Here is a 46,932-nt window from a genome sequence, read left to right as displayed (position 1 = left end):
AGTTATTGCCAATCTCCGTCCCATTTGTCGGCAATAACTTCATGATCAACGCGGTCCCAGGGGGCCGGGGGTTACTGGGTGGGGATGTCGCGGGTTTGGAAGGTGCGTAGGGCCAGGGCCAGGAGGGCTGCCGTGATCACCGTCAGGGCCGCCAGGGGGGTGGCCGTCCAGTTGTCGCCCAGGACCTGGGGGGTGTGCGTGAACGGGGAGACGTCCAGCGCCCACTGGCTCAGCTTCAGCACCGCGCCGATCTGACCGAGCAGCAGGCAGCCGGCGAGAACGGCCCAGGCCGCCGCGGAGAACCGGGGCAGCCAGCCCACCAGCAGCGCGGCGAGCCCGGCGAGCACCCACACCGCCGGCACCTGGGCCAGCCCCGCGCCGAGCAGCCGGGGCAGCTCACCACCGACGTCGCCCACGCTGAGGCCGTACGACAGCCCGGTCGCGAGCCCCGCCACGGCCAGCACCACCACCGGGCCGAGCAGCGCGAAGAGCAGGTGCGCCGCCAGCCAGCGGGACCGGCTCACCGCCGTGGCGAGCAGCGGTTCGGCCCGCCCGGCGGTCTCCTCGGCCCGCGCCCGCAGCGCCGCCTGGATGCCGTACCCGGCGGCGGCCAGCGCGGTCAGGCTCAACGAGCTTCCGAGGTACGCCTCGGCCAGGGCCGACGTGCCGCCCAGACGGGCCAGGATCTCGGCGAACTGCTGGTTGCCCTGCACCGCGTCGCCGGCCGCGTCCGCCGCGCCACCCAGCACCAGACCGAGCAGCCCGAAGCCGACCGTCCAGCCGAGCAACGGGCCCCGGTGCAGTCGCCAGGCCAGCCCGAACGGGCCGGCCAGCCGCGGACCCGCGGTGGCCGGGCCGAGCCGCGGCGGCAGCACCCCCGCGCCGAGGTCCCGGCGCACCGAGACGGGGTACGCGACGAGCGCGACCACCGCGGCGAACAGCACCAGCAGCAGCAGCACCCACCAGTGGTCACCGGCGAAGGCCCGCCCCCGGGGCGCCCAGCCCAGCGGCGAGACCCAGCTCAGCCATTCGGTCTTTCCACCGGTGCCGCCGGACCCTCCGGCGTCGCCCGCCAGCCGCAGCACGAAGGCCAACCCGAGCACCCCCAGGGCGATGCCGCGCGCGCCGCCGGCGCTCTCGGTGAGCTGCGCGGCCAGACCGCCGACCGTGGCGAAGGCGACGCCGGTGAGCGCCAAGCCGGCACCGAAGAGCAGCGAACCCGCGCCGGGCAGACCCGCGGCGACCAGGCCGCCGGCGGTGAGCAGGCCGAGCAGCACATTCGCGGCGTACGTCACCAGCAGCGCCGCGGTCAGACCGGCGTACCGGCCGAGGACCGTCGCGCCGAGCAACTCCCGCCGGCCGGCCTCCTCCTCGGTGCGGGTGTGCCGCACCACCGTCAGCAGGCTGGCCAACGCGGCGAACACCATCAGCAGGCCGGCCCGCTGGACGGTGAGCGCGCCGACGCTGTCGCCGAACACCGGGCCGAGCAGCGCGACGATCGACGGGTTGCTCGCCGTGCTCGCCACGTACGCGGCCCGCTCGGCGGCGGTCGGGTACAGCTCGGCGTACGTGCCGGCGTAGCTGGCCGGCAGCACGGCCAGCAGGAGGATCCAGATCGGCAGCACGACCCGGTCCCGCCGCAGGATCAGCCGCACCAGGTGCCGGGTGCCGGTGAGGGCGGTCATGACCGCACCTGCTCGGGCTGGTAGTGCCGCAGGAACAGCTCCTCCAGCGTCGGCGGTTGGCTGGTCAGGCTGCGTACGCCGATCTCGGTGAGCCGACGCAGCGCGGCGTCCAGCGCGGCGTTCTCCACGTCGAAGCGCACCCGCTGCCCGTCCACCCGCAGGTCGTGTACCCCGCCGAGCTGACCCAGCCCGTCCACCGGGCCGGTCACTTCGGCCTCGATCGAGGTGCGTCGCAGGTGCCGAAGCTCGCTCAGGGTGCCGGTCTCCACGTCCCGCCCGTTGCGGATGATCGTCACCCGGTCACAGAGCGCCTCCACCTCGGCCAGGATGTGGCTGGAGAGCAGCACGGTGCGACCGTCGGCCTTGGCCCGGCGCACCCAGTGCTGGAAGACCTCCTCCATGAGCGGGTCCAGGCCGGAGGTCGGCTCGTCCAGGATGAGCAGTTCGACGTCCGACGCGAGGGCGGCCACCAGGCCGACCTTCTGCCGGTTGCCCTTGGAGTACGCCCGGCCCTTCTTGCGGGGGTCCAACTCGAAGGAGTCGAGCAGTTCGGCTCGGCGGGCCGGGTCGAGGCCGCCGCGCATCCGGCCGAGCAGGTCGATGACCTCGCCGCCGGAGAGGTTGGGCCAGAGCGTCACATCGCCTGGCACGTACGCCAGCCGGCGGTGCAGGGCCACCGCGTCGCGCCACGGGTCACCGCCGAGCAGTCGGACGTCCCCCGCGTCCGTCCGCAGCAGGCCGAGCAGGGCCCGGATGGCGGTCGACTTGCCGGCGCCGTTCGGGCCGAGGAAGCCGTGCACCTCGCCGGCGCGGACGGTCAAATCGAGACCGTCCAGCGCCCGGGTCCGGCCGAAGGTCTTGACCAGGCCGGACACCTCAATCGGAGTTTCCATATCTCGGAAGCTACACTCGTTTCACAAAGTTGTGAAGACAGTGAGAGTCGGTGCACCATCGGTGCCCACGAACCGCGCAGGGAGGGACCGCCATGGCAGCCGACGACGGCCACGACCCCGTGCACCTCTTCGTCGAACGGATGGCCCTCACGTTCGCCGAGGTCGGCTTCCCACGGATGGCCGCCCGGGTGTTGTTCACCGTGATGAGCGCCGACGACCCCCTGACGGCCGCCGAGATCGGCGAGCGGCTCGGGGTCAGCGCGGCGGCGGTCAGCGGCGCGGTCCGCTATCTCACCCAGTTCGGCATGCTGATCCGCGAGCCCGTCCCCCGGTCCCGCCGCGATCGCTACCGGATGCCGGACAACCCCTGGTACGAGGGGACCATCACCAAGACCGCGATCTACAAGACGTTCATCGACGTGGCCAGCTCCGGGGTGGACGCCCTCAACGGCCCGCAGACGCCGGCCGGCGAACGGGTGGCCGAGATGCGCGACTTCTTCATCTTCGTGCAGGAGGAAATCGACTCGCTGGGCGAGCGCTGGCGGATCCGCCGGGCCCAGACCGGCCATCTGCGCCCCGGCGACGGCTGACCGGCCGGGTCAGGCCGAGCTGCCCCAGCGGGCCTGCTCCAGCAGCTCCACCGCACGGCCCCGCGACTCCTGGTCGTCGGAGCGGAGCAGCGTGGTCGCCTCGTCGACCGCGTCGGTGAGCCGCCGCCACTGCGTGTCGCGCTCCCGAACCAGGTCCGACTGGGCGGCCAACTGCCGGGTCTTCACCCACAGCTCGACGAAGACCGACACCTTGGCCCGCAGCACCCACGGGTCGAACGGCTTGGTCAGGTAGTCCACCGCACCCACCTGGTAGCCGCGGAGCGCGAGCTGGGCGTCCCGGTCGGCGGCGGTGAGGAAGATGATCGGCACGTGCCGGGTCCGCTCCCGGCGCTTGATGTGGCTGGCCGTCTCGAAGCCGTCCATGTCCGGCATCTGCGCGTCCAACAGGATCACCGCGAAGTCGTCCACCAGCAGCTGCTTGAGCGCCGCCTCGCCGCTCTCCACAGCCACCGACTGAACCGGCAGGCCCTGGAGGATCGCCTCCAGCGCCATCAGATTCTCGCGGCGGTCGTCCACGAGCAGCGCCTTGGCCATCTGGGTCACGAAGTCTCCTCGGTCCGGCCGCCGCTGATCCAGGACGACATCAACTCGATCAGGTCATCCAGGTCGACCGGCTTGGTGATGTAGTCGCTTCCTCCGGCCGCGAGCGCGGACTCGCGGTCACCCGGCATCGCCTTCGCGGTCAGGAAGACGACCGGAAGGTCGGCGAACCGGTGGTTACGGCGGATCTGGCGGGTCGTCTCGTATCCGTCCTGGTCCGGCATCATGGCGTCCATCAGCACGATGTCCACCTCCGGGTGCTCGGCCAACAGGCGGACGCCGTCCGCCCCGTTGTCCGAGTACAGCACGGTCATGCCGTGCAGCTCCAACGCGCTGGTCAGAGCGAAGACGTTGCGGACGTCGTCGTCCACGATCAGCACGGTGGCGCCGTCCAACTGACGGGTGGCCGGCGCCTCCGGCCGCGCCGGCAGCAGCTCCAGCGGCGGCATCAACAGCGACGACGGCAGGCCGGCACGCTGCGGTGACGGCGACTGGGGCGCGACCACCGCGTCCGGAGCGAGGACCTGCGGCACGAACAACGTGAACGTCGAACCCTGCCCGGGCGCCGACGACACCGTGATGGTGCCACCGATCAGCCGGGCCAGGTCACGGCTGATCGACAGCCCCAGGCCGGTGCCGCCGTAGCGGCGGCTGGTCGTGCCGTCCGCCTGCTGGAACGCCTCGAAGATGATCGACAGCTTGTCGTCGGAGATGCCGATGCCGGTGTCGATCACCGTGAAGGCGATCACCTGCTGGGCGTTGGTCAGCGCCGGCACGTCGAAGACCGCGTTCTCGGCCGCCGGGGCGATCCGCAACGTCACCGCGCCGTTGTCGGTGAACTTCACCGCGTTCGAGAGCAGGTTGCGCAGGATCTGCTGCAACCGCTGCGCGTCGGTGACCAACGCCGGCGGCAGATCCTTGCTGACCCGTACCTGGAAGTCGAGGTTCTTCTCCTCGGCCTGCGGCGCGAACGCCTGCTCGACGTAGCCGCGGATCTCCGCGAAGCGGATCTCGGTGGGCTCGACGTCCATCCGGCCGGCCTCGATCTTGGACAGGTCCAGGATGTCGTCGATCAGCGAGAGCAGGTCCGAGCCGGCACTGTGGATGGTCCGGGCGAACTCGATCTGCTTCGGGTTGAGGTTCTGCTCCGAGTTCTCGGCCAGCAGCCGGGCCAGCAACAGCAGCGAGTTCAGCGGCGTACGCAGCTCGTGGCTCATGTTGGCCAGGAACTCCGACTTGTACGCCGAGGCCCGCGTGAGCTGCTGCGCCTTCTCCTCCAGGCCGAGCCGGGCCAGCTCGATCTCCCGGTTCTTGGTCTCGATGTTGCCCTTCTGTTCGGAGAGCAGGGTGGCCTTCTCCTCCAGCTCGGCGTTGGTGCGCTGCAACTCCGCCGACTGCTCCTGCAACTCGTGCGCGAGCCGCTGCGACTGGGCCAGCAGCTCCTCCGTACGCCGGTTGGCCTGGATGGTGTTGACCGCGATGCCGATGGTGAGCACCAGCCGCTCCAGGAACGACAGGTGCAGCTCGGAGAAGGCGGCCACGCTGGCGAACTCGATCACCCCGAGCAGCTCCCCCTCGAACAGCACGGGGAGCACCACCAGGTCGGACGGGGGCGTCTCCGCCAGGCCGGAGCGCAGCGTGAGGCGGCTGTTCGGGGAGGCGCTGACCCGGATCGTCCGGCGCGAAAGGGCGGTCTGGCCGACCAACCCCTCACCCGGCCCGAAGGTGACGTCGTGCCCGCGTGCCACATACCCGTACGACGAGGTCAAGCGCAGCCGCATGCTGCCGTCGGTGTCGTCGGCCAGGAAGAAGGCGCCGAGCTGGGCGTCGACCAGCGGGGTCACCTCGGTCATGATCATGCGGCAGACCTCGACCAGGTCCCGCTGGCCCTGCAACAGGCCGCCGATGCGGGCCAGGTTCGAGTCCAACCAGCCCTGCTCGGCGTTCTTCTTGGTCGTCTCCCGGAGGGTGACGATCATCTGGTTGATGTTGTCCTTCAGCTCGGCGACCTCGCCCTGCGCCTTGACCGCGATCCGCTGGGTCAGGTCGCCGCGGGTCACCGACGTGGACACCTGGGCGATGGCCCGCAGCTGGGTGGTCAGCGTCGAGGCGAGCTGGTTGACGTTCTCGGTGAGGTCGCGCCAGGTGCCGGAGACACCCTTGACCTGCGCCTGACCGCCCAGCTTGCCCTCGATGCCGACCTCGCGGGCCACCCGGGTCACCTCGTCGGCGAACGACGAGAGCTGATCGACCATCGTGTTGACCGTCGACTTCAGCTCCAGGATCTCGCCCTGCGCGTCCACGGTGATCTTCTGGCTCAGGTCGCCCTTCGCCACTGCGGTGGTCACCGAGGCGATGTTGCGGACCTGGCTGGTCAGGTTCGACGCCATCGAGTTCACGTTGTCGGTCAGATCCCGCCACGTGCCGCTGACGCCCTTCACCTGGGCCTGACCGCCGAGCTTGCCCTCGGTGCCCACCTCACGGGCCACCCGGGTCACCTCGTCGGCGAACGACGAGAGCTGATCCACCATCGTGTTGACAGTCGACTTCAGCTCCAGGATCTCGCCCCGCGCGTCCACCGTGATCTTCTGCGACAGGTCACCCTTGGCCACCGCCGTGGAGACCTGCGCGATGTTGCGCACCTGGGCGGTCAGGTTCGAGGCCATCGAGTTGACGTTGTCGGTCAGGTCCCGCCAGGTGCCGGCGACCCCGCGCACCTGGGCCTGGCCGCCCAGCTTGCCCTCGGTGCCCACCTCACGGGCCACCCGGGTCACCTCGTCGGCGAACGACGACAACTGGTCCACCATCGTGTTGACAGTCGACTTCAGCTCCAGGATCTCGCCCCGCGCGTCCACCGTGATCTTCTGCGACAGGTCACCCTTGGCCACCGCCGTGGTCACCGAGGCGATGTTCCGCACCTGGCTGGTCAGGTTCGACGCCATCGAGTTCACGTTGTCGGTCAGGTCCCGCCACGTACCGCTGACGCCCTTGACCTGGGCCTGACCGCCCAGGTTGCCCTCGGTGCCCACCTCACGGGCCACCCGGGTCACCTCGTCGGCGAACGACGACAACTGGTCGACCATCGTGTTGACGGTGTTCTTCAGCTCCAGGATCTCGCCCTGGGCGTCGACGGTGATCTTCTGCGACAGGTCACCCTTCGCCACGGCGGTGGAGACCTGGGAGATGTTGCGGACCTGGCTGGTCAGGTTGCCGGCGAGCTGGTTGACGTTCTCGGTGAGGTCCCGCCAGGTGCCGGAGACGCCACGCACCTGCGCCTGACCGCCGAGCTTGCCCTCAATGCCCACCTCACGGGCCACCCGCGTCACCTCGTCGGCGAACGACGACAACTGGTCCACCATCGTGTTGACGGTGTCCTTCAGCTCCAGAATCTCGCCCTGCGCCGCCACGGTGATCTTCTGCGAGAGGTCACCGCGCGCGACAGCCGTGGAGACCTGCGCGATGTTGCGGACCTGGGCGGTCAGGTTCGACGCCATCGAGTTGACGCTGTCGGTCAGGTCCTTCCAGGTGCCGGCCACGTTCGGCACCTCGGCCTGGCCGCCCAGCTTGCCCTCGGTGCCCACCTCGCGGGCCACCCGGGTCACCTGCTCGGCGAAGAGCCGCAGCGTGTCGGTGAGGTAGTTCATCGTCGCGGCCAACTCGGCGACCTCACCGCGCGCGCCGACCGTGATCTTCTGCGACAGGTCGCCCTTGGCCACCGCCGTCGCCACCTGCGAGATCGACCGCACCTGGCCGGTCAGGTTCGACGCCATGGTGTTCACCGAGTCGGTGAGGTCCTTCCAGGTGCCGGCGACGCCCCGGACGTCGGCCTGGCCGCCCAGCTTGCCCTCGGTGCCCACCTCACGGGCCACCCGGGTCACCTCGTTGGAGAACGACGAGAGCTGGTCGACCATCGTGTTCACGGTGCGCCCGATGCGCAGGTACTCACCGCGCAGCGGCCGACCGTCGATCTCCAACGCCATGTGCTGGGACAGGTCGCCGTCCGCAACCGCCACGATGACGCGGGCGATCTCGGTGGTGGGCCGGCCCAGGTCGTCGATCAGCGAGTTGATCGCCCGCTGCCCCTCCGCCCAGGAGCCGTCCAGCCCCTCGTCGTCGAGTCGCTCGGTGAGCCGGCCGTCCCGACCGACGATCCGGCTGATCCGCCGCAGGTCCAGGTACTGCCGCTCCTGGAGCGAGACCACCTCGTTGAAGGCGTCCGCCACCTCGCCGGCCTTGCCGGCACGGCGGGGCAGCCGGACCTTCAGGTCACCGCGACCGATCCGTCGCAGCGCCTCGGTCAATTCACCGAGGAGCGCCTCGTGGTCGGGCGCGGACGGATCCGCGACCGACTGCTTCGCCGTGGTCATCATTCCTCGCTCAACTCGGGGGCCCGTGCCCGTACGGACACACCGGCACCCCATATTGTGCCCGCGCGCGCCGCAGTGCCAGGGTGCGCGACCCGCCGGGCGACCCTGGTGGCCTCCGCGATCCCCCCGGCGACGCCCAACCCGGCACAGACCTCGCCGAGTGGCGCTGCTCACCGTGACATCTCGTGGCCGGGCTCCCGCCGTGCCCGCCGCCACGCGACCCACCGCACTCCGCCGACCGGCGTCCGTTCCGCCGATCGCGCATCGGCTTGGCACCCGGCGGGGGAACGGTGGAGGATACGGGGGTGTCAGCCGAGGCGGGGGCCGCGACGGCCGGGGCCGGGAGCGGGGCCGTCCGGCGTGTCCGCCTGCCCGCCGACCGCCGTACGCCCGCCGCCGCCCGCGCGGTCGTCCGCTCCGTCCTCGCCGAGGCGCACCTGGACGACCTGGTCAACGAGGCGCTGCTGCTCACCACCGAGCTGACCACCAACGCCGTCGAGCACGCCGGCACCGAACTGGACATCGAGGTCGTCGCGGACGACGTCGGGCTCTCCGTGACCGTTTCCGACTTCGCGCCCAGCTCGGGCAACGACGAGCTGACCGTCGGCGCCCGCAACGACGCGACCGAGATCAACGAGGTCTCCGTACGTGGTCGCGGGCTGCTGCTCGTCGATCACTTCGCGAGCCGCTGGGGCACCACGTACCTTCCGACCGGCAAGGGCGTCTGGTTCCGGTTGGACCGGCCCGGGGCCGAGCCGGCGGCCGGGGCCAGCGCCGGCGGCACGTCGACGGCGGGCAACCCCGGGGCCGTCGACAGCTCGGCTCCGAGCGCCGGCGCGATGAGCGAACTCATGCAGACCGCCCCCGACGTGTACGCGGACGACCCACTGCCCGACTTCGCCGCCAGCCTGCTCAGCCGGGTCGCCGAGATGGTCGGCGCGGCCGGCGGCGCGATCCGACTGGACCGGGGCGACGGTCAGGGCCGACAGTTGTTGGCCCGTTTCGGCCGGCAGCCCCGCCCCGACAGCGAGCTGCTCCGGGTACCGCTGACGGTGCACCGCCCGTACGCCGGGGAGCTGGAGCTGGACGCCGCGCCGTCGGCGTACGCCCGGCCGCTGGCGGTGCTCACCGCCGAGCGCCTGTCGCTGCACCTGGAGAACGACCGGCTGCGCCGGGCGGACGTACGCCGGCAGGCGTGGCTGACGTTCCTGGCCGAGGCGAGCGAGCTGCTGGCCCAGTCGCTGGACGTCGAGCTGACCATGGCGCTGATCCCGCAGTTGGTGGTGCCCCGCCTCGGCCAGTGGTGCGCGGTGCACACCACCGACGAGTGGGGCCGGCTGCGGCTGGCGGCGGCCAGCCACGCCGACGAGTCGATGCTGCCGCAACTGCACAAGGTGCTGGCCGAGGCCGGCCCGGACTCGATCCAGGCCCGGCTGCGCGAGGCGTCCCGCAGCGCGGCGCAGATCCCGCTCGGCGGGCCGATGGAGGGTTTCGCGGTCCCGCTGATCGCCCGCGGCCAGCGGCTCGGCACCCTGGCGGTGGGCCGGCACCAACGGCACCGGCACGACCCGGACGAGGTGGCCGTTCTGGAGGACGTGGCCCGACGGGCCGCGCTGGCGATCGAGAACGCCCGCATCCACGCCGAGCGCCGACGGGTCGCGCAGACGCTCCAGCACTCCCTGCTGCCGCCCGTCCTGCCCGTGGTGGACGGCATCGGCTTCGCCGCCGAGTACGTGCCGACCGGCGACGACGCCGAGGTGGGTGGCGACTTCTACGACGTGGTGCCGCTGCCCGACGGGCGCTGGCTCGTGGTGATCGGGGACGTCTCGGGCAAGGGCGTCCAGGCAGCGGCGGTCACCGGGCTGGTCCGCGACGTGATCCGGGTGCTGGTCGGCGACGGCAAGCCGCTACCGGAGGCGCTGGCCCGGCTCAACGAGACGCTTGTCGAACGGGGTGGCGGCCGGTACTGCACGCTGGCCCTGGCGGCGGTCGGGCCGGGTGACGGTGACCGCCTGGACGTCTCCCTACACCTGGCGGGGCACGACCGGCCGGTGCTGCTGGCCGGTGGAGGCGGCGCCCGGTTCGTCGGCACCGGTGGCACGGCGCTGGGCCTGCTCGACACGATCACCTCCCCGACGGCGGAGATCACGCTCGCCCCGGGTGACTCGCTGATCTTCTACACCGATGGGGTCACCGAGCGGCGGCGCGGCCGGGAGCTGTTCGGCACCGACCGGCTGCGGGACGCGGCAGCGCCGTTGGCCGGCTACTCGGCGGACGTGGTCGCCGCCCGCCTACGCGCCGCCGCGATCAACTTCTCGGTCGAGCCGCCCCGGGACGACATCGCCGTGCTGGTGCTCCGCAACGACGCAGGCTGACGCCGACACCACCCGATCCCGGGTCACAGGCCGCCGGGGAGGCGGCCGGGGGCGAGGCGGTGCTCCGGGTCGAGGTGCTCCTTGGCGGCCTGCAGCCGGGCCAGGCCGGCCAGCTCACCCCAGAGGTCAACGGCCTGGCGCACCGCCGCGGGGGCGGAGACGACCACGCAGCGACCCTGTCGGGCCAGCAGCACGCCACGGACCGCGGCCAGGATGGATGCCACCCGGTCGGGTGCCACCGCGCCGGGCAGGGCTGCGTGCACCACGCCCAGCCCGGCCGAGCCCCGCACCGGCACGGGAGCGCCGGCCGCGTCCCGCAACGCGTAGACGGCGGCGTGGAGATCGCTGATCGGCACCTCCAGGCGTAGCGCGGTGTCGCCGGGCGCGAACGGGTAACGCCGCCACCACGGCGGGGCGGAGTGGGCGACCGTCGCCTCACCGTGCAGCAGCCCGACCAGCCGCTCAGCGCGCTCGGTGACCTCGGCCGGGCCACCCTCCAGCAGCACGACCAGGCTGCCCGCCCGGGACGGGGCGCTGGACCGGCCGGACATCGACGGGTGGCGCTCGCGGGCGGTGGCGGCGGGGTGGCCGGGCGGGTAGGCGGTGCGCGGCCTGGGCGGCCCGCCCGGCAGGTCCAGCTCGATGGCCGCCGGCTCCAGTCGGGCGGCGAGAATCGCGCGGACCAGGTCGTGGACCTCCAGCGGCGTCCACACCGGACGGGACACCCAGAGCCGACTGGCCGGCACCGGCTGCACCCGCAGGCTCGCCGAGACCAGCACGCCGAGGGCGCCCTGCGAGCCGCAGAGCAGCCGGGCCAGGTCGAGCCCGGGTACGCCACCGCCGGCGCTGACCAGCTCACCGTCTGCGCCCAGGTAGCGGACGCCGAGGAGCTGGTCGCACGGGCTGCCGTGGCGGTGCCGGAGCGGCCCGGCCTCCCCGGCGGCGAGCACCCCGCCCAGCGTCGCGCCGGGCGACGGGGCATCCATCGCGAGCCGCTGCCCGGTGCGCTCCAGAGTGGCCTGCACCGCCCGCAGCGGGGTGCCCGCACCCACCTCGGCCACCGGCGCGCCGACCGGCTCGTGGCCGATCCCCGCCAGCCGGCCGGTGTCGAGCATGATGTCGACCTGCGTGGGGGTGGCACCCCAGTCGATCTTCGTGCCGGCGCCCCGGGGCACCACCGCCAGGTCGTGCACGGCGGCCAGCCGCAGCACCTCGGCCGCGGCGTGCGGGCCACCGGGCACCGCCACCCAGCGGGCCGGACGCCCGGCGACCTCGTCGGCCGGGCCGGCGAGTCGGGCGAACGGCGGACCGCAGATCGCCGTCAGTCGCCGGGTGATCTCGAGGGCTCCGGACCGGCCGAGGGAACTCGCTGCTGCCGCCATGCCGGCTATCGTACATGTGTTCGAAAGCCGTGGTGATGGCCTTCGGGATGCCGCTGGTCCGGCGCGCGGGGTGAGCCGGCCGGTAACGTGGCCGCCGTGACCACCGAGACTGCCCCGCCCGCGGCGAAGCGGGTGCCCACCGAGCGCACCCACCACGGCGACACCGTCGTCGACGAGTACGCCTGGCTCGCCGCCAAGGACGACCCGGAGACGATCGCCTACCTGACCGCCGAGAACGCGTTCACCGAGGAGCGCACCGCGCACCTGGCCGCCCTGCGCGCGGAGCTGTTCGAGGAGACCCGCCAGCGGACCCGGGAGACGGACCTGTCCGTGCCCACCCGCAAGGGCGGCCACTGGTACTACACCCGGACGATCGAGGGCCAGCAGTACGGGGTGCACTGCCGGCGCGCGGTCCGCGACGGCGAGACCGACCCGCCGGTCAGCGCGGACGGCGCCCCGCTCGACGGCGAGGAGGTGCTGCTCGACGGCAACCTGCTGGCCGAGGGGCACGACTTCTTCTCGCTGGGCGCGTTCGACGTCAGCCCGGACGGGCGCTGGCTGGCGTACTCGACCGACTTCTCGGGTGACGAACGGTTCACCCTGCGCGTCAAGGACCTGAGCACCGGCGAGCTGCTGCCGGACGAGGTGCCCGACACGTTCTACGGCACCGCCTGGTCGGCCGACGCGTCGGTGCTGTTCTACGTGACGGTCGACGACGCCTGGCGGCCGAACCGGGTCTGGCGGCACACCATCGGCGCCGCGGCCGCCGACGACGTGGTGGTCCACCAGGAGGACGACGAGCGGTTCTGGGTGGGCGTCGAGCTGACCCGGTCGGAGAAGTTCATCCTCGTCGACATCCACAGCAAGATCACCAGCGAGGTGCTGGTGATCCCGGCCGGCAACCCCACCGGGGCGCCGGCCGTGATCGCGCCCCGCCGGCAGGGCGTCGAGTACGCCGTGGAGCACCACGGCCACCGCTTCCTGATCCTGCACAACGACGGCGCGGAGGACTTCGCGCTGGCGTTCACCTCGGCGGACGCCCCGGGCGACTGGGTGCCGCTGATCGAGCACACCCCCGGCACCCGCCTGGAGGCGGTCGACGCGTTCGCGAACCACCTGGTGGTGTCGCTGCGCACCGACGGGCTCACCGGCCTGCGGGTGCTGCCGGTCGGCAGCGACGACTCGTACGACATCGACTTCCCCGAGCCGCTCTACAGCGTGGGGTTGGACGCCAACCCGGAGTACCGCACCGGGCAGATCCGGCTGCGCTACTCCTCGCTGGTCACCCCCGACTCGGTGTACGACTTCGACCTGGTCACCCGGCAGATGGTGCTGCGCAAGCAGAAGCCCGTGCTGCCCGGGCCGGACGGGCGGCCGTACGACCCGGCCGAGTACGAGCAGCACCGCGACTGGGCGCTCGCCGACGACGGCACGCGGGTGCCGATCTCGCTGGTCTGTCGGGTCGGTACGCCCCGGGACGGCTCGGCACCGTGCGAGCTGTACGGCTACGGCTCGTACGAGGCCAGCATGGACCCGTGGTTCTCGGTGGCCCGCCTGTCCCTGCTGGACCGGGGCGTGGTCTTCGCGGTGGCGCACATCCGCGGCGGTGGCGAGCTGGGCCGGCGCTGGTACGACCAGGGCAAGATGCTGGCCAAGAAGAACACCTTCACCGACTTCGTCGCCTGCGCCCGGCACCTCGTCAAGGCCGGCTGGACGGCCAGCGACCGGCTGGTCGCCCGGGGCGCCTCGGCCGGTGGGCTGCTGATGGGCGCGGTCGCCAACCTCGCCCCGGACGCGTTCGCGGGGATCGTGGCGCAGGTGCCGTTCGTGGACGCGCTCACCTCGATCCTCGACCCGTCGCTGCCACTCACCGTCACCGAGTGGGAGGAGTGGGGCAACCCCCTCGACGACCCCGAGGTCTACGCGTACATGAAGTCGTACACGCCGTACGAGAACGTCGCGGCGGTGGACTACCCGGCGATCCTCGCGGTGACCAGCCTCAACGACACGCGGGTGCTCTACTCCGAGCCGGCGAAGTGGATCGCGCGGCTGCGGGCGACCGCACCGCAGGGCGACTACCTGCTCAAGACCGAGATGGGTGCCGGGCACGGTGGCCCGAGCGGTCGCTACGACGCCTGGCGCGAGGAGGCGTTCATCAACGCCTGGATCCTGGACCGCCTCGGTCGCGCCTGACGCTTTGATCTCGGACGTGGTGGCCTCACTCTGCCGTCGAGGCCACCACATCCAGGAAAACTGCGCGATCGTGCGCGCCTAGACTTCCCGGAGTGAGCGACGAGGCCGATGCGGACAACCCGGGAGCGGCCCGCCGGATGTCCGCGTGGATGATCCTGGGGGTGGTGGCCGCCGCCCTGGTCGTCTGCTGCTGCTCCGCCGCCGTCGGCCTGCTGATCTCCTGGTCCGCCGGCCTGTTCCACGCCCCGACCTGACCGACCGACGGCCGACCCCACCTCGTCGGTCAGGCCGTCCGCAGCTCGTCCACCGCCGTGCTCACCCTGAGGAAGAGCAGGCCGACGCCGACCGTCACCAGCACCGCCGCCAGGGCGCCGGCGCCGAGCCAGGCCAGCTGTTCCAGGGGTACGGCGATCGCTTTCTCCACCCCGGCGGTCTGCACGATCCGTGTGTACTGGCTGCGGGTGGCCGGATCGTCGCAGAGCGCCGCCGTGGCGTCGCAGACCTCGATCGACGACCCGCTCGTGGTGATGCTCTGGAAGAGCCCCCGGCCGAGCAGCAAGCCCACGGTGAGCGCCAGCAGGATCGCCGGCACGGCCGGGGTGAGCGCCTGCCAGGCCACCGATGCGCTGAGCGTGCTGCGGGGCACGCCGGTGGCGACCAGCGCGGCGTAGGCGCGTCGGCGGGCGACGATCCCCTCGACCAGCGCGACGATCAGGCCGCCCGCCGCGATCAGCACCGCCACGGCCACCGCGGCGTCGACCAGATCCATCGTCGACAGGTAGAAGGGGTTGGTGCCCGCGTCCACCCCGGCGAGCCGGTTCTGCTCCCGTTCCACCTCGTCCTGTGCGACGAAGTAGGCGCGCTGCGCCGCCGCGCCGGCACCGAAGATCACGGCGGCCAGCAACGCGGCGAACGTCCGGCTGCCCGCCCACGGGTCGGCCATCAGCCGGCCCGCCGCGAGCAGCGCCGACGCACCGCGGGCGTGCCGGTGCAGCAACCGTCCGCAGGTGTGCGAGATCCAGCCGGTGCCGACGACCACCCCGATCATCGCGGTGAGCCCACCCGCCAGGAACAACAGCGGCACCAGCCAGCCCAGCACCGCGTCGTTTCCGTCGAGTTGGTACACCACCGGGCGTACGGCGACGAAGGTGGCCACACCCAGGCCGATCAGCAGCCCGGCCCAGGGCCGCGGACCCCGCTCGCGGGCGGCCTTGCGACTGACCCCGAGCGGGCTGGTCGTGACCGTGCGCAGCATCAGGGCGGTGGCCAACGCCGCGATCACCGGCAGACCCAGCACCACCGCGACCAGCGCGCCGACCGACGGCAGCACGTCGGTGGGCAGGGCCAGCCGACCCTGCTCGTCCGGGCGGTGCAGCAGCTCACGGCCGGCCAGGTAGACGCCCAGCCCGGCGAGGGTGCCGAGCAGGCTGGCCAGGCCGGTCTCCAGCACCGCCAGGCGGGTGACCTGACCGGGCGTGGCGCCGGCCAGCCGGAGCGCGGCGAGGCGCCGGTCCCGGGCCGGCGCCCCGAGCCGGGCACACTGGCCGGCCAGCGCCAGCACCGGGACGGCCAACATCAGCAGCGCGAAGGCCGTCCCCCCGCGCAGTCCCGGCTCACTCAGCAGCGCGTTGCGGTACTGCTCGGACTGCGCCCGGGCGTCGCCGGGCGGTTTCTGGATGGCCAGCACGGTGAGCGCCGCCAGCCCGGCCAGCGTCGCCAACAGGGCACTGAGCGCGGTCAGCACCACCCGCGCCGTGTCCGTCCGGTTGCCGGCGAGCGCGAGCCGCACCAGCGTCGCCGGCCTCACCGGGCGCCACCCGCCAACGGCACGTCGAGCCCCAGGCCGGTGTGGTCCACCAGGCCGTCGCGCAGCACGATCTCCCGATCGGCGTACGCGGCGATCCGGGGCTCGTGCGTGACCAGCACGACGGACGTGCCTTGCTCGCGGGCGAGCCGAACCAGCTGGGTGAGCACCTGCTCGCCGGTGAGCGTGTCCAGCGCGCCGGTCGGCTCATCGGCGAAGAGCACCCGCGGCTCGGTGACCAGCGCCCGAGCCGTGGCGCACCGCTGCTGCTGACCGCCGGACATCTCACCCGGCCGGAGGTCGGCCAGGTCGGCCACCCCGAACCGTTCCAGCCAGGTGAGGGCCGCCGTCCGTGCCTCTCGCCGCCCCGTGCCAGCGAGGAGCAGGGGCAGGGCCACGTTCTCGGCCGCGGTCAGCTCGGCGACCAGCTGCCCGAACTGGAACAGCACGCCGAACTCGGTGCGCCGCAGCCGGGACCGGGCCGCCTCCGACCAGGTGTCGATCCGGTGGCCGCGCCAGGTGACCTCGCCCGCGTCGGGCCGGAGGATCCCGGCCAGGCAGTGCAGCAGGGTCGACTTGCCGCAGCCACTCGGACCGGTGACCGCGACGATCTCGCCCTCGGCCACGTCGAGCGTCACACCGCGCAGGGCGGGCGTCGGACCGTACGCCCGAACCACGCCGCGAGCCTGGAGTTGCGTCACGCGTGCACCTCCCGGTGCCAGTCGGCGACCCGGCCCAGGGTGGTCTGCAGCCACCGCAGGTCCGCGTCGAGATGGGCGATCGCGAAGTCGGCCGCGACCACGTCGTTGAGGGTGGCGGCCGGGTCGGTCTTGACCGCCGTCAGCTCCCGCAGCCGTGCGGTGTGCGCGGCGCGCTGGGCCACCAGGTACGACCGCGCCCGGTCGACGTCGGCGACCAGCAGCGCCACCACGACCTTGGCGAAGAGCGTGCTGGCCACGTACGGCATCGGTGGTTCCACCGTGGACAGCCAGCGATCCAGCGTGGACCGGCCCTCGTCGGTCAGCGCGTACGTCGTGCGGTCCGGCCCGGAGGCGCGGTCCTGACCCGCGGTGGCCACCAGACCGTCCCGTTCCAGGCGGCCGAGGGTGGCGTAGACCTGCCCGAAGGCCAACGGCCGAGCCCGCGGCAACCGCTGGTCATGCGCACGCTTGAGCTCATACCCGTGCCGGCTGCCCCCAGCGAGCAACCCGAGCAGCACATGCGGCGTGGACACCCGGCCCACTATTCACCCAGCGAATACCCAAGTCAACCACCCACCCACCCCCTCCCACCCACCCCCTCCCCAACCCTGATCGCCGGTGATCAAGAGGTTTGGGTCAGATTTCGCCCCGCTGATGACGCAAACCTCTCGATCACCGGGGCGAAGGGTGGGGGTGGGGGTGGGGTGGGGTGGGTGGGGTTAGGGGGTTTGGGGCCAGGTGGGGGTTCGGCCGGTCTGGGTCAGGAGGTGGTCCAGGTCGGGCGTGGTGACGGCCGGCGTGGATGTGGGTGGGGTTGGGGTGGGGTCGGCGAAGACGCCCATCTTGCGAGCGGTCGGGCCCAGTCGCTCGACCAGGGCGTGCAGCTCGGTCACCGCCTCCGGGGCGGGCTGGTAGGGCTGGCCGGTCGCCACGGCGAGATCCCAACCGTGCACGATCAGGTCCAGCAGGGCCATGCCGCCGACGACGGTCTGCGGCAGCCCCATGCCCGGCGAGACGCCCTCCAGCGTGGACGGGTCCGACCAGGCGGCGATCAGGCGGTCGGTCTCGACCGCGAACCGGTCCCGCCAGCCGTCGTCCAGGTGGTCGGGTTTCTCGGCCCACTCCACCGGCCTCTTCTCGGCCAGCTCCTGGAAGTTCACCACCACCTCGAACAGGTGGTTGAGCAGATCACGGACCACGTAGTCGCGGCACGGAGTGGGCAGGTCGAGCTGGTCGTCGGCGATGCCGCGTACCACGTCGACGGTTCGCGGCGCGGCAGCCGCCAGCAGATCGCTAGTCTGAGTGGCCATACGGCCAGCGTATGAGGGTGGTCTTGAAGAAATGCGACAGCGACCGCGCGGCGACAGCCGGGGCATTCTCGACCCGGCGCGGTTGCTGCGCGAGGTCCGCTTCCGGCGGCACCTGCCGGCCGAACCGCTGCGCGAGTGGGTCGAGCACTACTGGTTGATCGACTGGACGTTGAGCGCGCCGTTCGAGCAACGGGTCGTGCCGCACCCGGCGGTGAACGTGGTGTTCCGCAGCGACGGTGCGAGTGACCGCGACGGCGACGCGGCGGAGGCCGGCGAGGTGGCCGGGGTGGGCCGCGACCTGTTCCGGATCACGCTCACCGGCACCGGCCGGGTCTGCGGGATCCAGTTCCGCCCTGGCGGCTTCCACCCGTTCTGGCGTCGGTCGGTGGCCGAGTTGACCGGACGTCGACTGCCACTGCCCGCCGGCCGGCTGACCCGTCCCGCCCATCCCGTCTGCGCGGGCAGCGACAGCGACCGCTGTCGCGCGCTCGACGCGGCGCTCACCGCGTGGGCGCCCGACCCGGACCCGGCCGCGGCGGAGGCCGTCCGGCTGGCCGAGTCCATCCGGGCCGACCGGACGGTGCTGCGCGTCGACGAGTTCGCCGCGCGGCACGACGTTCCGGTCCGGCGGCTACAGCGGCTCTTCACCGAGTGCGTGGGGATCGGTCCGAAGTGGGTGATCCGCCGCTACCGCCTCCAGGAGGCCGTCGAGCGGGCCGCCGGCGCTCCGCTCGACTGGGCGGGCCTCGCCGCCACCCTCGGCTACAGCGACCAGGCCCACCTGGTCCGCGACTTCACCGCCGTCGCCGGAGTGTCACCAGCCGCGTACGCCCGCTCGGTGCACTGAGCCGCACGCGCGACCGCCCGAGCAGCGACCACCGGGCAGCGACCACCGAGCAGCCCCGCGGGTGCCGCCGTGCTCAGCGACGGCGCAGGACGACCACGGCGACGTCGTCCTGGATCTTCGATGGGGCCAGTTCCACCAGCAGGCGGGCGCAAAACTCGTCCAGGTTGTCGTCCACGGTGGCGGCCACCGCGGCGAGCGCGGCCAGCCCTTCGTCGATGGTGGCGTCCCGGCGCTCGATCAACCCGTCGGTGTAGAACACCAGCGTGGCACCGGCCGGCAGGACGAACTCCAGGTCGGCCGGTCGGGGCGCGCGGACGCCGAGCAGCGGCGCCGAGTGCTGCACGAACTCGACCTTGCCGCTCTGGTGCAGCAGCGGGGGCAGGTGACCGGCGCTGGCCAGCCGGACCCGCCCGGTCGGCGGGTGCAGCAGCAGGACGCAGAGCGTGGCCAGTTCGTTCGGCAGCAGGGTCCGCATCAGCTCGTTGACCCGGTGCAGGATCTCGCCGGGTTGGTGCCCCTCGACCGCGTACGCCCGCACCGCGTGCCGCAGCTCGGCCATCACGGTGGCCGCGTGCAGCGAGTGGCCGGCCACGTCGCCGATCGCCAGCAGGAGGTGCCCGTCGAGCATCACCAGCTCGTAGAAGTCGCCGCCCACCTCGGTCTGCGCGCTGGCGGGCTCGTAGCGCACCGCGAAGTCAAGTCCGGCCACCGTGGGCAGGCTGCGCGGGAGCAGGCTGCGCTGCAGGGTGACGGCGATGCGGTGCTCCTCGTCGAAGGAGCGCTGAGCCTCGACCGCCGCCGCCACGGCCTGCGCGAGCTGCACGAGCACCGGCGTTCGGGCGGTCTGGGTGGCGGTGGGGACCACCACGTACAGCGGTGCCCGGTCCTCGCGCAGTCGAGCCGCGGCCACGGTCACCGAGTCGTCCGCCGGCCAGGTCAGCAGCGCCCAGTTCGCCGGGGCCTCCACCTTGACCGTGGCGCCCGTGGGGACCCCGGTGTCGTCGACGACCCAGGGCACGATGGCGGCCTCGGCGCCGGGGCCGGCGCAGATGCCGGCGATGCAGTCACCGTCGAACGTCTCCGCGATCACGGCGGCAGGGCTCTTGAAGATCTGCGCGGCCCCCTCCGCCGCGACCTCCAGCAGCCGTGCGAAGGTCGACGCGGCGTGCACCGCGACTGTGGTGTCGGCGAGGACGAGCAGCCGCTCGGCGAGCAGCTCGGCACGCTTGCGGGCCTGGTAGTACCGCAGGACCGCCCGGGTGGTGGCGATCAGCTCCTCGGGCTCGATCGGTTCGGCCAGGTACGCGTCCGCTCCCCGGGTCAGCCCCTGGGCGCGGTCGGCGACGTCCACCGCGTGCGCGGAGACGTGGATCACCGGCATCACCGGGTGTGCCGCCTTGATCCGCTCGCACACCTCGTAGCCGCTCAGGTCGGGCAGCCGGACGTCGAGCACCACCAGGTCGATCCGGTCCGTCTCGACGCGGGCCAGCGCCTCGGTGCCGCTCTCCGCTTCGAGGACGGTGTACCCGGCCCGGGTCAGCCAACTGACCAGCAGGTAACGCTTGGTCCGACTGTCATCGACCACCAGGACGGTCGCCGGGCCGCCGTCCACCGTCACGCTCCGCCTGTGGGCAGGGAGACAGTGAATGTGCTGCCCCGGCCCGGCTCGCTGGCCAGCTCCAGCGTGCCCCCGAGCAGGGTCACCAGCCGCCGGGCGTACGGCAGGCCGAGGCCGGTGCCGCCGACCCGGGTCGCCCCCGGCACCTGGTAGAACTCCTCGAAGATCCGATCGTGCATCTCGGGCGCGATGCCCGGGCCGGTGTCACTGACCTCGAAGTTCCACCGGTCGTCGCGTTGCCGGACGCGCAGGCGCACCTCGCCGCGCTCGGTGAACTTCAACCCGTTGTGCAGCAGGTTGCGCAGCACCTGGCCGAGCAGCACCTCGTCGGTGCGGAGCACGGCCGGAGCGGTCGGCTCCTCCACGGTGAGCTCCACCTCCGGCCGGGTGGCCAGCGCCCGCATGGTGCCGCGCAGTTGGCCGAAGACCGGGCGCAGATCCACGTCCGCCCAGTCCGGCTCGATACGGCCCGACTCCGCCTTGGCGAGATCCAGCAGTTCGTTGACCAGCCCGAGCAGGTCCTCCGCCGACGAGCGGATGAGGCCCACCTGGCGGGCCTGTTCGGCGGTGAGCGGGTCGGAGGCGGAGTCGGCGAGCAGACGCCCCAACCCGATGATCGCGGTGACCGGGGCGCGCAGCTCGTGGCTCACGTTGGCCAGGAAGCGGCTCTTCGACTCGCTCGCGGCGCGCAGTTGGGCCGACTTCTCGTCCAGCTCGGCGTAGAGAGCGACCACCCCCCGGTTGGTCTCCTCCAACTCCTCGGTGAGCTGGTTGTAGAGCGCCAGCACGCCGCGGTTGGTCTCGGCCAGCTCCTCGTTCAGCACGGCCAGCTCGTCGCGCTGGCTGCGTACCTCGTCGAGTGCCGCGATGAGCTGGCCGTTCTGCACGGTCAGCTCATCCAGCGCGCTGGCCGGGGCGGTGCGGCCGAGTTCCGCACGGAACTCGGCCAGCCGCTCCGGAGTTGGTGTCGGCGCGTTGGCCGGGACTCTTCGGGACATCCGTACGACCGTAACCCCCTCGACGGTCGACACGCTCAGTGTGTCGACCAGTCGGGAGACCGCACCCGACTGCGGCTCGTACCGGCCGTCGGGCAGCGGGGCCACCGGGGCCAGGTCGGCGCGGAGGTGGAACCGGCCGTCGGATCCCGCGTCGATGTGGAACGTGACGTCCGCGCCGCCGGTCGTACGCAGCAGGTCCCGGGCGACCTCGCTGAGCGCGGTGGCGATCCGGACCTGGTCCTGGCGTTCGAGGCCCACCACGTTGGCCACCTCGCGGCCACGCTGGCGGATGACGAAGATGTCCTGCTCGACCCGCAGCGCCATCTGCAGCAGCGGCGGCGCGGCCGGCTCCGCGCTCATGCCCACGACCTCGCGACCAGAACGCAGGCGTCGTCGCGTCGGACGCCGGCGTCGCGCAGCAGGGTCGCCGCCATCACCAGCGGGGATCGTTCGGCGAGGCCCGGGTAGTCGGTCAACCGCCAACGGTCGGCCACGCCGTCGCTGTGCATCACCAGCCGGGCGCCCGGTCCGAACGGGTAGTCGTAGCCCCGGACCGTCGGCCGCTGGTGCCCGGCGATGCCGGGCAGCGACACCAGCCCCCGGCGCTGGCCGTCGCCCTCGACGATCACGCCGCTGATGTTGCCCAGCCCGGCGTAGTGCAGCACGCCGGCCGCCAGCTCGGCGACCGCGAGCGCGGCGCCGCGGGTGTGCGACATGCTCCGATGCAGGTGACTGACCACCGCTGCCGGTGGGCTGGCCGGGGCGTCGCGGAAGGCCGCGAGCGCCGCCTCGGTGGCGGCGGCGGCCAGCGGCCCGTGCCCCAGCCCGTCGCTGACCAGCACCTGGTGCCGGCCGTCGGCGATCCGGACGGCGTACCCGTCGCCGCTGACCGTCTCACCGGTAAGGGGCCGGGTGAGGGCACCGGCCCAGGACGGGTGGGCCGGTTCGGCCGGCCAGACCTGCACGGCGAGGACGGTGCCCCGGCCGGGCAGGGAGTACCCGTCGAACCAGCTCGCCTGCCGGACGATGGCGCCCAGGCCGATGCCGAGCGTGCCGGTGGTGGAGTGCCCGTCGCGGGACGAGACGGCGAGGTCGGCCATGCCGGGCCCGGAGTCGATGGCCACCAGCTCCACGCCGGCCTGCCCGGCGCGGCGGACCGGCCGGAGCAGCAGGACACCGTTGTCGGCGTGCTTGACGAGGTTGCTGGTCAACTCGGCGGCGACGATGGCCAGGTCGGCGATGCGCGCCGCACCCATCTCGATCTGCTCGCCGAGGCGTTCCGCGGCCCGTCGTACGGCGCTGGCGGTGCTGCCGGCCTCCACCCGGAACCAGATGCCGCTGTCGGTGACCGGGTCCCCGTTCACCGCGACCACTTGGTCACCGTGATGCGCGTGCCGGCCTCCGCCGACGTCTCGATCTCGAACTCGTCGACCAGTCGCCGGGACCCACTGAGCCCGAGGCCGAGGCCGCCGCCGGTGGTGTAGCCGTCGGTCAGGGCCAGGTTGAGGTCGGCGATGCCGGGGCCGGAGTCGGCGAAGATGATCCGGACGCCCTTGCGACGACCGTTGTCCACGATCGTCACCTCCACGGTGCCGCCGCCGCCGTACACCAGGGTGTTGCGGGCCAGCTCGCTCGCCGCGGTGACCACCTTGGTCTGGTCGACGAGCGACAGCTTGACGGCGACCGCCACCGTGCGGACCAGTTGCCGGACGCGGACCACGTCCTCATCGCTGCGGACCGACTGCGCCTGCGGCTGGCCCAGGTCGACGCCCGCGGTCACGGCGTGGCCGTCTCGGCGTCCGGATCGTCGTCGAGCTGCAGGTCGAGCTCGTCGGCGCGGGCCGCCGCGATCAGCTCCATGCCGCGCTCGACGTTCAGCGCGGTACGGATGCCGTTCAGCGACAGCCCCAGTTCGACAAGGGTGATGGCGACGGCGGGTCGCATACCGACCACCACCGTCTCGGCGTCGAGCACCTTGGAGATCGACGCGATGGTGGAGAGCATCCGCCCGACGAACGAGTCGACGATGTCCAGCGCCGTGATGTCGATGATGACGCCGTGGCAGCCGGTGGCCACGATCCGCTCGGCGAGGTCGTCCTGGAGCTGGACCGCCGTCTGGTCGGACATGTCCAGCTGGATCGAGACGAGCAGGATGTCACCGATCTTGAGGATCGGCACGCGCTCCATCAGACGCCCCGGCGTGGCTGGCGACGGGCGGTCTCCACCCCGTTGAGCCGCAGCACGTGCCGCAGCGCGTCGGCCAGGCTCGCCTTGGTGGCGATGTCGCCGAACTCGATGCCGAGCGCCACGATGGTCTGCGCGATCTGCGGACGGATGCCGGAGATGATGCAGTCGGCGCCCATCAGCCGGGCGGCCACCACGGTCTTCAGGATGTGCTGGGCGACCTGGGTGTCCACGGCCGGGACGCCGGTGATGTCGATGATCGCGTACGGGGAGCCGGTGTCGACCAGGGTCTGCAGCAGCCGCTCCATGACCACCTGGGCGCGGGCCGAGTCCAGGGTGCCGACCAGCGGGACGGCGACCACGCCCTCCCAGAGCTTGACCACCGGGGTGGAGAGTTCGAGCAGCTGCTCGGCCTGGTCGGCGATCAGGCTCTCGCGGGTGCGCACGAAGCTCTCGAAGGTGAACAGGCCCAGCTCGTCGACCAGCTTGGAGAAGGCGACGTAGTCGTGCAGCGCGTTGGCGCCGCCGGACTCCTGCACCAGGTCGGCCAGCACGTCCTTGAGCGCGAAGACGCTGATCGTCGTCTCGGTGGCGGAGAAGCCCTGCCGGGCCCTGCCCCGGGACAGCTCGGACAGCGTGGCGCGCAGTTCCGCGGCGTGCTCGGCGGACAGGTCGATCGTGCCCTGCTCACCGGTGCCGACGATGGCACGGTGCAGGTCCTCGACCTGCCGGCGCAGCTCGGCGTGACTCAGCCGACCCCGCAGCGAGCTGGCAACGATGTCGGTCCACCGCTGCGTGACCTGCTCGGCATGCCCGCCCAGCAGCGCGGCGAGCCGACCACTTTCCTCGGCGTTCAACGCCATCGTGAAAACCCCCCTCGACCTGGACCGGCCGGACTCTATCACCGGGGTCCGCGCAACTACTTGCTCCGTAGCAATGGAATGATGATGGCCACCGGATGCCGGCTCCCGTCCTGCGTCGGATCACGGTCGTGGGATACCGTTCCCCCGATAACAGGAGGTCTGGCGAATGTCCCTGACGGTGCACACGGAACAACGCGGCGACGTGGTCGTCGTGTCAGTCGCGGGCGAGCTGGACATGGCAACCGCACCGCAGTTGCAGGATCAGATCACCGACCTGCTCGACAAGGGCCGTAACCGGCTGGTGTTCGACCTGGCGGACGTCTCGTTCTGCGACTCGACCGGTCTGTCGGTGTTCGTTCGCGCCAAGAACAGCTGTGACGAGGCCGGCGGTGTGGTGCGGTTGGCCGCTCCGCAGCGCGGGGTGCTGCGCATCCTCGAGGTGAGCGGGCTCGTCGAGGTGCTGCACACCTACCCGACGGTGGATGAGGCCGTCGCCGGCGAACCCACCCCGGCGTCCTCCTGATCGCTGTCGCGACCTACTCGTCCTCGACGTACCGGGGACGAGCGATCGCCATGCCCGCAGTCGTCTGCACGGCGAGTGCGACCAGCAGGAACCCGATCGGCGCGGTCCAGCCGCCGGTGGCCTCGTAGAGGATGCCGACCAGCAGCGGGCCGAGGGCGGCGATCACGTACCCGGTGCTCTGCGCGAACCCGGAGAGCGCGACGGTCCCCTCGGCGGTGCGGGCGCGTAGGCCGATGGCGGTCAGGATCATCGGGAACGCGCCCTGGCCGATCGCCAGGAGGGCGACCCAGAGCAGCGCGGCGCCGTGCGGTGCGAGCGCCAACCCCAGGTAGGCCAGCGCGGACGCGGTGGTCAACCCGAGCACCAGCGGACGCAGGCTGCCCAGCCGACCGGCCAGGGTGGGCATCAGCAACGCGATCGGTACGCCGAGCGCGGTCACCCCGGCGAGCAGCAGCCCGGCCGACTCCGGCCGGTAGCCGGCATCGCGGAAGAGTTGGGCCAGCCAGCCCATGATCGCGTACCCGCTGAGCGACTGCGCCCCGAAGTAGACGGCCATCGCCCAACCGAGCCGGGTCCGCGCCGGCCGGACCCGCGCCGGCGTGGCGACGGCCGCCGTCAGGGTCGCCCGCCGCGCGCCCGCCCGGGTCCGCAGCGCCAGCGGCACCCACGGGAGTACGGCCACCGCGGCCATCGCGGCCCAGACGCCGAGCCCGGCCCGCCAGGACCCGAAGGCGTGCGCGATCGGCACCGCAGAGGCGGCGGCCACCGTGGTGCCCACCGTCAACGTCATGGTGTACGCCCCGGTGACCAGGCCGGTGCGGTGCGGGAAGTGCTGCTTGACCAGCATCGGCAGCAGGATGTTGGCGACCGCGATGCCGGACAGCGCCAGCGCGCTGGTGAGCACGAAGATCAAGGCCGAGTCGGTGGCGACCCGCAGCACCTGGCCAACGGCGAGGGCGAGCATGGCGACCACCAGCACCCGGGCCGGTGCCACCCGGCGGACCAGCCACGGGGTGAGCGCGCCCAGGCCGGCGAACGCGATGGTCGGCAGGGTGGTGACCAGACCGGCCATGGTGCCGGAGAGACCCAGCCCGTCGCGGACCTCGTCGAGCAGGGCGCCGAGGCTGGTGACCACGGCACGCAGGTTCAGCGCGACCAGCAGCATCCCGACCAGCACGAGCGCGCCACCGGTCGCCGGGTGCGTCCGCCGGCCCCCGGGGTCGCGCGTCGGGCGGATGTCGACGGCGGCGGGAGCGGGCGGGGCCGGAGCGGCGGTGGGTGGCGGGGTCATGACCTCTAACCTACAATCATGGGATGAATTTAGGGCCGGTGATGTAACCAGTGCCACCGTCGGTCGATTCCCCCTCCGCGCCGTCGGCGCCGCCCCGCGACCAGGCCGCCGTGCCGCCGCGCGGGCACCGCGTCCGGCAGACCATCGAGCAGCTCCGGGCCCGGATCCTGGGCGGCGAGTGGCCGATCGGCGGGCGCATCCCCACCGAGCCACAGCTGGTCGCCGCGCTGGGTGTCGGGCGCAACACGGTCCGCGAGGCCGTCCGCGCCCTCGTGCACGCCGGGGTGCTGGAGTGCCGGCAGGGCTCCGGCACGTACGTGGTGTCCACCGACGAGCTGGCGCCGGTGGTGGCCCGCCGACTGGGCGACGACCGGATGACCGAGGTCATCGAGGTACGCCGTGCCTTCGAGGTGGAGGCCGCCCGGCTCGCCGCGCTGAGGCGTACACCGGAGGACCTGGCGGCCCTCGACGGCGCGCTCGCCGAGCGCGAGGCGGCCTGGCGCGGCGGCCGGGTCGACGCGTTCGTCGAGGCCGACGCGGCCCTGCACGTCGCGGTGGTCGCCGCCGCGCACAACACCATGCTCGCCGAGCTGTACGCCTCGGTCGGCGCGGCCCTGCGCAGCACCGTCGCCCAGGCGATGGGAGGCGCGCTCACGCCCGAGCGCTACGTCGACCACACCCGGCTGGTCGAGGCGATCCGGGCCGGCGACGCGGGCCGGGCGGCGATCGAAGCCGGCGCTTTTCTGGAGCCCGCCCCCGGGGCATAGGTTGTGCCGGACGGAAAACCGGACACCTCGGGAGTACGGATGCTCAAGGGCTTCAAAGATTTCATCATGCGCGGCAACGTCGTCGACCTGGCGGTCGGTGTCGTCATCGGCGCCGCGTTCACGGGCGTGGTCACCCAACTCACCAAATCGTTCCTCGAACCGCTGATCAAGGCGATCGGCGGGGGCACTGGCCTGTCGGCCGGGACGTGGAAGCTCAACGGCCAGGTCTTCGACTGGGCCGCGTTCATCAACGCCCTGATCACGTTCCTGCTCACCGCGGCGGTGCTCTACTTCTTCGTGGTCTACCCGATGAACAAGCTGGCTGAGCGGCGCAAGCGGGGCGAGGAGCCGCCGCCCTCCGCGCCCAGCGAGGAGGTCAAGCTGCTCACCGAGATCCGGGACGCCCTGGTCTCCGCCGGCCACACCACGCCGGGGCAGCAGCGCGGGGCGCTGGACGACGTGCTGGGCCGCCGCACCGAACCGCCGGCGCCGCGCTGACCCGAACGGATGCACATCGGCCCCTGCGGGAATCCCGCAGGGGCCGCATCTTCTCGTACGTGTGTTCGATAGAGTCCCGCCATGGAGCAGCGAAAGCACTGGTGGAACGGGAAGTGGGGGCGACTGGCCCGGCGGGACGTCTTCCTGCGGGTGGACGCCGACCGGTGGCACGTCGAGCAGCGGGCCGGCGGCGCTGAGGGCATCTCCCGTTTCTACGAGTACGGCAGCGCGGACGAGGCCGAGGAGACCGTCCGGGCGCTGCTCGACGGCCCGGACACCTGGCGGGAACTGTCCCCGCGCCCACCGGGCAGCTGGACGCTCCCGAACAGCTGAATGGGCGGGCTGTGCGCGGTGCGCGGGTGGCGCAGGTGCGCGGTGGAGCGCTCGTATCCCGGTCTGTCGCCCGCCATCGTCGCAGAGCCTTGGAGGCGGTATTGCCTTCGACGGTTATGACTCTGAGGTATGAATATTCCTCTGAGGTATACCGCTCTCCGGACCTCTCGCCTCCGCGCCGGCCACCAGCAGGCCGAGGGCGTTTAGCCGCGCACGACCCCGGGAACCGCTGAGGGATGGACCAGCAGGACGAGCAGCAGGCGACCATCTCGCGGATCACCACCGGGATGTCGGTGATCGACTCCGCCGGCACCGAGGTCGGGACCGTGGACCTCGTCCAGCGGGGCGACCCCAACGCGGTGACCGTGCAGACACCGACCGCCGACCCGGGCAGCAGCCTGGACGAGTTGATCGAGGCGACGGCGGTCGAGGAGCCGGACGTTCCGGCCGACCTGGCGGCGCGGCTGCTGCACACCGGCTACCTGAAGGTCTCCACCGACTCGGCCGTCGGTGCCGTCTACGTGCCGGCCGACCGGATCGCCGCCGTCGCGGAGGGCCGGGTACGCCTCACGGTCGGCGTGGCCGACCTGCCACCCGAGGAGTGACCGCCGGGTCAGTGATGTTGCGGTGTCCGGTCGGCGGGGATGGCGTCACTCCCCTGAACTGGTGTTGATCTCTCCGCCGAGGGCACGGGGAGCGCGGCGGGCGGCGCGGGTTGGCGGCGGTGGAAGAGCAGCAGCATCAGGCAGCCGGCGACCAGCCCCCAGAACGCGCCGCCCACGCCGATCAGCGTCACCCCGGAGGCGGTCACCACGAAGGTGACCACGGCGGCCTCCCTGGTCGCCGGGTCGGTCACCGCCGCGGCGAGCGCGGTGGCGAGCGCACCCAGCAGGGCCAGACCGGCGACCGCCTCGATGAGGATCGGCGGCGCGACCGCGACCAGGGCCGTGGCCACGCCGGCGCCCAGCCCGAGCAGGGCCAGCCCGAGCCCGGCGGTGACCGAGGCGACCCACCGGCGCTCCGGGTCCGGGTGGGCGTCGGGGCCGGCGGCCAGCGCGGCGGTGATCGCCGCGAGGTTCACCGCGTGCCCGCCGGCCGGGGCGGCCAGCAGGCTGGCCAGACCCGTGGCCCGCAGCGCCGCCCCGAACGGCGGCCGGTAGCCGTAGCCGACCAGCACCGCCATGCCTGGCACGTTCTGCGCCGCCATCGTGACCAGAAACAGCGGGAGGGCGAGCCCGACCAGCGCGGACGCGTTCCAGGCGGGCACGGTCAGGGCGAGCGACGGGGTCAGCGTGGCACCGCTCAGCCCGGCCGGCGGCGCGGTCAGCGCGATCGCCACCACCGCCACCAGCAGCGCGCCGGGCACGGCCCAGCGGCGGGCGAACCGGTGCAGCAGCAGCCAGCCGAGCACCACCGGGCCGGCCACCCGGGGCAGCTCGACGAGCGCGCGGACCGGGGCGGCGCACAGGGGCAGCAGCACACCGGCGAGCATCGCGCCGGCCACCGGCTTGGGGATCGCGGCGACCGCCCGGCCCAGCGGCGGGAAGAGCCCGGCCGCGACGATCAGCGCCCCGGAGACGAGGAAGGCGCCCACCGCCACCGGCCAACCGCCGGTCGGCGGCCCGGTCGCCACCAGCAGCGCCGCGCCCGGCGTCGACCAGGCCACACTCATCGGGATCCGGTGCCGCCAGCCCAGCCAGGCGGCGGCGAGCCCGCACGCCACGCAGAGAGCCAGCAGGCCGGAGGCCGCCTGCGCGTCCGACGCGCCCGCCGCGCGGAGCCCGGCCAGCACGACGGTGAACGAGCTGGCGAAGCCCACCAGCGCGGTCACGACGCCGGCCAGCACCGGTTGCGCCCGTCCCGCCATCCCGACCTCCCCAAGCGTTCCGTTTACGGAACGACAGCGTGTAGCACGATAGCCGGGTGCCGCACCCACCACCAGCCCGCCGTCCGGGCCTCGACGTGGATCCCGCCGTCGTCGGCCGACGGGTCCGTGCCCTGCGGGAGGAGCGGGGGATCTCGCTGTCCACACTGGCGCGGCTCGCCGGCGTCGGAAAGGCCACCCTCTCCGGCCTGGAGAACGGCACCCGCAACCCGACACTGGAGACGCTCTGGGGGGTCACCGCGCAGCTCGGCGTGCCGCTCACCGCGCTGCTGGCCGAGCCGGCCGCCGAGCCCACCGTGCACGGCGCCGCGGTCACCGCCACCCTGCTGGAGGTGTTCGACGACACCGACGCGACCTACGAGCTGTACCGGATGCGCGTCGCACCCGGCGTCGTGCAGATCTCCCCCGCCCATCAACCGGGCGTCACCGAACACGTCACCGTCTTCGCCGGCGTACTGCGGGCCGGCCCGGCCGACGCGCCGCTGACCGCCCCGGCCGGCGGTCACCTGCGCTGGGTCTCCGACGTGCCGCACAGCTACGCGGCGGTGGGCGACGACGAGGTCGCCGCGAGCCTGCTGTTGCGCTACCCGCGCCGCTGAACCCGACTCAGTCCACCGGGGCGGGCACCGGCAGCCGGTGCCGGACCGCCCAGAGCGCCACCTCGGTACGCGACACCGAGCCGGTCTTGCGCAGCAGGTTCGACACGTGCACGGTGACCGTACGCACCGAGATGCCGAGCGCCTTCGCCACCTGCTTGTTGGACATCCCGGCGACCAGGCAGCCCAGCACCTCGACCTCGCGGGCGGTCAACTCCGGGTCGAGCGGCACGTCGACGACCGCATCGGCCGCCGACGCCGGAGCGCGCGGCGCGGTCGGCTGACGTGGCGGACGCGGGCCGGGCAGCCGCCGCAGCAACGCCTCCGGTCCCTCCGACGCGTGTGCGGCCAGCAGTTCGGTAAGCGCGTACGGGTTGCCGCCGGTGCAGCGCCAGAGGGAGGTGACCAGCCGGCCGGACGGGGTGCTGCCCGCGTACACCTGGGTCAGCACCTCGGCGACCTCGGCCGGGCGCAGCGGGCCAAGATGTTGGCGGACGGCGCCGCGCACGCCGCTGAGCCGGGCCAGCGCGCGGCGGGTGAGGTCCGGCGCCACCGCGTCGGCCGGCGGTCGGCTGGCCACCACGAGCAGGGCGGGCAGGTCGGCGACGGTGGCCAACTCCCCGACCAGGTTGACGCTGGCCGGGTCGAGCGCGTGCAGGTCGTCCACGACCAGCACGGCCGGGCCGGCGCCGACCAGCAGCTGGACGGTCCGCACGGCGAGGCGGAGCAGAGTGCCCGGCGCGTACCGCTCGCGAGGTGCGGTGGGCTGCTGGGCCAACCAGGCCAGCGCGTCCGACGGCAGGCCGAGCCGGCTGGTGTCCCGACCGGTGAGCACCGCCGCCAGCCAGTCGTACGGGGCCGGGCCGTGCACCCGGGCGGCACCGGAGAGGACCAGCGCGGGACGCGGCGCGAAGGCGTCCACAGCGGCCGCGACCAGCAGACTCTTGCCCACGCCCGCCGCTCCGGTGAGCACTGCGACGGCGGGCGCCGAGCGGCGTGCGGCCGCCACGGCGGACCATGCCCGGTCGAGCTCGGCGAGCTCGCCGGCGCGTCCGACCATGGACACCGGCATCATTTCTCAACCCTACGCAGTAGTGCGTAGAGACGAAGGCAGGGTGTTCTTGGCAAGCTGACACCATGACGCTGATCCTCCGCTCGGTCATCCTCAACGACATCGGCCTGGTCCGGACCAACAACGAGGACTCCGCCCTCGCCGGTGACCGCCTGATCGCCGTCGCCGACGGCATGGGCGGGCTGCCCGCGGGCGAGGTGGCGAGCGAGATCGTGATCCGGATCCTGGACGAGCTGGCCCCGCCCACCGACCCGGACGGGGCCGCCGACGCCCTCCGTGCCGTGGTCAGCACCGCCAACCAGCGCATCCACGCCGCGATCACCGTCGACCCGGCCCGCGAGGGGATGGGCACGACGCTCACCGCCGCGCTGCTGGCCGGGGAGACGCTGGTGCTGGCCCAGGTCGGCGACTCCCGCTGCTACCTGCTGCGCGACGGGGAGCTGACCCAGCTCACCCGGGACGACACGTTCGTGCAGGCGCTTGTCGACCAGGGCACGCTCTCCCCCGAGCAGGCCCGGCACCACCCGCAGCGGTCCCTGGTGACCCGGGCCGTGCAGGGCGCCGACACCCCACCCGCGGTCGGTGTGCTCACGGTCGTCCCCGGCGACCGGCTGCTGCTGTGCAGCGACGGGCTGTCCGACTACGTCGAGGACGAGGCCATCGCGACGACGCTTGGCATGTACGCCGACCGGCAACAGTGCGGTGAGCAGTTGGTGAAGCTCGCCCACCACGCCGGCGCCCCGGACAACGTCACAGTCGTCGTCTCCGACGTCACGACCCGCTGACCCGCGCGGGCTGCCGGTGGCCTGCGCGGATCGGGCCAATCCGGTTGCTGCAACCTGCGCGGCGGGTTGAGATGGGCGGATGACCATCCGACGGGTGACCGCCGACGAACGTCTCACGACGAGTTTCCCGCTGGCCGCGTACGCCTTCGAGGCATCGCCGCTCAGTGCCGCCCGGGTGGAGGAGTTCCGCGACTACCTGCCCTACAACCAGGGCAACCGGACGCTGATCGTCGAGGAGGACGGCACCACCCTGGCCGCCGTCTCGGCCATCGGCATGCGGCAGAACCTGCGCGGCGTGGTGCTGCCGATGGCCGGTGTCGCCGGGGTGGCCACCCATCCGCTGGCCCGCCGGCAGGGGCACGTCCGCAGGCTGCTGCACCAGCTCCTCGACGAGATGCGCGACGAGGGGCACGTGCTCAGCGCGCTCTACCCGTTCCGGCCCAGCTTCTACGCCCGGTTCGGCTACGTCGGGCTGCCCAAGCCGCGTACGGTCGCCTTCTCCCCGGCCGACCTGGGCCCACTCGTCCGCGCCGAGCTGCCCGGCGAGGTGGGCTGGGAGCGGATCGCCGCCGGTTATCCCGCCTGGCGGGCGTTCACCGAGCGCTGCCTGCAGACCCGGCACGGGTTCTCGGTGTTCCCGGACCACCGGGCGGCCGGCCTGCGTGACCGGGACGAGTACTGGCTGGTCACCGCCCGGGTGGCCGGTGAGGTCACCGGCGCTGTCACGTACCGGATCGACGACCACGGCGGCACGCTGATCGGCAACGAGCTGCTGGTCGCCGACCCCCTCGCCCGTACGCTGCTGCTGCAGTTCTTCGCCCGGCACGTCGACCAGGTCGAGCGCGTCACCGTCCAGGTCCCGCCCGACGAGTTGCCGGAGCTGTGGCTGACCGACCTGGACGTGCACGTCGAGGCGCGGGTGGGCCGGCCGGGCTCGTCCGCCCCGATGGCCCGGCTGCTGTCGCTGGACGCGCTGCACGGGCTGCCCGCCGGCCCAGGCCGGGTCCGGGTCGAACTGACCGGGGACCGGTGGCTGGCCGGCACCCATCTGCTCGACGGTACGACCGGCGCGCTGGAACTGGTCTCCGACGACAGCGGCCGCACGCCGACGGCCACGCTGACCGCGGCCGGGCTGTCCGCCCTGGCGTACGGGGTGCTGGACCCGGCCGAGCTGCCGTTGCGAGGGCTGGGCGACGTGCCGGCAGACGCCGCCACCGAGCTGCGCGACATCTTCGGGCGCCGGGTGCCGTACCTCTTCGCCGACTTCTGAGCGCGGTTTGCCGACCTCGGTCCAGCGGGTACGGTCCCCGGAATGCCGGAGTGGTTGCAGGCGGGTGGATGGGGATTGCTGGCCGGGTCGGCCCTGCTGATCGGGGCGGCGGTCGGCTTCTTCGTCCGGGTGCCGCAGCGGATCACCGCGTCGATCATGGCGTTCGGCGCGGGGGTGCTGCTCTCCGCCGTCTCGTACGAGCTGATCCAGGTGGCCCACGAGCAGGGCGGGATGCTGCCCACCGTGCTCGGCGCGGCCGGTGGCGCGATCGTCTACACCCTGGCAAATGTGGGCCTCGCCCGACACGGCGCGCGGAACCGGAAGCGCTCGGGCGACCAGCAGCCCTCCGAGGGTGAGCAGCCCGGTTCGGGGTCGGCGATCGCGGTCGGGGCGCTGCTGGACGGCGTACCGGAATCGGTCGTGATCGGCGCCAGCCTGCTCGCCGGCGGCGCGGTCAGCCTGGTCACCGTGGCGGCGGTGTTCCTCAGCAACGTCCCGGAGGGGCTGTCCAGCGCGGCCGGCATGCGCCAGGCGGGCCGCACCCGGCGGTACGTCTTCCTGCTGTGGACCGGGATCGCGCTGATCAGCGGTGTGGCGGCGCTGCTCGGCAACACCCTGCTGGGCGGCGCACCGCCGGAGGTGCTGGCCGCCATCACCGCGCTGGCCGGCGGGGCGATCCTCGCCATGATCACCGACACGATGGTCCCGGAGGCGTTCGAGAACGCCCACCTGCTGGTCGGCCTCATCACGGTCGCCGGCTTCCTGACGGCCTTCGCGCTCTCCCACGCGTGAGCGCGAAGGGCTGCGTGAGTCGACCGCCGGCGAGCGGCATTGCTTAGCGGCGCATTAAACCGGCACGGCGGATTCGTCGTGACGCCGTCGGGGCTCCTAGCATCAGCGGGGTGCGCATGACGTCGCTTGCCGCTCTGCTCGTCCTCGGTGTCGCCACCGCGACCCTGCCCGCCTGCGGGTCCACCGATCCGGCTCCGGCCGGCGCGTCGGCCACCCCGCAGGCCACGCCGGAAGCCCTCTCGACGGGCGACCAGGGTGTCGCACCGGCGGGCCGGGACGGTCTCGGTGGCCCCGGGGCCAGCGCGAGCCCGAAGCCGACCACCCCGGCCGCCAAGGCGCTCGCGGCCGGCAACCCGAACGGCCACGCCACCGTGCCGACCGAGGCGCGCGCGGTGGACACGTCGAAGCCGACCCGCACCATCGGCACCGGCACCCCGGCGAGCTGCACCTCGGCGGCGGTGGTGAAGGCCGTGGCCGCCGGCGGCGTCATCACGTTCAACTGTGGACCGGCCCCGGTGACGATCAAGATGGCCGCCACCGCGAAGATCCGCAACGCCAACGGGCCGAAGATCGTGCTCGACGGCGGCGGCAGGGTGACGCTGAGCGGCCAGGGGCAGCGCCGCATCCTCTACATGAACACCTGCGACGAGGCCCAGGGCTTCACCACCTCGCACTGCCAGAACCAGGACCACCCGCAGCTCACCGTGCAGAACCTGACCTTCGCCGACGGCAACTCCACCGGCGACAAGACGGAGGGCGGCGGCGGGGGCGCGATCTTCGTCCGCGGCGGACGGCTCAAGGTGGTCAACTCGCGCTTCGTCCACAACCGCTGCGACCGTACCGGCCCGGACCTGGGGGGTGCGGCCGTCCGGGTGCTGAGCCAGTACGAGAACAAGCCGGTGTACGTCGTGAGCAGCACCTTCGACGGCGGCTCCTGCTCGAACGGAGGGGCGCTGAGCAGCATCGGCGTGTCGTGGGTGGTGCTCAACAGCCTGCTCAGGAACAACGAGGCGATCGGCAGCGGCGCCAACCCGGCCAAGTCCGGCACGCCCGGCGGCGGCAGCGGCGGCGCGATCTACTGCGACGGCAACGAGTTCACCGTACGGATCGCCGGCACCGTCATCGAGAACAACAAGGCCAACGAGGGCGGCGGCGCGATCTTCTTCGTCAGCAACAACCGCACCGGCACGATGAAGATCGAAAACTCCCCGCTGCGCCGCAACCCGAGCGGCAAGTTCGAGACCCCCGGCTACCGCGGCATCTTCTTCCTGGGCGCCCGCAACCCCGAGGTCATCGGCCCCAAGCCCGCCTGACCGCCCGCCCTCTGACCGCCCGCCCCTGGCCGCCTGGCGGCCTGCCGCAGGTGATCAAGAGGTTCGGGTCACCGAGGCCGGGTTTTCTGACCCAAAGCTCTTGATCACCGCGTCAGTAGGGGTTCTTCTCGCCTGGCGGGTGGGCGTGCAGGAGGCCGGCGGGGCGGCCGGGCAGGGTGCGCGCCGCGGAGAGCGGCGGGCTGGCCGTGTGGTCGCCGCCGGCCATGCCGACGAACAGCTCCTTGAGCGCGGTCAAAGCGTCGATCTTGGGTACCCAACCCAGCTCGGTCTCGGCCCGCTCGCTGGACATCAGTGGCGCGTTCAGGCCCAACTCGACCCAGCCCGCGTCGACCGGCTGCAACCGCGCCCGCCAGGTCAGCGCCGCCGCCACCCGCAGCACCGGAGCGGCGACCGGCACCGTCCAGCCGTGGAAGTGCCGAGCCACCAGCTCCGGGGTCAGCACCGGGTCCGCGGCGACGTTGAACGCGCCGCGCGCATCACCCAGAACCGCCCTGGCGTACGCGTCAGCCACATCGTCGGCGTGGACCGCCTGCATCCGCAGCCGCCGGTTGGTCGGCACCAGCGGTATCCGGCCGAAGCGCAGCAGTCGTACCGGCGCCAACGGGCCGAGAAAATAGCGGGTGATCTCCGTACCGGCGTCCCGCTGGAAGATCAGACCGGGCCGCAGGCGAACCACCCGCAGCGTCGGGTGCTCCCGCTCCAGTCCGTCCAGCAGCGCCTCGACCTCGGCCTTGTGCTCGCTGTACGACGAGCCGGACACTCCGGTGGCCGGCCACCGCTCGCTGATCGGGTGGTCCTTCGGGCCGGGCGCGTACGCGCCGACCGACGAGGCGTACACCAGAGCGGGCACCCCGGCCCGCGCCACCGCCTCGAACACCGCCCGACTGCCGTCGACGTTCGTCCGGCGCAGCACCCGCCGGTCGTGACTGGGTTGGATCTGCCAGGCCAGGTGCACCACCGCGTCCGCTCCCGCGAACACCTCGGCGAGCTGGCCCACCGCGCCCGGCGCACCGATGTCGCAGGAGTGCCACTCCACCTGCTCGTACGGCGTACCGGCATCCGGGCCGGGCAACCGCCGGACCACCCCGGCCAGCTCCACGCCGCGCTCCCGGCGCAGCCGCCGCAGCACCGCCGTACCGACGTTGCCACTCGCCCCCACCACCACGATCCGCATGCCCGACCCCGTACCCGTCCAGCAGCCGGTCAACCGCCGCCGCGCGCCGCGCCCGTGGACTCGGCTTCCTGCATCTCGGGGTAACGGCGGGGGCGGGACAGCCCGACTTCCCTGAATCCGAGTCGATCAAGGGCGCGGCGAGTCGCGGACCCAGCCGTGCTTCTCCTTGCCCCGGCGACCGAGGGTGGCCGCCAGGCAACGCGGGCAGATCCAGCCCACCGCGTCCGCCTCGGTGAGCACGTCGGTACCCAGGTAGTCGAAGCGCACGTGCGGAAAGCGGCGCAGCCGAGTGCGGCTGAGCGCCAGACCGCAGACGGTCTGGTTCTGGCCGGGCAGCCACGCGTGCACCTCCCCGCCCGGCTGACGTACGCCGTCCGACCCGATCTCCTCCCCGGAAGCCGCCACCGCCGGGCTGCCGCTCGCGCTCATGCCCGTTCCCATTCCCCAGCCGTCCCTCGCCACACACGGTGGCGTGCGGTCGGCATGATCCACTCCACCTCCCCGACACGGCGGTATCCACCGCCCCGGACACCGCCACCTCGCCGACCTGGTGTTGATCACCTGAGCTCGCCAGGCATCGACGGCCGGCTGGAAGCCGAGAGTCAACGACGCTGACTGTCAGGTAACCTGAGCGCGCGGGCCGCTAGCTCAATGGCAGAGCTGTGGACTTTTAATCCATAGGTTCAGGGTTCGAGTCCCTGGCGGCCCACCAGTTGATCTTCTGTGAGAGTCTCCCCGGGTCACCTATGCGAGGTACAGTTTTCTGTACTTACCCTGGAGGTGGTCATGCGGACCGTGAACTTCACCCAGCTTCGACAGAACCTGGCCGCCGAACTCGACAGCGTCATCAACGACGCGGAGGAAGTAGTGGTGACCCGGTCCGGACACGAGCCCGTGGTGATCGTGCCACTTGCGGAGTACGAGTCGATGAAGGAGACCGAGTACCTCCTTCGCAACCCGGCCAACGCCGCAGCCCTGCGCCGCTCGATGGCAGAGCTTGAGAAGGGCGACGCGGTCGAGCGGGACCTGATCGACCCGGCCACCGTCCGGGACATCGCGTGAGGCTGGTCTTCACCGCGACGGCCTGGAACCAGTACCTCAGCCACACCGACCGCAAGTTGGTCAAACGCATCAACGATCTCATCGCGGACGTGATGCGCAACGGATACGAGGGCATCGGCAAGCCGGAACCCCTTCGAGGAGAGCTGTCCGGCTTCTGGTCCCGCCGGATCGATCGCGAACACCGGCTGGTGTATCGGGTCACCAAGGACGACGTCGAGATCATCGCCTGCCGGTACCACTACGTCGACCGGTAGCGGACGGCCAGTCACTCGCGTCGGGCGGCTCCGCGCATCGCGTACGTCACCAGGCCGGTGACCGCCAGGACGGTTGCGACCGCCGCCGCCGGTCGGCTGGTGTGGGGTTGTCCCTGCCAGGTGGCGAACGCGCCCCACGTGCTCGGCTGAGGGAACATCGCGGCGACGACAGCCCAGCCCATGGGGAGGAACCAGGCGCGGGCCGCGCCCACGACCGCCGCGCAGAGGGCGGTCAGGCCCAGCAGGCCGGCGGAGTCGCGGACCACCAGCGCGGCGGGGCCGAAACGGGCACCGGTGAGCTGAGTGGCGAGCAGCACGACGAGTACGACCGCCAGAGCGGCCAGCAGGTGCACGGCTCGGCGCCACGGCCAGTGCAGTGCGGCAGTGCGTTCCAGGTCTTCGTCCGGGGCGGCCAGCGTGGTCGACAGGACCGCCACCATCAGCATGACCGTCAGTACGACGAGCAGGAGGATGGCGTCGCGCTCCTTCGAGAGGGTCAGCCACAGCGCCCAGATCAGCGCTGCGGCGCCGACGGACGCGGCCAGTGCCAGGGGTACGCGTCGTGCGCGCAGGTGGAGGGTCATCGCGACAGCAGTCCGGTGGTGTCCCGGCAGGCCAGGATCGCGTCGCGTACCGCCGTCACGCGGGCGATCGCCTCCGGTGCCGGTAGCTTCTGCAGGCCCTGCCACAGGGTGACCGCCTCGGCGTTGAGCTGCGGATCCTCCTCGATCATCTCGGGGATCACGCCGACGTCGGAGACCGGCTCGCGGCCGAGCAGGTGGTAGGCGGCTGCTCGTTCGACCGCGCCGTTGCGCTCGCATTCCCCGTTGCCGTACCCGGTGCCCAGGCCGAAGACCATCTCGGGGACCACGGCGTCGGGGTGGGCCAGGCCGCCGTGGTCGTCGATCCGGACGTCGATCGTGACGATGTCGGCGTCGCGGGCGGGCGCGTCCTCGAGGAATAGGGCCCGCCTGTCCTCGTGCGCCTGCGTGGGGGCGTTCGGCATTTTCGCGAGGACGGACAGGCCCTGGCGGGCGAGGGGGGTCAGCGCATCCAGCACGTTCGCGTGGACGCGGGTGACGCAGACCTTCGGCGCGTCGTCGGTGCAGACGAGTTCGCGGGCGACGGGGTCGACAGGTGCGACGAGGGCTGCGTCGTCGCGGGGGACGATCGCCGCCGCGGCGCCGAAGCCGAGCAGCACCGGCAGCACGGCGGCCACCGAGGCCCGTCGGCCCCCGGCGACCAGCAGGAGTACGCCGGTCAGCGCGAGCCCGCCCATGAAGAGGGCGAGCACGGCGGTGACCCGCGGGTCGATGGTCTGGAACGGGTAGAACGGGGTGCTGCCGTAGGCGGGCGACAGGATCGCGCCCATCCAGTCGGGCCGCATGATCACGGTGAAGAAGACCAGCAGCACACCCGCCACGGCGAGCACGGGTGCGGTCACCAGAGTGGGCAGCAGCCGCCCGATGCCCAGGCCGAGCCAGGCCGCCGCGACGAGGCAGAGCGCGCCGACCAGCGTGATGGCGACGACGTCCGGCGGGAAGTAGGCGGCGGTCGACGCGATCCGCATGCCGCCCGCGGCGACCACGAGCAGGAAGGCGAGCCCGACCGAGGATCCCATCGCGACGAGGACCGGCAGCATCCGGCGGATGCGGGACCGGGGTGTGGTGGCGAACAGTTCGCCGACCTTGGCCCGGTGCTCGCGGCGGCCCTGCCACGCTCCGGCGGCCAGGGCGATCGGCCACAGCAGGATCATGTACTCCTTCACGGTCAGCGTGAGGGACATCCAGCCCTCCGACCAGCGCCCCGGGGCGATGTAGAGGGCGGCGACGCCGACCGCCAACGCGAGCAGGGCAGCGCCGGCCGCGGCGGAGCGCCGCAGTTCGATCCTCAGGACACTCATCGGGCGGCCTCCGCGTGGTGGCGGCGGAGCAGGGCCGAGTAGCCGCGTTCGGCGGGGCTGTCGCCCGGGTGGTGTTCGTCGCCCTGGGTGGCCAGGGCGGCGGGCGTGCCCTGCCAGACCAGCCGACCCTCGTTGATCAGCACGACCTCGGTGCAGGCGGCGACCACGTCCTCGACGAGGTGGGTGGAGACCAGTACGCAGGCGTCCGTACCCAGGTCGCGCAGCAGCTCGCGCAGGTCGAGGCGCTGTTCGGGGTCGAGGCCGACGGTCGGCTCGTCCAGCAGCAGCACCTGCGGGTCGTTGACGATGGCCTGGGCGACGCCGGCCCGGCGCAGCATCCCGCCGGAGAGTGTCCGGAGGCGGGCGTCGGCCTTGGCGCTGAGTCCCACGCGGTCGATCGCGCGCTGCGTGGCCGCCGGGATGTCGGGCTTCGGCATCTCCTTCAACCAGGCCAGGTACGACACGAACTCGCGCACCGTGAACCGCGGGTAGTAGCCGAAGTGCTGCGGCAGGTAGCCCAGCGCGCGCCGGGCCTGGCGCAGGTCGGCGCGGCCGTCGACCGAGCTGCCGAGCAGGGTGAGCCGACCTCCGGCCGGCTTGAGCACGGTGGCGAGGGCACGCATCAACGTCGTCTTGCCCGCGCCGTTGCGCCCCAGGAGGCCGTGCACGCCGGTGCCCAGGCTCAGGTCGAGCCCGTCGACGGCCAGGTGGCGGCCGGCCCGCACCTTCAGCGCCTCGGCGTGAATGGCCCAGGGGTGGATGGTGGTGGCCGTTTCGGCCGTACTCACCGCTCGCATGGTGGTTCCTTTCAGAACGAGGTGAGGCGCCGGAAGCTGTTGGCGCGCAGGAGGGTCAGGGCGGCCAGCACGACAGTGACGACGGCCCACCCGCCGGTGGCCGCCGGTTCCAGGAGCACCGGCAGTTCGGCGGTGGCGAGGCTGGGCGCGACCACGGCGGCGGCCCAGGCCACCATCAGGCCGATCGCGGCGCGGTGAACGCCGACGAGGGAGCCGAGCAGCAGCGTGGCGGCGGTGAAGGCCAGGCACGGCAGGAGCATCAGCGCGGGGTTCGCCCGGCTGGCGCCGAGGGCGGCGAACGCGGCGAGCACCGGGATGACGAGGACGAGCACCACTGCGGTACGGCGCAACAGCATCGTCAGACCGGCCGACGGGGTGCCGACGATCAGCTCCCAGGCCGGGTCGGCGCGTCTGCTCCAGGCAGCCGCGACCCCGGGCAGCGGCGCCAGGGGCGCGAGCAGCAACACGATCGACGGCAACTCGGACAGGAAGTACGTGAGCAGGGCCGCGGTGCCGAGCACGCCGGCGGTCATGGCGACCCACGGCAGCAGCGCCGCCACGAACCAGCGCTGCCGCACCGGCGTACGGAAGAAGGCCCTGGACCGTGGGGCGGGGCCGGCGGCGATCCCACGGTCGACGGCTGCCGCGACCTCGGCGACCAGGGCGCGCGACTCGGCCGTGGTGCTGCCGGCCAGGCGGGCGCGGCAGTCGGCGCAGTTCTCCAGGTGCACCTCGATCGACCAGACGGTCGCCTCGTCGAGGCCGGGATCGAAGTCGGCGTAGCGGTCGATGTCATTCAGGGTGGGATGCGTGGTCATGACAGGGCCTCCCGCAGGACGATCCGGGCGCGGCGGATCCGGGACTTGACGGTGTTCTCGGGTACGCCCAGCAGCACGGACGTCTCGCGGACGGTGAAGCCGTCGAGGACGGTGGCGCGCAGCACCGCGCGGACCTCGGGCGCCAGCACGGCGAGGGCCTGTTCGAGTTCCTGCCCGACCCGGCCGGCCAGCACCTCGTCCTCGGCGGCGGGCACGACCGTCTCGACCGGGTGTACCTGCGGCGTCCGGGCCTGCCGGGAGCGACGCCGGAACGCGTCGACCAGGCGGTGCGCGGCGATGGTCCACAACCAGCCGACGGCGCTGCCGCTGACCTGGTCGCCGGCGAAGCTGCCGGCCGCCCGCCACACCGTCAGGTAGGTCTCCTGGAGGACGTCGGCGACCACATCGGGGTCGGCGCACCGACGCCGCAGCCGCACCTCCAGCCAGGGTGCGGTGCGCCGGTAGAGCTCGTCGAAGGCCCGCCGGTCACCGTGGGCCACGCGACGTACGAGTTCCTGCTCGTCGGCCGCGTCCAGACTTCGTCTCACATCAGGTAAGACGACGACCCCCTCGTGATCGGGTCCCGCATCGGTGTGACCGCCGTCACCAACGCCGGCCCGGTCGGACGTCAATGGCGTTGCACGGCCACGGGTCCGCTGGTTAGGTTGACGCCATGTCCAGCTCGTACGCGTCCCCGACGGCGTCCCCCGACGTCCTGTTCGGCGCGCTGCGACGCCGGCGGTCCTGCGACCGCCCGCGCTGAGCATCCCTCACCTGCGACCGGCGGATCGAGCCGCCGGTCGTCACCGATCGTCCTCGGTCCGCCCGCATCCCCTTCCGGTGATCCGCGAGCGGCGGATCCGAGCGAGATCGGCGTACCCATGGATCTGGAAAAGCTGCTGACCGACCGGCTGGCGCCGGCGTTCGCGACGGTGGCCGGCGTACCTGTCGACCCGGTCGTGCGGCGGTCTCCGCGCGCGGACTTCCAGTCCGACGCGGCGCTGGCGTTGGCCCGGCGGCTCGGCCGGCCGCCGCGCGACGTCGCCGCCGAGGTGCTGCAGTACGCCGACCTGGCCGACGTGTGCAGTGTCGCCGAGGTGTCCGGGCCGGGCTTTCTCAACCTGACCGTCGCCGACGCGGTCCTGGCCGGGCTGGTGTCCGCGCTCGCCACCGACCCGCGGCTGGGTGTGCCGGTGGCCGCCGAGCCGGAGACCGTGGTCATCGACTACTCGGCGCCGAACGTGGCGAAGGAGATGCACGTCGGGCACCTGCGCTCGACGGTGATCGGCGACGCGGCGGCCCGGCTGCTGGAGTGGCTGGGGCACCGGGTGCTGCGGGCCAATCACCTGGGCGACTGGGGCACGCCCTTCGGCATGCTGATCGAGCATCTGGCCGATCTGGGCGAGGCCGAGGCCGCACACGAGCTGTCCATGGGGGACCTGGACTCGTTCTACAAGGCGGCTCGGGCGAAGTTCGACGCCGACGAGGCGTTCGCCGAGCGGTCCCGGCGGCGGGTGGTGGCCCTGCAGGGCGGCGATCCGGTGACGCTGCGGCTGTGGCGGCTGCTGGTGGAGCAGTCCGAGCAGTACTTCCTGACCGTGTACGACAGGCTCGACGTGACCCTCACCGAGCGGGACTTCCACGGCGAGAGCAGCTACAACGACCTGCTCGCCCCGGTGGTCGAGGACCTGGGTCGGCTCGGCCTGCTGCGCGAGAGCGAGGGGGCGGCCTGCGTGTTCCCGCCCGGCTCGGTGGGCCGGGGCGGCGAGCCGCTGCCGCTGATCGTCCGCAAGTCCGACGGCGGGTACGGGTACGCGGCGACCGACCTGGCGGCGATCCGGCAGCGGACCGACGCGCTGGGCGCGACCCGACTGCTCTACGTGGTCGGGCTGCCGCAACGGCGGCACTTCGAGATGGTGTACGCCGTCGCCGCACAGGCCGGTTGGCTGTCCCCGCCGGCCCGGGCCGAGCATGTCGGGTTCGGCTCGATCCTCGGGTCGGACGGGCGGATGCTGCGCAGCCGGGCCGGCGGGTCGGTGAAGCTGGTCGGGCTGCTGGAGGAGGCGATCGCGAGGGCCACCGCGCTGGCCCGGGACCGGAACCCGGAACTGGGCGAGGCGGAGGCGGCCGAGGTGGGCCGGGCGGTCGGCATCGGCGCGATCAAGTACGCCGACCTGTCCAACGACCGGCACCGGGACTACGTGCTCGACTGGGAGCGGATGCTGTCCCTGGACGGCAACACCGCGCCCTACCTCCAGTACGCGTACTCCCGGATCCAGTCGATCTTTCGGCGGGCCGGGGTGGCGGCCCGGCCGGAAGCGGCCGTCTCGCTGGCCGAACCGGCGGAGCGGGCGCTGGCCTTCGAGCTGGTCGGCTTCGGCCGGGTGGTCGGCGAGGTGGCGGAGAACCTGGAGTTCCATCACCTCGCCGGCTACCTGTACCGGCTGGCCGCGGCGTTCAGCGCGTTCTACGAACGGTGTCCGGTGCTGCGGGCCGAGGGGCCAGTCCGGGACAGCCGGCTGGTGCTCTGCGACCTGACCGCCCGGGTGCTTCGGCAGGGCCTGCACCTGCTCGGCATCCGGACCCCCGAACGCATGTGAACGCCCCCTTACTGCTCCGCCATGGCCATGGCGCTCGGGGCTGACGTGGCTATCCTCTTCAGGTGCTGGTCCGTGTGGAGATCGTTGGCACGAGTCCGGCACTGCGAAGGGACCTTCGACATGCCCCGTGTGGTACCGGCAGTCATCCGCGCGCTTGACGTCCTCGAACTGTTCCTGGATTGCCCCCAACTGTCGGCCCGCCAGGTGATGGAGCGGCTCGACCTGCCCCGCACCACAGTCCACGAGCTGCTCGTGACGCTTGAGGCTCGCTCGTACCTGATCTCCGTACCGGGCCAGCCGGTGCAGTACCGGCTCGGCATGCCGCTGTTCCAGCTGGGCGCGGCGTTCGCGGGCCGGCTTGATCTGGTACGCGAGGCGCAGGGCGTCGCGCGGGACGTGGCCGCCAGGTGTGACGAGGCGGTTCATGTGGCGGTGCTCGACGGCGCCGATGTCATCTACCTCGTCAAGTTCGACAGCACGCACCCCGTGCGGATGGTTTCCGGTGTGGGGCTGCGGCTGCCGGCCCACTGCACGGCGGTCGGCAAGGTACTGCTGTCGGCCCTCGATCAGGCGGACCTGGACGCCGTCCTGTCGAAGGATCCGCTGCCGGGGATGACGCCGGACAGCATCACCGACCCGGACCTTCTCCGTGAGCATCTCGAAGGTGTCCGGGCGGAGGGTGTCGCGGTCGACGTCGGCGAGTCGGACAGCGCGATGCGCTGCGTCGCGGCGGCGATCCGGGACCATTCCGGTGCCGTCATCGCCGCGATGAGCCTGTCCGCGCCGATCATCCGCTGGACGCCTGAGGTGCAGGTGGAGTGGACCGGGCTGGTTCGGGAGGGCGCGGCCGCGCTGTCGGCTCGGATGGGCTACCGGGCCCAGTCTCGATAGCCGACCTCCCGCTTTCGGGTCGAAACAGCATCGAAACATTGACATTACTCAGTGCGCTGCTCTAGCGTCGCGACCACTCGATCCGGTATATCGAACCTAGTTCGAAATCTCGAACGGCGGTGGTCCCGTGACCCGACCGAACTGGAACGTCAGCGCCACCATCTCGGCCCGGTCGCCGATCGCCTCAACCTCGTCGCGCTGCCCGACGTGCGGCACCCGAAATGTCGCGAGTGGCCCGGGCGAAGCGTGCGTGAGCGGACGTTCCCCGGTGGTGGGCGGGCCCGCTCGCCACCGTGGCGACCCACGAACGACCTGATCTCGACGGGCGACCGTCCGTGGTCGCCGCCACAGAAACCCAACTGGAACACAACCATCGCGGTGTCCGCCAGGTGAGCCTTCGGCGTGCAGCCGTGCGCGGGGAAATGAAGGAGGCGAATGTCCATGGAAGAAAAGCCGGCGTGGTCTCGGCGCGGCTTTCTGGGGGTGGGGGTGGGTGTGCTCGGCGCGACCGGCCTGGCCGCGTGCGGGGGCAGCTCCGAATCGCCCAGCAAGGTGCAGCCGGACGTTCCACAGGAGCTGATCGACGCCGCGTCGTCGATGAAGGGCTCCTCGATGGGGATGCTGTCGCAGAAGCTGTACTCGACGGCGGCGAACGAGGCCCTCGACAGCTCGGTCAAGAAGTTCGCCGACACCACCGGAACGAAGATCGAGAACAGTCTGGTCCAGGCCGACGCCGGTGACGTGGTGGCCAAGATCGACGCCGAGGTCAAAGGCGGGGTGGCGCGCGACCTGGCGTTCATGACCGACTCGCGGTTCGTCGCGCAGTTCCAAGCGCTGGGCGACCTGGAGGACGTGACGGACGTCGTCACAGCGCTGACCGCCACGTACGGCCAACCCTCCGCCGAGGCCACGAACTTCTGCGTCTTCGACGGGAGGTGGTTCGCGATCCCGTACCACTTCATCGGGATCGGATCGTTCCTGCGCAAGGACTGGATGCAGGACAAGGGCATCACGCCCAAGGACATCTACAGCTGGGAGGAGCTGCGGGACCTCTGCCTGGAGATCTCCGATCCCAGCAAGCGCCGGTTCGGCTGGGGCATGACGGTGAACCGGTCCGGTGACGGCAACGGCATGATCGAGGCGCTGATCAACGCGTACGGCGGGTCGATCGCCTCCAACGACGGCCGGAAGGTCACGTTCGACTCCCCCGAGACGGTGCAGGCGGTGACCTTCCTGGGCGACATCTACACCAATCCCAAGTACAAGCCGATGCTGCCGCCGGGGATCGCGAGCTGGACCGACACCAGCAACAACGAGAACTGGCTCGCGGGAATCCTCGGCTATACCCGCAACCAGTTCAGCGTCTACGCGGACTCCCGGACCAAGAAGAACCCGGTGTACGCGAACACCCACGTGTTCTCCGACTGCATCGGGCCGGCGACCAACAATCCCCTGCTGCTCGGCCAGTCGCAGGGCTTCGTCGTCTTCAAGGGCGCCAAGAACCCCGGGCTCGCCAAACTCCTGGCGCAGTACCTGGTCAGCGCGCCCGCGCTGCTCGGGGTGGCGAAGGAGGCACCCGGCCTGGTGATGCCCGCCTGGGAGAAGGTCTGGGACGCCGACCCGTTCTTCACCAGCGGCGACCCGGCGTTCCCCATGCTGCGCAAGATCACTCAACTGAAGCTGCCGCTGAACACGAAGAACGGCCTGACCTTCCCGCAGAAGGCCAGCGCCGGCCAGCAGGCCGTCGGCGCGGCGTACGTCCTCACCGACATGATGCAGCAGGTCGTCCAGGGCACGGCGCCGGCGCAGGCCGTGACGGCCGCCCACGCGAAGATGGTGCAGATCTTCAACCAGCAGGGGCTGCCGCAGTGAGGTCGGTCCGTCCTGCGCGGGTCCCGGCGGCGAGGGTGTCCTCG

45 protein-coding genes and 1 tRNA gene are annotated in these 46,932 nt (G+C 72.3%); 21 read left to right on the top strand and 25 right to left on the bottom strand.

The window, feature by feature from the left end:
- Positions 1-71: 71 nt before the first annotated feature.
- Together AB0J68_RS00695 and AB0J68_RS00690 are read right to left on the bottom strand one after the other, a co-directional pair.
- Positions 72-1,685 carry an ABC transporter permease gene (locus AB0J68_RS00695; protein WP_363935219.1) on the bottom strand — a complete coding sequence of 538 codons (1,614 nt, stop codon included), beginning with the start codon at positions 1,683-1,685 and terminating at the stop codon, positions 72-74.
- On the bottom strand, positions 1,682-2,578 hold the full coding sequence (locus AB0J68_RS00690; RefSeq protein ID WP_363935217.1) for an ABC transporter ATP-binding protein: 897 nt from the start codon (positions 2,576-2,578) through the stop codon (positions 1,682-1,684). The genes AB0J68_RS00695 and AB0J68_RS00690 overlap by 4 nt, the downstream gene beginning before the upstream one ends.
- 92 nt (positions 2,579-2,670) lie before the next feature.
- Between AB0J68_RS00690 and AB0J68_RS00685 the strand changes: the two genes are divergently transcribed.
- A complete protein-coding gene (locus tag AB0J68_RS00685; protein WP_363935215.1) occupies positions 2,671-3,168 on the top strand; it encodes a helix-turn-helix domain-containing protein in 498 nt (165 codons plus the stop codon).
- A 9-nt stretch (positions 3,169-3,177) separates the two neighbouring features.
- Here the strand turns inward: AB0J68_RS00685 and AB0J68_RS00680 are convergent, their stop codons facing one another.
- Entirely contained in the window at positions 3,178-3,732 is a 555-nt protein-coding gene (locus tag AB0J68_RS00680) for a response regulator (RefSeq protein WP_354853752.1), read from the bottom strand.
- Complete coding sequence (locus tag AB0J68_RS00675) at positions 3,729-8,096, bottom strand: HAMP domain-containing protein (protein ID WP_355134208.1); 4,368 nt, start codon at positions 8,094-8,096, stop codon at positions 3,729-3,731. The genes AB0J68_RS00680 and AB0J68_RS00675 overlap by 4 nt, the downstream gene beginning before the upstream one ends.
- A 305-nt stretch (positions 8,097-8,401) precedes the next feature.
- On the opposite strand from AB0J68_RS00675, the gene AB0J68_RS00670 reads away from it, so the two are divergent.
- Positions 8,402-10,471, top strand: a complete 2,070-nt coding sequence (locus AB0J68_RS00670; RefSeq protein WP_363935213.1) for a SpoIIE family protein phosphatase — start codon at positions 8,402-8,404, stop codon at positions 10,469-10,471.
- 23 nt (positions 10,472-10,494) lie between these two features.
- Here the strand turns inward: AB0J68_RS00670 and AB0J68_RS00665 are convergent, their stop codons facing one another.
- Positions 10,495-11,853: an FAD-binding oxidoreductase gene (locus tag AB0J68_RS00665; protein ID WP_355134204.1), complete on the bottom strand. Its 1,359-nt coding sequence runs from the start codon at positions 11,851-11,853 to the stop codon at positions 10,495-10,497.
- A 96-nt stretch (positions 11,854-11,949) separates the two neighbouring features.
- On the opposite strand from AB0J68_RS00665, the gene AB0J68_RS00660 reads away from it, so the two are divergent.
- Both AB0J68_RS00660 and AB0J68_RS00655 read left to right on the top strand, forming a co-directional pair.
- Positions 11,950-14,046 carry a S9 family peptidase gene (locus AB0J68_RS00660; protein ID WP_354853740.1) on the top strand — a complete coding sequence of 699 codons (2,097 nt, stop codon included), beginning with the start codon at positions 11,950-11,952 and terminating at the stop codon, positions 14,044-14,046.
- A 92-nt stretch (positions 14,047-14,138) separates the two neighbouring features.
- Positions 14,139-14,300 (top strand): hypothetical protein, encoded by a 162-nt coding sequence (locus AB0J68_RS00655; protein WP_354853948.1) that lies wholly within the window; start codon positions 14,139-14,141, stop codon positions 14,298-14,300.
- A 29-nt stretch (positions 14,301-14,329) separates the two neighbouring features.
- Here the strand turns inward: AB0J68_RS00655 and AB0J68_RS00650 are convergent, their stop codons facing one another.
- From AB0J68_RS00650 to AB0J68_RS00635, 4 genes are all read right to left on the bottom strand, one after another.
- Positions 14,330-15,853, bottom strand: coding sequence for an ABC transporter permease (locus AB0J68_RS00650; protein WP_363935211.1), 1,524 nt, complete (start codon positions 15,851-15,853; stop codon positions 14,330-14,332).
- Positions 15,850-16,551 carry an ABC transporter ATP-binding protein gene (locus tag AB0J68_RS00645; RefSeq protein ID WP_354853734.1) on the bottom strand — a complete coding sequence of 234 codons (702 nt, stop codon included), beginning with the start codon at positions 16,549-16,551 and terminating at the stop codon, positions 15,850-15,852. Before AB0J68_RS00645 ends, AB0J68_RS00650 begins: the two co-directional genes overlap by 4 nt.
- Positions 16,548-17,084, bottom strand: a complete 537-nt coding sequence (locus AB0J68_RS00640) for a PadR family transcriptional regulator (RefSeq protein ID WP_363935209.1) — start codon at positions 17,082-17,084, stop codon at positions 16,548-16,550. The genes AB0J68_RS00645 and AB0J68_RS00640 overlap by 4 nt, the downstream gene beginning before the upstream one ends.
- 186 nt (positions 17,085-17,270) lie before the next feature.
- A complete protein-coding gene (locus AB0J68_RS00635) occupies positions 17,271-17,861 on the bottom strand; it encodes a TIGR03086 family metal-binding protein (RefSeq protein ID WP_354853728.1) in 591 nt (196 codons plus the stop codon).
- 31 nt (positions 17,862-17,892) lie between these two features.
- Between AB0J68_RS00635 and AB0J68_RS00630 the strand changes: the two genes are divergently transcribed.
- Positions 17,893-18,708, top strand: coding sequence for an AraC family transcriptional regulator (locus tag AB0J68_RS00630; protein WP_363935208.1), 816 nt, complete (start codon positions 17,893-17,895; stop codon positions 18,706-18,708).
- 73 nt (positions 18,709-18,781) lie between these two features.
- Here the strand turns inward: AB0J68_RS00630 and AB0J68_RS00625 are convergent, their stop codons facing one another.
- From AB0J68_RS00625 to AB0J68_RS00600, 6 genes are read right to left on the bottom strand one after another with little or no spacing between them, the layout of a single operon-like run.
- Positions 18,782-20,320 carry a SpoIIE family protein phosphatase gene (locus AB0J68_RS00625; RefSeq protein WP_363935224.1) on the bottom strand — a complete coding sequence of 513 codons (1,539 nt, stop codon included), beginning with the start codon at positions 20,318-20,320 and terminating at the stop codon, positions 18,782-18,784.
- 2 nt (positions 20,321-20,322) lie between these two features.
- A complete protein-coding gene (locus AB0J68_RS00620; RefSeq protein ID WP_354853723.1) occupies positions 20,323-21,684 on the bottom strand; it encodes a sensor histidine kinase in 1,362 nt (453 codons plus the stop codon).
- Positions 21,681-22,697: a SpoIIE family protein phosphatase gene (locus tag AB0J68_RS00615; RefSeq protein WP_354853720.1), complete on the bottom strand. Its 1,017-nt coding sequence runs from the start codon at positions 22,695-22,697 to the stop codon at positions 21,681-21,683. Before AB0J68_RS00615 ends, AB0J68_RS00620 begins: the two co-directional genes overlap by 4 nt.
- Entirely contained in the window at positions 22,685-23,104 is a 420-nt protein-coding gene (locus AB0J68_RS00610) for an anti-sigma regulatory factor (protein WP_354853717.1), read from the bottom strand. The genes AB0J68_RS00615 and AB0J68_RS00610 overlap by 13 nt, the downstream gene beginning before the upstream one ends.
- Positions 23,101-23,511, bottom strand: a complete 411-nt coding sequence (locus AB0J68_RS00605) for an STAS domain-containing protein (RefSeq protein WP_354853715.1) — start codon at positions 23,509-23,511, stop codon at positions 23,101-23,103. The genes AB0J68_RS00610 and AB0J68_RS00605 overlap by 4 nt, the downstream gene beginning before the upstream one ends.
- The gene (locus tag AB0J68_RS00600; protein WP_354853713.1) at positions 23,511-24,371 is read right to left on the bottom strand and encodes an STAS domain-containing protein; all 861 of its coding nucleotides are present in this window, start codon (positions 24,369-24,371) and stop codon (positions 23,511-23,513) included. The genes AB0J68_RS00605 and AB0J68_RS00600 overlap by 1 nt, the downstream gene beginning before the upstream one ends.
- Positions 24,372-24,537: 166 nt before the next feature.
- Between AB0J68_RS00600 and AB0J68_RS00595 the strand changes: the two genes are divergently transcribed.
- Positions 24,538-24,894, top strand: a complete 357-nt coding sequence (locus AB0J68_RS00595) for an STAS domain-containing protein (protein ID WP_007454464.1) — start codon at positions 24,538-24,540, stop codon at positions 24,892-24,894.
- Between the two features lie 13 nt (positions 24,895-24,907).
- Here the strand turns inward: AB0J68_RS00595 and AB0J68_RS00590 are convergent, their stop codons facing one another.
- Complete coding sequence (locus AB0J68_RS00590) at positions 24,908-26,059, bottom strand: MFS transporter (protein WP_363935222.1); 1,152 nt, start codon at positions 26,057-26,059, stop codon at positions 24,908-24,910.
- Between the two features lie 176 nt (positions 26,060-26,235).
- Between AB0J68_RS00590 and AB0J68_RS00585 the strand changes: the two genes are divergently transcribed.
- The 4 genes from AB0J68_RS00585 to AB0J68_RS00570 all read left to right on the top strand — a co-directional run bounded on the left by AB0J68_RS00585 (position 26,236) and on the right by AB0J68_RS00570 (position 28,388).
- On the top strand, positions 26,236-26,952 hold the full coding sequence (locus AB0J68_RS00585; protein ID WP_355064725.1) for an FCD domain-containing protein: 717 nt from the start codon (positions 26,236-26,238) through the stop codon (positions 26,950-26,952).
- A gap of 39 nt (positions 26,953-26,991) precedes the next feature.
- Positions 26,992-27,450 carry a large conductance mechanosensitive channel protein MscL gene (gene mscL / locus AB0J68_RS00580; protein ID WP_363935204.1) on the top strand — a complete coding sequence of 153 codons (459 nt, stop codon included), beginning with the start codon at positions 26,992-26,994 and terminating at the stop codon, positions 27,448-27,450.
- Between the two features lie 81 nt (positions 27,451-27,531).
- The gene (locus tag AB0J68_RS00575) at positions 27,532-27,783 is read left to right on the top strand and encodes a hypothetical protein (RefSeq protein WP_354853705.1); all 252 of its coding nucleotides are present in this window, start codon (positions 27,532-27,534) and stop codon (positions 27,781-27,783) included.
- 236 nt (positions 27,784-28,019) lie between these two features.
- On the top strand, positions 28,020-28,388 hold the full coding sequence (locus AB0J68_RS00570) for a hypothetical protein (RefSeq protein WP_363935202.1): 369 nt from the start codon (positions 28,020-28,022) through the stop codon (positions 28,386-28,388).
- 8 nt (positions 28,389-28,396) lie between these two features.
- Here AB0J68_RS00570 and AB0J68_RS00565 read toward each other — a convergent pair whose 3' ends face one another.
- Positions 28,397-29,650, bottom strand: coding sequence for a benzoate/H(+) symporter BenE family transporter (locus AB0J68_RS00565; protein WP_354853700.1), 1,254 nt, complete (start codon positions 29,648-29,650; stop codon positions 28,397-28,399).
- Between the two features lie 56 nt (positions 29,651-29,706).
- Here AB0J68_RS00565 and AB0J68_RS00560 point away from each other — a divergent pair, with 56 nt between their 5' ends.
- Positions 29,707-30,267: an XRE family transcriptional regulator gene (locus tag AB0J68_RS00560; RefSeq protein WP_354853697.1), complete on the top strand. Its 561-nt coding sequence runs from the start codon at positions 29,707-29,709 to the stop codon at positions 30,265-30,267.
- 7 nt (positions 30,268-30,274) lie between these two features.
- Here AB0J68_RS00560 and AB0J68_RS00555 read toward each other — a convergent pair whose 3' ends face one another.
- Positions 30,275-31,339 (bottom strand): AAA family ATPase, encoded by a 1,065-nt coding sequence (locus AB0J68_RS00555; RefSeq protein WP_363935200.1) that lies wholly within the window; start codon positions 31,337-31,339, stop codon positions 30,275-30,277.
- Positions 31,340-31,401: 62 nt separating this feature from the next.
- On the opposite strand from AB0J68_RS00555, the gene AB0J68_RS00550 reads away from it, so the two are divergent.
- From AB0J68_RS00550 to AB0J68_RS00535, 4 genes are all read left to right on the top strand, one after another.
- A complete protein-coding gene (locus AB0J68_RS00550; protein WP_354853691.1) occupies positions 31,402-32,121 on the top strand; it encodes a protein phosphatase 2C domain-containing protein in 720 nt (239 codons plus the stop codon).
- Between the two features lie 79 nt (positions 32,122-32,200).
- Positions 32,201-33,391 (top strand): GNAT family N-acetyltransferase, encoded by a 1,191-nt coding sequence (locus AB0J68_RS00545; protein ID WP_363935198.1) that lies wholly within the window; start codon positions 32,201-32,203, stop codon positions 33,389-33,391.
- Between the two features lie 42 nt (positions 33,392-33,433).
- Entirely contained in the window at positions 33,434-34,183 is a 750-nt protein-coding gene (locus AB0J68_RS00540; protein ID WP_354853685.1) for a ZIP family zinc transporter, read from the top strand.
- Between the two features lie 116 nt (positions 34,184-34,299).
- The gene (locus AB0J68_RS00535; protein WP_363935221.1) at positions 34,300-35,496 is read left to right on the top strand and encodes a hypothetical protein; all 1,197 of its coding nucleotides are present in this window, start codon (positions 34,300-34,302) and stop codon (positions 35,494-35,496) included.
- Between the two features lie 112 nt (positions 35,497-35,608).
- On the opposite strand, the gene AB0J68_RS00530 is transcribed toward AB0J68_RS00535, so the two are convergent.
- Complete coding sequence (locus AB0J68_RS00530) at positions 35,609-36,691, bottom strand: NAD-dependent epimerase/dehydratase family protein (RefSeq protein WP_363935196.1); 1,083 nt, start codon at positions 36,689-36,691, stop codon at positions 35,609-35,611.
- Between the two features lie 126 nt (positions 36,692-36,817).
- Positions 36,818-37,120 (bottom strand): hypothetical protein, encoded by a 303-nt coding sequence (locus AB0J68_RS00525; RefSeq protein ID WP_355064712.1) that lies wholly within the window; start codon positions 37,118-37,120, stop codon positions 36,818-36,820.
- 208 nt (positions 37,121-37,328) lie between these two features.
- Between AB0J68_RS00525 and AB0J68_RS00520 the strand changes: the two genes are divergently transcribed.
- The 3 genes from AB0J68_RS00520 (at position 37,329) to AB0J68_RS00510 (ending at position 38,007) form a co-directional block, all read left to right on the top strand.
- Positions 37,329-37,403: transfer RNA gene (locus tag AB0J68_RS00520), tRNA-Lys, on the top strand.
- A 74-nt stretch (positions 37,404-37,477) separates the two neighbouring features.
- The gene (locus AB0J68_RS00515) at positions 37,478-37,753 is read left to right on the top strand and encodes a type II toxin-antitoxin system prevent-host-death family antitoxin (protein WP_354853654.1); all 276 of its coding nucleotides are present in this window, start codon (positions 37,478-37,480) and stop codon (positions 37,751-37,753) included.
- Positions 37,750-38,007, top strand: a complete 258-nt coding sequence (locus AB0J68_RS00510; RefSeq protein ID WP_354853651.1) for a Txe/YoeB family addiction module toxin — start codon at positions 37,750-37,752, stop codon at positions 38,005-38,007. Before AB0J68_RS00515 ends, AB0J68_RS00510 begins: the two co-directional genes overlap by 4 nt.
- An 11-nt stretch (positions 38,008-38,018) precedes the next feature.
- Here AB0J68_RS00510 and AB0J68_RS00505 read toward each other — a convergent pair whose 3' ends face one another.
- Genes AB0J68_RS00505 through AB0J68_RS00485 form a run of 5 tightly spaced genes read right to left on the bottom strand, consistent with a single transcriptional unit; the run spans position 38,019 to position 42,073 of the window.
- On the bottom strand, positions 38,019-38,591 hold the full coding sequence (locus AB0J68_RS00505; RefSeq protein WP_363935192.1) for a hypothetical protein: 573 nt from the start codon (positions 38,589-38,591) through the stop codon (positions 38,019-38,021).
- Entirely contained in the window at positions 38,588-39,910 is a 1,323-nt protein-coding gene (locus AB0J68_RS00500) for a hypothetical protein (RefSeq protein ID WP_363935190.1), read from the bottom strand. Before AB0J68_RS00500 ends, AB0J68_RS00505 begins: the two co-directional genes overlap by 4 nt.
- Positions 39,907-40,707: an ATP-binding cassette domain-containing protein gene (locus AB0J68_RS00495; RefSeq protein ID WP_354853642.1), complete on the bottom strand. Its 801-nt coding sequence runs from the start codon at positions 40,705-40,707 to the stop codon at positions 39,907-39,909. The genes AB0J68_RS00500 and AB0J68_RS00495 overlap by 4 nt, the downstream gene beginning before the upstream one ends.
- Before the next feature lie 11 nt (positions 40,708-40,718).
- Positions 40,719-41,525 carry a hypothetical protein gene (locus AB0J68_RS00490; RefSeq protein ID WP_354853639.1) on the bottom strand — a complete coding sequence of 269 codons (807 nt, stop codon included), beginning with the start codon at positions 41,523-41,525 and terminating at the stop codon, positions 40,719-40,721.
- Positions 41,522-42,073: a sigma-70 family RNA polymerase sigma factor gene (locus tag AB0J68_RS00485; protein ID WP_363935188.1), complete on the bottom strand. Its 552-nt coding sequence runs from the start codon at positions 42,071-42,073 to the stop codon at positions 41,522-41,524. Before AB0J68_RS00485 ends, AB0J68_RS00490 begins: the two co-directional genes overlap by 4 nt.
- 333 nt (positions 42,074-42,406) lie before the next feature.
- Between AB0J68_RS00485 and argS the strand changes: the two genes are divergently transcribed.
- The 3 genes from argS (at position 42,407) to AB0J68_RS00470 (ending at position 46,888) form a co-directional block, all read left to right on the top strand.
- Positions 42,407-44,125, top strand: a complete 1,719-nt coding sequence (argS, locus tag AB0J68_RS00480) for an arginine--tRNA ligase (RefSeq protein ID WP_363935187.1) — start codon at positions 42,407-42,409, stop codon at positions 44,123-44,125.
- A 21-nt stretch (positions 44,126-44,146) separates the two neighbouring features.
- Complete coding sequence (locus AB0J68_RS00475) at positions 44,147-45,016, top strand: IclR family transcriptional regulator (RefSeq protein WP_354853631.1); 870 nt, start codon at positions 44,147-44,149, stop codon at positions 45,014-45,016.
- Between the two features lie 435 nt (positions 45,017-45,451).
- On the top strand, positions 45,452-46,888 hold the full coding sequence (locus tag AB0J68_RS00470; protein WP_363935185.1) for an extracellular solute-binding protein: 1,437 nt from the start codon (positions 45,452-45,454) through the stop codon (positions 46,886-46,888).
- The last annotated feature ends 44 nt before the right edge of the window (positions 46,889-46,932 follow it).

Origin of the sequence: Micromonospora sp. NPDC049580, from assembly GCF_040675595.1 — a bacterium.
Lineage (GTDB): Bacteria > Actinomycetota > Actinomycetes > Mycobacteriales > Micromonosporaceae > Micromonospora.
Note: the sequence above shows the minus strand (reverse complement) of the source record. Positions and strands in the feature narration are given on the sequence as shown.

What these genes read in the sequence shown, in the direction of transcription:
- AB0J68_RS00605 (WP_354853715.1), bottom strand. Translation starts at nt 23,511, where the DNA reads ATGGAGCGCGTGCCGATCCTCAAGATCGGTGACATCCTGCTCGTCTCG.
- AB0J68_RS00690 (WP_363935217.1), bottom strand. Translation starts at nt 2,578, where the DNA reads ATGGAAACTCCGATTGAGGTGTCCGGCCTGGTCAAGACCTTCGGCCGG.
- AB0J68_RS00500 (WP_363935190.1), bottom strand. Translation starts at nt 39,910, where the DNA reads ATGAGTGTCCTGAGGATCGAACTGCGGCGCTCCGCCGCGGCCGGCGCT.
- argS (WP_363935187.1), top strand. Translation starts at nt 42,407, where the DNA reads ATGGATCTGGAAAAGCTGCTGACCGACCGGCTGGCGCCGGCGTTCGCG.
- AB0J68_RS00505 (WP_363935192.1), bottom strand. Translation starts at nt 38,591, where the DNA reads ATGACCCTCCACCTGCGCGCACGACGCGTACCCCTGGCACTGGCCGCG.
- AB0J68_RS00665 (WP_355134204.1), bottom strand. Translation starts at nt 11,853, where the DNA reads ATGGCGGCAGCAGCGAGTTCCCTCGGCCGGTCCGGAGCCCTCGAGATC.
- AB0J68_RS00565 (WP_354853700.1), bottom strand. Translation starts at nt 29,650, where the DNA reads ATGGCGGGACGGGCGCAACCGGTGCTGGCCGGCGTCGTGACCGCGCTG.
- AB0J68_RS00490 (WP_354853639.1), bottom strand. Translation starts at nt 41,525, where the DNA reads ATGACCACGCATCCCACCCTGAATGACATCGACCGCTACGCCGACTTC.
- AB0J68_RS00475 (WP_354853631.1), top strand. Translation starts at nt 44,147, where the DNA reads ATGGCCATGGCGCTCGGGGCTGACGTGGCTATCCTCTTCAGGTGCTGG.
- AB0J68_RS00570 (WP_363935202.1), top strand. Translation starts at nt 28,020, where the DNA reads ATGGACCAGCAGGACGAGCAGCAGGCGACCATCTCGCGGATCACCACC.
- AB0J68_RS00545 (WP_363935198.1), top strand. Translation starts at nt 32,201, where the DNA reads ATGACCATCCGACGGGTGACCGCCGACGAACGTCTCACGACGAGTTTC.
- AB0J68_RS00590 (WP_363935222.1), bottom strand. Translation starts at nt 26,059, where the DNA reads ATGCTGCTGGTCGCGCTGAACCTGCGTGCCGTGGTCACCAGCCTCGGC.
- AB0J68_RS00620 (WP_354853723.1), bottom strand. Translation starts at nt 21,684, where the DNA reads ATGAGCGCGGAGCCGGCCGCGCCGCCGCTGCTGCAGATGGCGCTGCGG.
- AB0J68_RS00635 (WP_354853728.1), bottom strand. Translation starts at nt 17,861, where the DNA reads ATGGCCACTCAGACTAGCGATCTGCTGGCGGCTGCCGCGCCGCGAACC.
- AB0J68_RS00685 (WP_363935215.1), top strand. Translation starts at nt 2,671, where the DNA reads ATGGCAGCCGACGACGGCCACGACCCCGTGCACCTCTTCGTCGAACGG.
- AB0J68_RS00530 (WP_363935196.1), bottom strand. Translation starts at nt 36,691, where the DNA reads ATGCGGATCGTGGTGGTGGGGGCGAGTGGCAACGTCGGTACGGCGGTG.
- AB0J68_RS00595 (WP_007454464.1), top strand. Translation starts at nt 24,538, where the DNA reads ATGTCCCTGACGGTGCACACGGAACAACGCGGCGACGTGGTCGTCGTG.
- AB0J68_RS00470 (WP_363935185.1), top strand. Translation starts at nt 45,452, where the DNA reads ATGTCCATGGAAGAAAAGCCGGCGTGGTCTCGGCGCGGCTTTCTGGGG.
- AB0J68_RS00515 (WP_354853654.1), top strand. Translation starts at nt 37,478, where the DNA reads ATGCGGACCGTGAACTTCACCCAGCTTCGACAGAACCTGGCCGCCGAA.
- AB0J68_RS00600 (WP_354853713.1), bottom strand. Translation starts at nt 24,371, where the DNA reads ATGGCGTTGAACGCCGAGGAAAGTGGTCGGCTCGCCGCGCTGCTGGGC.
- AB0J68_RS00675 (WP_355134208.1), bottom strand. Translation starts at nt 8,096, where the DNA reads ATGACCACGGCGAAGCAGTCGGTCGCGGATCCGTCCGCGCCCGACCAC.
- AB0J68_RS00525 (WP_355064712.1), bottom strand. Translation starts at nt 37,120, where the DNA reads ATGAGCGCGAGCGGCAGCCCGGCGGTGGCGGCTTCCGGGGAGGAGATC.
- AB0J68_RS00495 (WP_354853642.1), bottom strand. Translation starts at nt 40,707, where the DNA reads ATGCGAGCGGTGAGTACGGCCGAAACGGCCACCACCATCCACCCCTGG.
- AB0J68_RS00540 (WP_354853685.1), top strand. Translation starts at nt 33,434, where the DNA reads ATGCCGGAGTGGTTGCAGGCGGGTGGATGGGGATTGCTGGCCGGGTCG.
- AB0J68_RS00555 (WP_363935200.1), bottom strand. Translation starts at nt 31,339, where the DNA reads ATGATGCCGGTGTCCATGGTCGGACGCGCCGGCGAGCTCGCCGAGCTC.
- mscL (WP_363935204.1), top strand. Translation starts at nt 26,992, where the DNA reads ATGCTCAAGGGCTTCAAAGATTTCATCATGCGCGGCAACGTCGTCGAC.
- AB0J68_RS00575 (WP_354853705.1), top strand. Translation starts at nt 27,532, where the DNA reads ATGGAGCAGCGAAAGCACTGGTGGAACGGGAAGTGGGGGCGACTGGCC.
- AB0J68_RS00695 (WP_363935219.1), bottom strand. Translation starts at nt 1,685, where the DNA reads ATGACCGCCCTCACCGGCACCCGGCACCTGGTGCGGCTGATCCTGCGG.
- AB0J68_RS00630 (WP_363935208.1), top strand. Translation starts at nt 17,893, where the DNA reads ATGCGACAGCGACCGCGCGGCGACAGCCGGGGCATTCTCGACCCGGCG.
- AB0J68_RS00550 (WP_354853691.1), top strand. Translation starts at nt 31,402, where the DNA reads ATGACGCTGATCCTCCGCTCGGTCATCCTCAACGACATCGGCCTGGTC.
- AB0J68_RS00535 (WP_363935221.1), top strand. Translation starts at nt 34,300, where the DNA reads ATGACGTCGCTTGCCGCTCTGCTCGTCCTCGGTGTCGCCACCGCGACC.